The 57,240-nt window shown below is 63.0% G+C and carries 46 protein-coding genes and 5 pseudogenes (1 of these 51 only partly in view); 25 read left to right on the plus strand and 26 right to left on the minus strand.

All coding sequences use genetic code 11. The features are described 5' to 3' along the window. Nucleotides 1–341 precede the first annotated feature (341 nt). Nucleotides 342–1,214, minus strand: a complete 873-nt coding sequence (locus DCO48_RS08415; RefSeq protein WP_116550145.1) for a helix-turn-helix domain-containing protein — start codon at nt 1,212–1,214, stop codon at nt 342–344. 137 nt (nt 1,215–1,351) lie between these two features. Here DCO48_RS08415 and DCO48_RS08420 point away from each other — a divergent pair, with 137 nt between their 5' ends. Beyond that, a complete protein-coding gene (locus DCO48_RS08420) occupies nt 1,352–2,257 on the plus strand; it encodes a DMT family transporter (RefSeq protein ID WP_116550146.1) in 906 nt (301 codons plus the stop codon). A 156-nt stretch (nt 2,258–2,413) separates the two neighbouring features. On the opposite strand, the gene DCO48_RS08425 is transcribed toward DCO48_RS08420, so the two are convergent. After that, nucleotides 2,414–3,385: a D-glycerate dehydrogenase gene (locus DCO48_RS08425; protein ID WP_116550147.1), complete on the minus strand. Its 972-nt coding sequence runs from the start codon at nt 3,383–3,385 to the stop codon at nt 2,414–2,416. Between the two features lie 73 nt (nt 3,386–3,458). Further along, nucleotides 3,459–4,406, minus strand: coding sequence for a LysR family transcriptional regulator (locus tag DCO48_RS08430; RefSeq protein WP_116550148.1), 948 nt, complete (start codon nt 4,404–4,406; stop codon nt 3,459–3,461). A 188-nt stretch (nt 4,407–4,594) separates the two neighbouring features. Between DCO48_RS08430 and DCO48_RS08435 the strand changes: the two genes are divergently transcribed. The 9 genes from DCO48_RS08435 (at nt 4,595) to DCO48_RS08475 (ending at nt 15,414) form a co-directional block, all read left to right on the plus strand. After that, nucleotides 4,595–6,121 (plus strand): efflux transporter outer membrane subunit, encoded by a 1,527-nt coding sequence (locus tag DCO48_RS08435; RefSeq protein ID WP_116550149.1) that lies wholly within the window; start codon nt 4,595–4,597, stop codon nt 6,119–6,121. Next, the gene (locus tag DCO48_RS08440) at nt 6,118–8,304 is read left to right on the plus strand and encodes an FUSC family protein (protein WP_116550150.1); all 2,187 of its coding nucleotides are present in this window, start codon (nt 6,118–6,120) and stop codon (nt 8,302–8,304) included. Before DCO48_RS08435 ends, DCO48_RS08440 begins: the two co-directional genes overlap by 4 nt. Further along, nucleotides 8,294–8,494: a DUF1656 domain-containing protein gene (locus DCO48_RS08445; RefSeq protein ID WP_116550151.1), complete on the plus strand. Its 201-nt coding sequence runs from the start codon at nt 8,294–8,296 to the stop codon at nt 8,492–8,494. The genes DCO48_RS08440 and DCO48_RS08445 overlap by 11 nt, the downstream gene beginning before the upstream one ends. Nucleotides 8,495–8,505: 11 nt before the next feature. Further along, entirely contained in the window at nt 8,506–9,360 is an 855-nt protein-coding gene (locus tag DCO48_RS08450; protein WP_116550152.1) for an HlyD family secretion protein, read from the plus strand. A gap of 161 nt (nt 9,361–9,521) precedes the next feature. Further along, nucleotides 9,522–10,430: a LysR family transcriptional regulator gene (locus tag DCO48_RS08455; RefSeq protein ID WP_116550153.1), complete on the plus strand. Its 909-nt coding sequence runs from the start codon at nt 9,522–9,524 to the stop codon at nt 10,428–10,430. Between the two features lie 107 nt (nt 10,431–10,537). Further along, nucleotides 10,538–12,043 carry an MFS transporter gene (locus DCO48_RS08460; RefSeq protein WP_116550154.1) on the plus strand — a complete coding sequence of 502 codons (1,506 nt, stop codon included), beginning with the start codon at nt 10,538–10,540 and terminating at the stop codon, nt 12,041–12,043. Nucleotides 12,044–12,060: 17 nt separating this feature from the next. Beyond that, nucleotides 12,061–13,116 (plus strand): HlyD family secretion protein, encoded by a 1,056-nt coding sequence (locus tag DCO48_RS08465; RefSeq protein ID WP_116550155.1) that lies wholly within the window; start codon nt 12,061–12,063, stop codon nt 13,114–13,116. Beyond that, nucleotides 13,113–14,573 carry an efflux transporter outer membrane subunit gene (locus DCO48_RS08470; RefSeq protein WP_116550156.1) on the plus strand — a complete coding sequence of 487 codons (1,461 nt, stop codon included), beginning with the start codon at nt 13,113–13,115 and terminating at the stop codon, nt 14,571–14,573. Before DCO48_RS08465 ends, DCO48_RS08470 begins: the two co-directional genes overlap by 4 nt. Before the next feature lie 46 nt (nt 14,574–14,619). After that, nucleotides 14,620–15,414, plus strand: a complete 795-nt coding sequence (locus DCO48_RS08475; RefSeq protein WP_116550157.1) for an SDR family NAD(P)-dependent oxidoreductase — start codon at nt 14,620–14,622, stop codon at nt 15,412–15,414. 3 nt (nt 15,415–15,417) lie between these two features. Here the strand turns inward: DCO48_RS08475 and DCO48_RS08480 are convergent, their stop codons facing one another. The 6 genes and pseudogenes from DCO48_RS08480 to DCO48_RS08505 all read right to left on the minus strand — a co-directional run bounded on the left by DCO48_RS08480 (nt 15,418) and on the right by DCO48_RS08505 (nt 19,862). Then, on the minus strand, nt 15,418–16,242 hold the full coding sequence (locus tag DCO48_RS08480; protein WP_116550158.1) for an SDR family oxidoreductase: 825 nt from the start codon (nt 16,240–16,242) through the stop codon (nt 15,418–15,420). Between the two features lie 51 nt (nt 16,243–16,293). Then, nucleotides 16,294–16,644: a thioredoxin family protein gene (locus DCO48_RS08485; protein WP_116550159.1), complete on the minus strand. Its 351-nt coding sequence runs from the start codon at nt 16,642–16,644 to the stop codon at nt 16,294–16,296. A 69-nt stretch (nt 16,645–16,713) separates the two neighbouring features. After that, nucleotides 16,714–17,178 carry a multidrug transporter gene (locus DCO48_RS08490; protein WP_116550160.1) on the minus strand — a complete coding sequence of 155 codons (465 nt, stop codon included), beginning with the start codon at nt 17,176–17,178 and terminating at the stop codon, nt 16,714–16,716. A gap of 124 nt (nt 17,179–17,302) precedes the next feature. Then, nucleotides 17,303–17,452 (minus strand): annotated as a pseudogene (locus tag DCO48_RS22940) (transposase); the annotation flags it as partial. 615 nt (nt 17,453–18,067) lie between these two features. Next, nucleotides 18,068–18,589: a hypothetical protein gene (locus DCO48_RS08500; RefSeq protein WP_116550161.1), complete on the minus strand. Its 522-nt coding sequence runs from the start codon at nt 18,587–18,589 to the stop codon at nt 18,068–18,070. Nucleotides 18,590–18,698: 109 nt separating this feature from the next. Beyond that, nucleotides 18,699–19,862, minus strand: coding sequence for a type III PLP-dependent enzyme (locus tag DCO48_RS08505; protein WP_116550162.1), 1,164 nt, complete (start codon nt 19,860–19,862; stop codon nt 18,699–18,701). Between the two features lie 650 nt (nt 19,863–20,512). Here DCO48_RS08505 and DCO48_RS08510 point away from each other — a divergent pair. Further along, nucleotides 20,513–20,605 (plus strand): annotated as a pseudogene (locus DCO48_RS08510) (RNA polymerase subunit sigma-24); the annotation flags it as partial. A 49-nt stretch (nt 20,606–20,654) separates the two neighbouring features. Here the strand turns inward: DCO48_RS08510 and DCO48_RS22710 are convergent. The 9 genes from DCO48_RS22710 to DCO48_RS08550 form a co-directional block, all read right to left on the minus strand. Further along, entirely contained in the window at nt 20,655–21,467 is an 813-nt protein-coding gene (locus tag DCO48_RS22710; protein ID WP_165840752.1) for a hypothetical protein, read from the minus strand. A gap of 292 nt (nt 21,468–21,759) precedes the next feature. Then, nucleotides 21,760–22,575 (minus strand): hypothetical protein, encoded by an 816-nt coding sequence (locus tag DCO48_RS08515; protein WP_116550163.1) that lies wholly within the window; start codon nt 22,573–22,575, stop codon nt 21,760–21,762. A gap of 220 nt (nt 22,576–22,795) precedes the next feature. Next, nucleotides 22,796–23,254 (minus strand): hypothetical protein, encoded by a 459-nt coding sequence (locus DCO48_RS08520; protein ID WP_116550164.1) that lies wholly within the window; start codon nt 23,252–23,254, stop codon nt 22,796–22,798. A gap of 88 nt (nt 23,255–23,342) precedes the next feature. Beyond that, nucleotides 23,343–24,599, minus strand: coding sequence for an HlyD family secretion protein (locus DCO48_RS08525; RefSeq protein WP_116550165.1), 1,257 nt, complete (start codon nt 24,597–24,599; stop codon nt 23,343–23,345). Next, nucleotides 24,592–26,073 carry a TolC family protein gene (locus DCO48_RS08530; RefSeq protein WP_116550166.1) on the minus strand — a complete coding sequence of 494 codons (1,482 nt, stop codon included), beginning with the start codon at nt 26,071–26,073 and terminating at the stop codon, nt 24,592–24,594. Before DCO48_RS08530 ends, DCO48_RS08525 begins: the two co-directional genes overlap by 8 nt. After that, the gene (locus DCO48_RS08535) at nt 26,066–27,193 is read right to left on the minus strand and encodes an ABC transporter permease (protein WP_256584026.1); all 1,128 of its coding nucleotides are present in this window, start codon (nt 27,191–27,193) and stop codon (nt 26,066–26,068) included. The genes DCO48_RS08530 and DCO48_RS08535 overlap by 8 nt, the downstream gene beginning before the upstream one ends. A 61-nt stretch (nt 27,194–27,254) precedes the next feature. Continuing rightward, on the minus strand, nt 27,255–27,965 hold the full coding sequence (locus DCO48_RS08540; protein WP_116550167.1) for an ABC transporter ATP-binding protein: 711 nt from the start codon (nt 27,963–27,965) through the stop codon (nt 27,255–27,257). A gap of 84 nt (nt 27,966–28,049) precedes the next feature. Further along, nucleotides 28,050–28,868 (minus strand): hypothetical protein, encoded by an 819-nt coding sequence (locus DCO48_RS08545; RefSeq protein WP_116550168.1) that lies wholly within the window; start codon nt 28,866–28,868, stop codon nt 28,050–28,052. Between the two features lie 196 nt (nt 28,869–29,064). Next, entirely contained in the window at nt 29,065–29,544 is a 480-nt protein-coding gene (locus tag DCO48_RS08550; RefSeq protein ID WP_116550169.1) for an Lrp/AsnC family transcriptional regulator, read from the minus strand. A gap of 127 nt (nt 29,545–29,671) precedes the next feature. On the opposite strand from DCO48_RS08550, the gene DCO48_RS08555 reads away from it, so the two are divergent. Together DCO48_RS08555 and mdeB are read left to right on the plus strand one after the other, a co-directional pair. Next, nucleotides 29,672–30,868 carry a methionine gamma-lyase gene (locus tag DCO48_RS08555; RefSeq protein WP_116550170.1) on the plus strand — a complete coding sequence of 399 codons (1,197 nt, stop codon included), beginning with the start codon at nt 29,672–29,674 and terminating at the stop codon, nt 30,866–30,868. Between the two features lie 25 nt (nt 30,869–30,893). Beyond that, nucleotides 30,894–33,560 (plus strand): alpha-ketoglutarate dehydrogenase, encoded by a 2,667-nt coding sequence (gene mdeB / locus DCO48_RS08560; RefSeq protein ID WP_116550171.1) that lies wholly within the window; start codon nt 30,894–30,896, stop codon nt 33,558–33,560. Nucleotides 33,561–33,644: 84 nt separating this feature from the next. Here mdeB and nadC read toward each other — a convergent pair whose 3' ends face one another. Continuing rightward, nucleotides 33,645–34,493: a carboxylating nicotinate-nucleotide diphosphorylase gene (nadC, locus tag DCO48_RS08565; RefSeq protein WP_116550172.1), complete on the minus strand. Its 849-nt coding sequence runs from the start codon at nt 34,491–34,493 to the stop codon at nt 33,645–33,647. Nucleotides 34,494–34,763: 270 nt separating this feature from the next. Here nadC and DCO48_RS08570 point away from each other — a divergent pair, with 270 nt between their 5' ends. From DCO48_RS08570 to DCO48_RS23205, 5 genes and pseudogenes are all read left to right on the plus strand, one after another. Then, a complete protein-coding gene (locus DCO48_RS08570; protein ID WP_116550173.1) occupies nt 34,764–36,953 on the plus strand; it encodes a DUF1631 domain-containing protein in 2,190 nt (729 codons plus the stop codon). A 91-nt stretch (nt 36,954–37,044) separates the two neighbouring features. Further along, nucleotides 37,045–37,611 carry a 1,6-anhydro-N-acetylmuramyl-L-alanine amidase AmpD gene (gene ampD, locus DCO48_RS08575; protein ID WP_116550174.1) on the plus strand — a complete coding sequence of 189 codons (567 nt, stop codon included), beginning with the start codon at nt 37,045–37,047 and terminating at the stop codon, nt 37,609–37,611. Then, nucleotides 37,608–38,441: a regulatory signaling modulator protein AmpE gene (gene ampE / locus DCO48_RS08580; protein WP_116550175.1), complete on the plus strand. Its 834-nt coding sequence runs from the start codon at nt 37,608–37,610 to the stop codon at nt 38,439–38,441. The genes ampD and ampE overlap by 4 nt, the downstream gene beginning before the upstream one ends. Before the next feature lie 1,136 nt (nt 38,442–39,577). Then, nucleotides 39,578–39,784, plus strand: a pseudogene (locus DCO48_RS23200) (HAMP domain-containing protein); the annotation flags it as partial. Nucleotides 39,785–39,934: 150 nt separating this feature from the next. Then, the gene (locus DCO48_RS23205) at nt 39,935–40,639 is read left to right on the plus strand and encodes a methyl-accepting chemotaxis protein (RefSeq protein ID WP_371919492.1); all 705 of its coding nucleotides are present in this window, start codon (nt 39,935–39,937) and stop codon (nt 40,637–40,639) included. A gap of 91 nt (nt 40,640–40,730) precedes the next feature. Here the strand turns inward: DCO48_RS23205 and DCO48_RS08590 are convergent, their stop codons facing one another. Further along, nucleotides 40,731–41,510 carry a TatD family hydrolase gene (locus DCO48_RS08590; RefSeq protein ID WP_116550177.1) on the minus strand — a complete coding sequence of 260 codons (780 nt, stop codon included), beginning with the start codon at nt 41,508–41,510 and terminating at the stop codon, nt 40,731–40,733. Nucleotides 41,511–41,512: 2 nt separating this feature from the next. After that, nucleotides 41,513–42,508, minus strand: a complete 996-nt coding sequence (cra, locus tag DCO48_RS08595; RefSeq protein WP_116550178.1) for a catabolite repressor/activator — start codon at nt 42,506–42,508, stop codon at nt 41,513–41,515. A gap of 284 nt (nt 42,509–42,792) precedes the next feature. Between cra and ptsP the strand changes: the two genes are divergently transcribed. The 3 genes from ptsP to DCO48_RS08610 are packed head-to-tail and all read left to right on the plus strand — an operon-like array spanning nt 42,793 to nt 48,322. After that, nucleotides 42,793–45,651: a phosphoenolpyruvate--protein phosphotransferase gene (gene ptsP / locus DCO48_RS08600; protein WP_116550179.1), complete on the plus strand. Its 2,859-nt coding sequence runs from the start codon at nt 42,793–42,795 to the stop codon at nt 45,649–45,651. Next, nucleotides 45,651–46,607, plus strand: a complete 957-nt coding sequence (gene pfkB / locus DCO48_RS08605; RefSeq protein WP_116550180.1) for a 1-phosphofructokinase — start codon at nt 45,651–45,653, stop codon at nt 46,605–46,607. Before ptsP ends, pfkB begins: the two co-directional genes overlap by 1 nt. Further along, nucleotides 46,604–48,322 (plus strand): PTS fructose-like transporter subunit IIB, encoded by a 1,719-nt coding sequence (locus tag DCO48_RS08610; RefSeq protein WP_116550181.1) that lies wholly within the window; start codon nt 46,604–46,606, stop codon nt 48,320–48,322. The genes pfkB and DCO48_RS08610 overlap by 4 nt, the downstream gene beginning before the upstream one ends. Nucleotides 48,323–48,325: 3 nt before the next feature. Here DCO48_RS08610 and DCO48_RS08615 read toward each other — a convergent pair whose 3' ends face one another. Next, a complete protein-coding gene (locus tag DCO48_RS08615) occupies nt 48,326–49,507 on the minus strand; it encodes an aminotransferase class V-fold PLP-dependent enzyme (RefSeq protein WP_371919493.1) in 1,182 nt (393 codons plus the stop codon). 30 nt (nt 49,508–49,537) lie between these two features. Continuing rightward, nucleotides 49,538–49,768 (minus strand): DUF3820 family protein, encoded by a 231-nt coding sequence (locus tag DCO48_RS08620; RefSeq protein ID WP_116550183.1) that lies wholly within the window; start codon nt 49,766–49,768, stop codon nt 49,538–49,540. 207 nt (nt 49,769–49,975) lie between these two features. On the opposite strand from DCO48_RS08620, the gene DCO48_RS08625 reads away from it, so the two are divergent. Then, nucleotides 49,976–50,452 (plus strand): PA2169 family four-helix-bundle protein, encoded by a 477-nt coding sequence (locus DCO48_RS08625; RefSeq protein WP_116550184.1) that lies wholly within the window; start codon nt 49,976–49,978, stop codon nt 50,450–50,452. A 69-nt stretch (nt 50,453–50,521) separates the two neighbouring features. On the opposite strand, the gene DCO48_RS08630 is transcribed toward DCO48_RS08625, so the two are convergent. From DCO48_RS08630 to DCO48_RS08640, 3 genes are all read right to left on the minus strand, one after another. Beyond that, a complete protein-coding gene (locus DCO48_RS08630) occupies nt 50,522–52,015 on the minus strand; it encodes a diguanylate cyclase (RefSeq protein ID WP_116550185.1) in 1,494 nt (497 codons plus the stop codon). A 284-nt stretch (nt 52,016–52,299) separates the two neighbouring features. Beyond that, entirely contained in the window at nt 52,300–53,625 is a 1,326-nt protein-coding gene (locus DCO48_RS08635; protein ID WP_371919494.1) for an OprD family porin, read from the minus strand. A 212-nt stretch (nt 53,626–53,837) separates the two neighbouring features. Next, nucleotides 53,838–54,062 carry a hypothetical protein gene (locus DCO48_RS08640; RefSeq protein ID WP_116550187.1) on the minus strand — a complete coding sequence of 75 codons (225 nt, stop codon included), beginning with the start codon at nt 54,060–54,062 and terminating at the stop codon, nt 53,838–53,840. Between the two features lie 784 nt (nt 54,063–54,846). Here DCO48_RS08640 and DCO48_RS08645 point away from each other — a divergent pair. The 3 genes and pseudogenes from DCO48_RS08645 to DCO48_RS23215 all read left to right on the plus strand — a co-directional run. Then, on the plus strand, nt 54,847–55,062 hold the full coding sequence (locus DCO48_RS08645; protein ID WP_116550188.1) for a hypothetical protein: 216 nt from the start codon (nt 54,847–54,849) through the stop codon (nt 55,060–55,062). 1,022 nt (nt 55,063–56,084) lie between these two features. After that, nucleotides 56,085–56,366 (plus strand): annotated as a pseudogene (locus DCO48_RS23210) (PAS domain-containing protein); the annotation flags it as partial. A gap of 306 nt (nt 56,367–56,672) precedes the next feature. Further along, nucleotides 56,673–57,240: pseudogene (locus DCO48_RS23215) on the plus strand (methyl-accepting chemotaxis protein) (its annotated part continues 431 nt past the right edge of the window); the annotation flags it as partial.

Here is a 57,240-nt window from a genome sequence, read left to right on the forward strand (position 1 = left end):
GTTAACCCGAGGCCGAGTGGAGCCTGCGATCTGTGGGGTGAGGGCCATGGATGGCCCGAAAGCGCCGTTGGCCCATGGATGGGCCGTCGGCGCGGTCCCTGCGGATCGTAGGCGGAGGGAGGGGACCCGAAGCGCAGCGTAGGGCCGAGAGGTGGGGCGAGAATTTTTTGCTTACTTTTTTTTTCGACTGAAAAAAAGTAAGCCGCCGTCAGGGCGGAAGGGGCCGGCAGCCTCGCCACGGCAAATGGATATGCACGCCGAGCCCGAGCCCGAGCCCGAGCCCGAGCCCGAGCCCAAGCCCAAGCCCACCGCCGTTCCCACAAAGAGGAATCAGCCCCGTCTCAGCTGAACGCCAAGCGATACTCCCCAGGCGTAGCCCCCAGCGCCTGTCGAAAGCGGTTGCTGAAATGGCTGGCACTGGCAAACCCGCATTGTAGAGCGATCTCCCCCAACGCCAGCGCGCCAAGACGCAACAACTGCCGCGCCCGTGCCAGGCGTCGAGCCAGCACATACTGATGTGGCGGCAAACCGAAGCTCTCGCGAAACATCCGCGCAAAATGGTATTCCGACAGATTGCACAGCCCGGCCAGCTCACGCAGGTTCAACGGCTGCTCCAGGTGGCCTTCGACATACTCGGCCAACTGCCGTCGTTGGTGCGCTGCCAGCCCGCCTTTGAGGCGCAACCCGGCGCGCATGCCGACCTGGCTCAACAGCGCATGGTCGAGCATCTCGTGTGCCAGGCTGCTGGTCAGCAGGCGCTCGCCCGGTTCGTCCCAGTTCATCGCGATCAACTGGTGAAAGCGCCGTGCCTGCTGCGGGTCATCGAGAAAGGTCGCCTCGCGCAACTGCAGCTCGCGCGGTTCGCGATCGAGCAGGCGCACACAGCCGAGGGCGAACTGTTCCTGGCTGATGTACAGATGGGCCAGGCGGATGCTGCCGTTCACCACCCAGTTCGATGGCGCCCCCGCCGGCATGATGCACAGCTTGTTCGGCGCACCCTTGAGGCTCGGCTGCTCGCGACGGAAGGTGCCGGTGCCGTCGGCGATGTAGCACGACAGCGTGTGATGGCTCGGCGCCTCGTAGTCGCGGGCATCATGGCGATTGTTCCACAGCGCCACGGCCAGGCCGTCGCCCAACTGCGCACTGTGTTCCAGACGGGCATGGGGCGAGGCGTGCATGGCTTTGAAGACTTGCAGTTGATCCAGTGGCGTCATGGGCTCTACCTCTGCCGTCATCCTACTCCCGGACCCCGTCCAGGGTCAGCCTGCCCCCACGCAAAAGCGCAAGTTTGTGCAAGCGCGCCACCCCACCCCGGCCGGACACTGGTAGCTCGCACCTGAGGAGCGCCACCATGAACCTGTCGTTGTACCTGCTGACCGTCCTGATCTGGGGCACCACCTGGATCGCCCTGAAACTGCAACTGGGCGTGGTCGCTATCCCGGTCTCGATCGTCTACCGTTTCGCCCTGGCGGCACTGGTGCTGTTCGTCATTCTGCTGCTCAGCCGGCGCCTGCAAGCGATGAACCGACGCGCTCATGGTCTGTGCCTGGCCCAGGGCCTGTGCCTGTTTTGCGTCAACTTCATGTGCTTCCTCACCGCCAGCCAGTGGATCCCCAGCGGCCTGATCGCCGTGGTGTTCTCCACGGCCACCCTGTGGAACGCGCTCAATGCACGGCTGTTCTTCGGCCAGAAGATCGCCGCCAATGTGCTCGCCGGCGGCGCCCTCGGCCTGGGCGGGCTCGGCCTGCTGTTCTGGCCGGAACTGGCCGGCCACGCCGCCAGCCGCGAAACCGTGCTCGGCCTCGGCCTGGCCCTGCTCGGCACCCTGTGCTTCTCGGCCGGCAACATGCTCTCCAGCCTGCAACAGAAAGCCGGCCTGCGGCCAATGACCACCAACGCCTGGGGCATGCTCTACGGCGCGACGATGCTCGGCCTGTACTGCCTGCTCAGCGGCATCCCGTTCGGTATGGAATGGAGCACCCGTTACATCGGCTCGCTGCTGTACCTGGTGATCCCCGGTTCGGTGATCGGCTTCACCGCCTACCTGACCCTGGTCGGCCGCATGGGCCCGGAACGCGCCGCCTACTGCACCGTACTATTCCCGCTGGTGGCGCTGAATGTCTCGGCCGTCGCCGAAGGCTATCAGTGGACCCTGCCGGCACTCGGCGGCCTGGTGCTGGTGATGCTCGGCAACCTGCTGGTGTTCCGCAAGCCACGGCCCAAGGCGCCGCCCGCCAGCCTCGCGGCGAGCGCCTGAACCGGCGCCGCTGTCTACACTAGGCGAGGTGCAGCTGTGCTGCCTGGCGGCCGTTGCTGCTCGCAGCCCGCTGGCGCACTGGCTGGTGTTCTTTGCCTTGCACGTGGAGCTTGGCCTCAAGCAGCCGCCAAGAAGCGGCGATGAGGTCCCCAAGGCCTACTTCCAGACCTGCGGATTCACCAGATCCCGTGGCCGCTCCCCGAGCAGCGCCGCGCGCAGGTTGTCGATCGCCCGATTGGCCATCGCCTCGCGGGTCTGCGCCGTCGCCGAGCCGACATGCGGCAAGGTCACTGCATTGCTCAGGGCGAACAGCGGCGACGCCACCAGCGGCTCCTTCTCGTACACGTCCAGCCCTGCGCCACGGATCGTCCCGTTGCGCAGCGCCTCGACCAGCGCCGCCTCATCCACCACCGGCCCGCGCGACACGTTGATCAGAAACGCACTCGGCTTCATCATCTGCAATTGCCGGGTGCTGATCAGGTGCGTGGTCTGCGCCCCCAGCGGCACCACCAGGCAGACGAAATCCGCTTCGGCCAGCAGCGCGTCGAGGCTGCGGAACTGCGCGCCAAGTTCCTGTTCCAGCGCCGGCTTGCGGCTGTTGCCGCTGTAGATCACCGGCATGTTGAAGCCGAACCGCCCGCGCCGGGCAATCGCCGCGCCGATATTGCCCAGGCCGACAATGCCCAGTGTCTTGCCATGCACATCGCTGCCGAACTGTGCCGGGCCGACCGTGGCCTGCCATTGGCCAGCCTTGGTCCAGGCGTCTAGCTCGGCCACCCGCCGCGCCGCGCTCATGAGCAGCGCAAAGCCGAGGTCCGCGGTGCTTTCGGTGAGTACATCGGGGGTGTTGGTCAGGGCAATTCCGCGCGCGTTGAAATAGCCCAGGTCATAGTTGTCGTACCCCACCGACACACTCGATACCACCTCAAGCTTGCCGGCGTTTTCCAGCTGCGCCTGGCCCAGCTTGCGGCCCACGCCAATCAGGCCGTGCGCTTCGGGCAACGCCTGGTTGAACTGGGCGGCGATGTCGCCGAGCTTGGGGTTCGGCACGATCACGTTGAAGTCTTGCTGCAGGCGTTCGACCATCGGCGCAGTGATGCGACTGAAGGCAAGGACGGTCTTTTTCATCGGCAAAATCTCGGCTGGCGGTGGAGAATGGGTAGCACGCTATCATTCCCCACGGCCGCTGTGCAGCAAGATTTCAGTTGGCGATGCGCAACTCGTGGGTCTTCAGGTCGGCCTCGTGGGCGGCGAGGATTTCTGGCAGCGAGTTGCGCAGGTACTCGACCCAGGTCTTGATCTTGGCATCCAGGTACTGGCGCGACGGGTAGATCGCGTACAGGTTCAGTTCCTGCAAGCGGTACTCGGGCATCACCCGCACCAGGCTGCCATCGCGCAGGCCGTCGATGGCCGAGTAGATCGGCAGCACGCCAACGCCCATGCCGCTGCGAATCGCGGTTTTCATCGCATCGGCCGAGTTCACCTGGAACGGCGCCTGGGTGATGTTGACCACCTCCTGGCCTTCCGGGCCGTCGAACAGCCACTTCTCCAGCGGGATCACCGGGCTGACCATGCGCAGGCAGGCATGCTTGAGCAGGTCGGCCGGCTTGTGCGCGATGCCATGTTGCTTCACGTAGTCGGGTGAGGCGCAGACGATGCTGTAGGTGATCCCCAGGCGCTGCGAGACAAAGCCCGAGTCCGGCAGCTCGCTGGCCAGCACGATGGACACGTCGTACCCCTCGTCGAGCAGGTCCGGCACGCGGTTGGCCATGGTTAGGTCGAAGGTCACGTCCGGGTGGGTTTCGCGGTAGCGGGCGATGGCATCGATCACAAAGTGCTGACCGACCCCGGTCATCGAGTGCACTTTCAATTGCCCGGCCGGGCGCGCATGGGCGTCGCTGGCCTCGGCCTCGGCTTCTTCGACATAGGTGAGGATCTGCTCGCAGCGCATCAGGTAGCGTTTGCCGGCTTCGGTCAGGGCGATACGCCGAGTGGTGCGGTTGAGCAGACGGGTTTGCAGGTGCGCTTCAAGGTTGGAGACCGCGCGCGAGACGTTGGCGGTGGTCGTATCCAGTTGCACCGCTGCGGCGGTAAAGCTGCCGACTTGCGCTACACAACTGAAAGCACGCATGTTTTGCAGGGTGTCCATGGGGCGCTCTCAAAGAAGACGACAGAATTGTGACATGAAGTAACCAAGGAAGTCTTAAGACTAAAGCCGGATTATCGCCGTTTTCGTAACAAAGATTCGCAGTAATGCCCGCTTATCGCCAGTGCGGCGGCCCCCTAGAATTGCGCTCACCAAGCGTCATCCACCTTCTACGTCGGGAATTCGCAGCTGTGCCGCGTCGCATCATCAGAGCGCTGAATGCGCTCAGTGTCTGTGCCTTTAGCTTGACCTTGAGCGGCTGTATCGGAACCTGGGGCATTGCCCCACAAAGCAAGACGCTGCAAGCCAATACCCTGACCACCGACGCGGCGATCCGCGAGGCCGCCCGTGATGCCAACTGGCCGGCGCAGCAGTGGTGGCGCGCCTATGGCGACCCGCAACTGGAGCGCTGGATTGCCTTGGCCGTCAAGGACAGCCCGAGCATGGCCATGGCCGCTGCCCGTGTGCGCGAAGCCAGGGCCCTGGCCGGGGTGATCGAGTCGGCAGAAAAACTTCAGGTCAATGGCGACGCCGTGCTCAAGCGGCATAACTGGCCCGAAGACCCGTTCTATGGCCCTGGCGCACTGTCCGGGGCCAACACCTGGGACAACAACGCTGCGCTCGGCTTCAGCTACGCCCTCGACCTCTGGGGGCGCGAGCGCAATGCCAGCGAACAGGCCGTGGACCGCGCGCACATGAGCGTGGCCCAGGCCCGTCAGGCCCAGCTCGAACTGCAGAACAACATCGTCAAGGTGTACATCCAGCTGTCACTGCATTTCGCCCAGCGCGACATCGTCGCCGCCGAACTGGAACAGCAGGAGCAGATTCTCGCGCTGGCCGAACGGCGCCTGGCCGGTGGCATCGGTACGCATTTCGAAGTCAGCCAGGCGCAGACGCCGCTGCCGGAAACCCACCGCCAGCTTGACGCCATCAACGAAGAAATCGCCCTGGCGCGTAACCAACTGGCGGCATTGGCCGGCAAGGGCCCGGGCGAAGGTGCGCAATTGCAGCGGCCGAGCCTGTCGCTCGATGTCGAGCTGAAGCTGCCCTCGGCACTCCCTGCCGACCTGCTCGGCCAGCGCCCGGACGTGGTTGCCAGCCGCTGGCAGGTTGCAGCCCAGGCCCGTGGTATCGACGTTGCGCATGCCGGCTTCTTCCCTAATGTCGACCTGATCGGCGGACTCGGCTTCATGGCCACTGGCGGCGGCCCGCTGGAATTCCTCACCGGGCGCAAGTTCAACTACAACCTCGGCCCGGCCATCAGCTTGCCGATTTTCGATGGTGGCCGCTTGCGCGCCGAGCTGGGCGTGGCCTCGGCCGGTTACGACATCGCCGTGGCGCACTACAACCAGACCGTGGTCGAGGCGCTCAAGGGCATCTCCGACCAGCTGATCCGCCGCGCGTCGATGAACGAGCAGCAGCACTTCGCCGCCGCGTCGGTAGCCTCGGCGCAGAAGACCTACGACATCGCCATGATCGCCTTCCAGCGCGGCCTCACCGATTACCTCAATGTGCTCAACGCGCAGACGTTGCTGTTCCGCCAGCAGCAGATCCAGCAGCAGGTCCAGGCCGCGCGGCTGAGTGCGCATGCCGAGCTGGTCACCGCCCTCGGCGGTGGTCTCGGCGCCGGTGCCGATGTGCCGGACGTCGAGCGTGAGGCGCCGCCGGCAACCCCGCGCACCCTGGCGATCTTCGATAAACCGGGCCACGCCGAATGAGCGCCGCCAGCTTGCCGTTTCGCTGGCTGGCTTCGCTCGAGTGGCGCCGCGGCTTCTTCGCCTGGGCGCGTACCGACGGGGTTACCTGGGTATACATCTTCAAGGTGCTGACCGCCGCGTTCATCACCCTCTGGTTGGCCATGCGCCTGGAACTGCCGCAGCCGCGCACGGCGATGATCACTGTGTTCATCGTCATGCAGCCGCAGAGCGGGCATGTGTTCGCCAAGAGCTTCTGGCGGGTGCTCGGCACCCTGGCCGGGTCGTCGATGATGGTGGCGTTGATCGCGATCTTCCCGCAGAACACCGAGCTGTTCCTGCCCAGCCTGGCCGTGTGGGTCGGCCTCTGCTCGGCCGGCGCCATGCGCTACCGGACCTTCCGCGCCTACGGCTTCGTGCTCGCCGGCTACACCGCGGCGATGGTCGGCCTGCCGGCCCTGCAGCACCCGGACGGGGCGTTCATGGCGGCGGTCTGGCGGGTGCTGGAAATCAGCCTGGGGATTGCCGTGTCGACCCTGGTCAGCGCGGCGATCCTGCCGCAGTCGGCCGGCGCCGCGATGCGCAACGCGCTGTACCAGCGCTTCGGCGTGTTCGCCAGTTTCGTCACCGAAGGCCTGCGCGGCGACAGCCAGCGCGACCGCTTCGAAAGCAGCAACGTGCGCTTTATCGCCGAAGCGGTGGGCCTGGAAAGCCTGCGTAACGTCACCGCCTTCGAAGACCCGCACATGCGTCGGCGTAGCGGCCGGCTGGGGCGGATGAACAGCGAGTTCATGGCCATCACCACGCGCTTCAACGCCCTCCATCAACTGCTGGAGCGCCTGCGCGCCCGTGGCCCGTTGCAGATCGTCACCGCTATCGAACCGGGCCTGAACGCCCTGGCCGAGTTGCTCGACGGCTATGCCGGGCGTGCCCTGACCCACGCTGACGCCGCGCGCCTGGCTGAGCAGTTGGCGGCGTACAAGGAGGGGCTGCCCGAGCGCGTGCGCAGCCTGCGCGCGGCGTATGTCGAAACCGACCCGAGCGACGCCGACCTGCTCGACTTCCATACCGCCTACGAGCTGCTCTACCGCTTCGTCGACGACATGCACAGCTACGCGCAAACCCACGCCTCGCTGGCCGAGCACAGTCACGCCCGCGAGCAGTGGGACGAGCCCTACGTGGCCCAGACCAACTGGATGGTGTCGCTGGCGGCGGGCTTGCGGGCGTCGTTCATCCTGCTGGTGCTGGGCAGCTTCTGGTTGGCCACGGCGTGGCCGAGCGGGGCGATGATGACCCTGATCGCGGCGGCCACCGTCGGCCTCTCGGCGGCCACGCCGAACCCCAAGCGGATGTCCTTCCAGATGGCCTGCGGGACCTTCCTCGGTGCGCTGATCGGCTTCTTCGAAACCTTCTTCGTGTTCCCCTGGATCGACGGTTTCCCGTTGCTCTGCCTGGTGCTGGCGCCGGTGTTCGTGCTCGGTGCGTTCCTCGCTTCGCGCCCGGCCTATGCCGGTTACGGGCTGGGCCTGCTGATTTTCTTCTCGACCGGCTCGGTGCCGGACAACCTGACCATCTACAACCCTTACACCTTCATCAACGACTACATCGCCATGGTGATCGGCATGCTGGTGTGCGCCGCTGCCGGGGCGATCATCCTGCCGCCGAACAGCCGCTGGTTGTGGCGGCGCCTGGAAGAGGACCTGCGTGGCCAGGTGCTGTTCGCCCTCAGTGGCCGCTTGCGTGGGCTCGGCTCGGCGTTCGAAAGCCGCACCCGCGACCTGTTGCACCAGGCCTATGGCCTGGCGGTCGGCCAGCCACAGGTACAGAGCACGCTGTTGCGCTGGATGTTCGTGGTGCTGGAGGTTGGCCACGCGATCATCGAGCTGCGCCGCGAACAGGCCATCCTCCCGGTGCACCCGTGCTATGCCGAGTCGCAGCCGTGGCGCCAGGCCATCCGTGTGATGGGCCGGGCGCTGGCGCGGTTGTTCCTGCAACCGTCGGCGAGCAACCATGAACGTGCGCTGGTGGCGGTGGACCATGCGATCAGCCGGGTGCAGGCCACCGACGAACCGTTTGCCCGGCACTTCGACACCTCGGCGTTGCGCCGGGTGCAAAGCTACCTGCATTTCATCCGTACTTCCCTGCTCGACCCGCAATCGCCGCTGGCCGCCCTGGCGCCGGCACAAGGACCCAGCCATGCCCCGTGAGATCGCCTTCCATGGCGTGTACATGCCCACCGTTACCTTGATGTTCCTGTTTGCCGCCGGGTTGGCCTGGGGGCTCGACCGCTTCATTGCCGGCTTCGATGGCTACCGCTTCTTCTGGCACCCGGCGTTGTTGCGCCTGTGCCTGTTCATCTGCCTGTTCGGCGCGATGGCGCTGACTGTTTACCGTTGAGACCGACGTCGATGAAAAAGTTTTTCAGCCTCCTGGCTACCTTGCTCGTGCTGGCTGCCGCCGTGGTGATCGGCCGGCAGTTGTGGTTGCACTATATGACCACGCCGTGGACCCGCGATGGCCGGGTGCGGGCCGACATCATCAACGTTGCGGCGGATGTACCGGGCTATGTGGTGGATGTGCCGGTGCGCGACAACCAGTTGGTGAAGAAGGGCGATGTGCTGATGCAGATCGACCCGGCGCATTACGAAGTGGCGGTGAAGCAGGCGCAGGCGCTGGTGGCATCGCGCAAGGCGACCTGGGAGATGCGCAAGGTCAACGCGCATCGGCGCGCCGACATGGACAACCTGGTGATCTCGAAAGAGAACCGCGACGACGCCAGCAACATCGCCAACTCGGCGCAGGCTGATTACCAGCAGGCGCAGGCGCAGCTGGCGGCGGCGGAGCTGGACCTCACGCGCACGCGGATTCTGGCGACCGTGGACGGCTACGTGACCAACCTGAACGTGCACCGTGGCGACTATGCGCGCACCGGCGAGGCGAAGATGGCGGTGGTCGACAAGGATTCGTTCTGGGTCTACGGGTTCTTTGAAGAGACCAAGTTGCCGCATGTGCGGGTGGGCGACAAGGCCGACTTGCAGATGATGAGCGGCGCGCTGTTGAAGGGGCATGTGGAGAGTATTTCACGGGGTATCTATGACCGTGACAACCCGCAGAGCCGCGAGCTGATTGCGGATGTGAACCCGACCTTCAACTGGGTGCGCCTGGCGCAGCGGGTGCCGGTGCGGATTCATATCGACGAAGTGCCGGAAGGCTTCCTGCTGGCGGCGGGGACAACCTGTACGGTGGTGGTGAGGCCGGAATAATCCGGATGATGCAGTACAAAAATGTTCTGGAAACGACGTGCATCACCGTCAGCGATGTACAGCCACGGCAAAACTTGTAGACAATGCCGATCCGGCCTACGTCATCTAAGCTGCATGGGCTACAGCCAATTCCTCGAACAGCCTGAATGGATGCGCGTCCCATGCAACTCCCAGACATGAACCTTCTCGTAGCGCTGGATGCGCTGCTCGATGAAGGCAGCGTTGTCGGCGCCGCGCGCCGGATGAACCTCAGCCCCGCCGCCATGAGCCGCACCCTCACCCGCATCCGCGACGCCGTCGGCGATCCGGTGTTGGTACGTGCCGGTCGTGGCCTGGTCCCCACGCCCAGGGCCATCGCCCTGCGCAGCCAGGTACGTCAGGTGGTCGAACAGGCCAACCAACTGTTCAGCGCCAACCACGATCTCGACCTCGCCAGCCTCGAACGCGCCTTCAACCTGCGCGCCAATGACGTGTTCATTGCGCCGTTCTCGGCACCGCTGCTCGACGCCATGCGCCAGCAGGCACCGCGCACCGTGCTGCGTTTCGTCCCGGAAGGCGCGGGCGGCGACGAGGATCAAGCCCTGCGTGACGGCCGTCTCGACCTGTACATCAGTGCCACCCGCGAGCTTGGCCCGGAGATCAAGGTACAAGGGCTGTTCAGCACCACCTTCGTCTGCCTGGCACGCAACGATCACCCGATCTTCGACGACGAAATCACCGCTGAGCGCTTCGCTGCGTTCGAGCAGATCAGCGTCTCGCGCCGTGGTCGTGCCCTCGGCCCGATCGATAGCGCCCTCGGTGTGCTTGGCCTGCAGCGGCGCGTTGCGCTGATCACCCCAAGCTTCCATTCGGGCATGTTTTCCCTGCCGGACTCCGAGCTGATCCTGCCGCTGCCCGAACACATGCTGCACAGCGTCGCCCGCCTGGGCCTGCCACTGCGCTCGTTCCGCATGCCGTTCGCCCTGGAACCGGTGCAGGTAATGCAAGCCTGGCATCCGCGTTTCGACAACGACCCGGCCCATCGCTGGCTGCGCCAGACCCTGAAAGCCTGCTGCAGCCGCCAGCCCTGATCGAGGCGTGCGTCTGCTGCAGTAATTAGCTGCAAAAATGTAACTTTTCGTCAGTAGTCACGCTTTTTAGACTCGCCGGGTCAATCACTTGCCCGGAGTGTCACCCCATGTCTGTTTCCGCCGCCCCTGCTGCGCCCGCGGCGTTCGGCCCGCGGATCGTGATCGGCCTGCTCGGCGTACTGCTCGCGGTGCTCTGCGCCGGCCTCAACGAAATGGTCACCAAGCTGGCGATGGCCGACATTCGCGGTGGCCTGCACATCGGCGCCGACGAGGGTGCCTGGCTGATCGCGCTGTATTCGGCGAGCTCGGTGGCGGCCATGGCCTTCGCGCCCTGGTGCGCCGTGACCTTCTCGCTGCGCCGCTTCACCCTTTGCGCCATCGCGGCCTTCGTCGTGCTCGGCGTGCTGTGCCCGTTTGCCCCCGACGTGCCCAGCCTGATGCTGCTGCGCACCCTGCAAGGCTTCGCCGGCGGTGCGCTGCCGCCGATGCTGATGAGCGTGGCGCTGCGCTTTCTGCCTGCCAACATCAAGCTCTATGGCCTGGCCGGCTATGCCCTCACGGCCACCTTCGGGCCAAGCCTGGGCCTGCCGCTGGCCGGGATGTGGACCGAGTACGTCAGCTGGCACTGGACCTTCTGGCAGATCATCGTCCCGGCCCTGATGGCGATGGCCTGCGTGGCCTGGGGCCTGCCGCAGGACCCGCTGCGCCTGGAACGCTGCCAGCAGTTCGACTGGCGCGGCCTGCTGCTCGGCCTGCCGGCGATCTGTTCGCTGGTGCTGGGGGTGTCGCTGGGCGATCGCCTGGGCTGGTTCAACTCACCGCTGATTGCCTGGCTACTCGGTGGCGGAGCGCTGCTGATGGTGCTGTTCATGCTCAACGAGTGGTCCGCGCCGCTGCCATTCTTCAAGTTGCAGATGCTCGCCAACCGCAACCTCAGTCACGCGTTGATTACCCTCGGCGGGGTGCTGGTGGTGCTCTCGGCGGTGATCATCCTGCCGACCGCTTTTCTCGCCCAGATTCAGGGCTACCGGCCGCTGCAAAGTGGCCCGGTGATGTTGCTGGTGGCATTGCCGCAGTTGCTCGCGTTGCCGCTCACGGCGGCGCTGTGCAACCTGCGCGCGGTCGACTGCCGCTGGGTGCTGGCGGCGGGGTTGGGCATGCTCGCGCTGTCCTGCGCCGGTGGCACGCTGATTACCGGGCAGTGGATTCGCGATAACTTCTACGTGCTGCAACTGTTGCAGATCTTCGCTCAGCCGATGGCGGTGATTCCCTTGCTGATGCTCGCTACCGGCGGCATGACCGCGCAGGACGGGCCATTCGCTTCGGCCTGGTTCAACACCGTGAAGGGCCTGGCCTCGGTGGTCGCCGCCGGCTTGCTGGACTGGCTCAGCACCGTGCGCCGGCACTTTCACTCGAACACGCTGGTGGACAGCCTGGGCAACTCGCCACTGGCCGACAGCACGGCGCCGGACCTGGCCCGGCGCCTTCACGCGCAGGCGCTGGTGCTGACCAGTGCCGACCTCTACCTGTGCATGGCGCTGCTGGCGCTGGCGCTGATCCTGCTGATTCCTTTCGTGCCGACCCGCATCTACCCGCCGCGGGCAGCGGCCTAGTCCAGAGAGACCCGATCATGACCCTGAGCAAACCCCTGCAATACACCGCGCTCGCCGTGACGTTTGGCGCCCTGGCGTGGGTCGTACTGCCGTCGCCGTTCGCCAGCCGAGGCGAACAGAGCACCAACGATGCCTACGTCTCGGCCGACTACACGGTGGTCGCGCCAAAGGTGCCTGGCTTCATCAAACAGGTGCTGGTCGAGGACAACCAGCAGGTGCGTGCCGGCCAGCCGCTGGCGCTGCTCGACGACCGCGATTACCAGGCTGCGTTGGCGGCGGCGCAGGCCCGTCTGCTGACCGCACGGGCGCAGCAGCAGAACGCGGCGGCAACCCGTGAGCGCCAGGTGTCGCTGATCGAACAGGCGCAAGCGGCGTTGGCGGCTGGCGACGCCGAACTGGCCTTCGCCAAGCATGAACTGACCCGCCACAGCCGCCTCGCCGAGCAGGGCGCCGGCACCGTGCAGAACGCCCAGCAGGCGCGCAGCCGGGTCGATCAGGCGCGGGCGCAGCAGGCCAACGCCCGCGCGGCCCTGGCGGCGGCGCGCAAGCAGGTGGAGATTCTCGACGCCCAGGTGGATGCCGCTGCCGGTGGCCTGCAACAGGCCGAAGCGGCGCTGGAGCGGGCGCGTCTGGACGTGTCCTACACCACCATCGTCGCGCCCATCGACGGTATGGTCGGCGAGCGCGCGGTGCGGGTTGGCGCCTACGTCAATCCGGGGGCGCGGCTGCTCTCGGTGGTGCCGCTGGCGCAGGCCTATGCCATCGCCAACTTCCAGGAAACCCAGCTCACCGACGTGCAGCCGGGGCAGGCGGTGGAGGTCAGCGTCGACACCTTTGCCGGCGAACGCCTGCGCGGTCATGTGCAGAGTGTGGCGCCGGCGACCGGGCTGACCTTCGCGGCGGTGAAACCGGATAACGCCACCGGCAACTTCACCAAGGTGGTGCAGCGGATTCCGGTGAAGATCGTCTTCGAGCCCGGACAGCCGTTGCTCGGACGGTTGCGGGTGGGCATGTCGGTGGTGGCCACCATCGATACCCGGCACAACGTCGGCCAGGAGGTCAGCGCACGATGAGTCGGCTTCGAACACTGAGCGTGATGGGTGCGTGCCTGGGCCTGGGCGCCTGCACGCTGGGCGCGGATTTCAGCGCACCGGCAAACGATGCTGGGTTGGCCTGGCCGCCCCTGCAGCAAGCCGCCGCGCCGAGCCAGCCACACGCGGCAGCGTTGGACGTGCGCTGGTGGCAGGGCTTCAACGATGCGCAGCTGTCGGCACTGATCGAGCGCGTGGTGGGCCGCAACCTCGACCTGCAGGTCGCCAGTGCGCGCTTGCTGCAACGCCGTGCTGCCCGCCAGAGCATCGCCAGCGAGCGCTACCCCTCGGTCGATCTGGCGGGTGGTGTCAGTCGCGCCCGCAACAGTGCCGACGGCTTGGCCGACCCCTCGGGGCACAACGGTGGTTCGGCCTATAGCCTTTGGCAAGGCGACTTCGTTGCCGGTTGGGAGCTGGACCTGTGGGGCCGGGTACGCCGCGAAGTCGAGGCGGCCGACGCCAGCGTCGAGGTGGCCGAGAACGACCGCCGTGGTGTGCTCTTGTCGCTGTTGGCGCAGACCGCGCGCGACTACCTGCAACTGCGCGCGGTGCAGGCCACGCTGGCGGTGGTGCGTGACAACCTTGAGGTGGCGCGGCACAGCCTGCGCCTGTCGCAGAGCCGCTTGGCCGATGGTGTGGCGACCCAGCTTGACGTGGCCCAGGCGGCCGCACAGGTGGCCTCGGTGCAGGCGCGCCTGCCGGCGCTGGAAGATCGCGAGGCGCAATTGATCAACGCCATCGGCCTGCTGCTCGGCGAGCCGCCGCGCAGCGTGCAGGCCGAGTTGAGTCAGCCGCTCGGCTTGCCGCAGCCGCCGCAGCGCTTTGCTCTGGGCCTGCCTTCGGAACTGGCCGCGCGGCGCCCGGACATCCGCGCCGCCAGTGCGCGCCTGCATGCGGCCACAGCGAGTATTGGTGTGGCCAAGGCGGATTTCTACCCGCGCATCCGCCTGTCTGGTAGTGCCGGTTTGCAATCCCTGCAACTGGCCGATTTCGGCAACTGGAGTGCCCGCCGCTTAGCCATCGGTCCGCAACTGAACCTGCCGTTGTTCGAGGGGGGACGGCTCAGCGGCGTGCTGAAACTGCGCGAGGCGCAACAACAGGAGGCGGCGCTGGATTATCAACATGTGGTGCTGCGCGCCTGGCATGAGATCGACAATGTGCTACGCCTGTATAACGCCAGTCAGTTACGTCGCGACCTGCTCGACGAAGCGGTGCGGCAGAACCGCATCGCCCTGGACACCGCCCAGCGCCAGTATGTGGAGGGCGCGGTGGACTTTCTCAACGTGTTGACGGTGCAGGGCGCGTTGCTGGCGAATCAGGAACAGTGGGTCGAAAGTTCGGCGGCGGTGTCGTTGGCCATGGTCGGTCTCTACCAGTCAATCGGTGGTGGCTGGCAGGCCTTCGAGCCGGCATTGCAGGCCAGCGCAGATGCGCGTTGAGGGCCGTGGTACGCGGGTTTACTTTCATCCATAGAAGGACGCAGGCATGAATATTTCGTTGCATGGCAAACGTGCGGTCGTCAGTGGCTCGACGGCTGGTATCGGTCTGGCCATCGCCATCGGCTTGGCCGAAGCTGGCGCCGAGGTGGTAGTCAACGGCCGCAGCAAGGCGCGGGTCGATGCCGCGCTGAAACAGCTGCGCGGCAAGCTGCCGGGGGCCAAGGTCAGCGGCGTGGTGGCCGACCTGGGCACGGCCGAAGGCGCCCAGACGCTGTTTGCCAAAGTGCCCCAGGCCGACATCCTGGTGAACAACCTGGGCATCTTCGAGCCCAAGGGGTTCTTTGAAATCAGCGATGAAGAGTGGCAGCAGTTCTTCGAGGTCAACGTGATGAGCGCGGTGCGCCTGTCGCGGCACTATGCGCAGCACATGGCTAAACAGGGCTGGGGACGGGTGCTGTTTCTGTCCAGCGAATCGGCGTTGCAGATCCCGCTGGAAATGGTGCATTACGGCACCACCAAGACCGCCTTGCTCGCGGTATCGCGCGGGCTGGCGGAAACCCTTGCCGGTAGCGGCGTCACGGTGAATGCGGTGCTGCCGGGGCCGACGCGTTCGGAAGGGGTCGGCGACTTCTTCGCCAAGCTGGCCCAGGAGCAGGGCGTGAGCCGCGACAGTCTGGAAGCCAGCTTCATTGCCGAGCACCGGCCGAGCTCGCTGATCAAGCGCCTGGCCACGGTGGAGGAGGTGGCCAACATGGTCGTTTACCTGGCTTCGCGCCAGGCCAGCGCTACCACCGGCGCCGCGTTGCGGGTCGATGGCGGGGTGCTGCGCTCGATTGCCTGACGTTTAAAGCGCGCGGTCCAGGCCGAAGCGTTTGGCCAGGACCTTTTCCAGCAGGGCCTTGGGCAGCAGCGTTGCCAGCAATGGCAGCGCTCGGCTGCCGTTGCCCAGGCGTACCAGGCGTGGCGGCGGGTTTTGCTGAGTGGCCTTGAACAGGTCGGCGGCGAACACGGCGGCCGGGGTCGGGCGGTCCTGCGAGGCGCGGGCGCGGGCACGAATGCTGTCGCGCAGCGGCCACCAGGCTGAGCCTTGATCGAGCACCTGCTCGGCTTCGCGTTCGGCGTTGTTGGCGAAGCTGGAGGCAATCGCGCCGGGCTGTACTTCCTGCACGCGGATGCCGAACGGCGCCAGCTCCAGGCGCAGGGCATCGCTGAGGGCATGCACGGCGGCCTTGGAGGCGCAGTAGGCGCCGGCGAATGGGGTGACCAGCACCCCCGACACGCTACCGACATTCACCACCAGGCCACGGTTGCGCCGCAGCAGCGGGAACATCGCGCGGGTGACGCCGACGAGGGCGAAGACATTGGTTTCGAACTGGCGCTGCATGGCCTCGACGCCGCCGTCGAGCAGCGGGCCCATGGCACCGTAACCGGCATTGTTGATCAGTGTATCCAGGCCGCCATGGTGGCTGTCGATGTCGTCGGCCAGCTGTTGCAGGGCCGCGCCGTCGTTGACGTCGAGCGGGCGCGCGGTGAAGCCTGCGGCCTGCAGTTGGGCGACGTCGGCGCTTTTGCGCGCGGTGGCCCAGACGGTGTGGCCGGCGTTGCGGAAACAGTCGGCGAGGGCGCGGCCGATACCGCTGGAGCAACCGGTGATGAGCACGATGGACATTGGCGGTGACCTGTTGATCGGTAAGGATGGGCCGATCATACGGCAACTTCGCTAGTGCATATCAGCCAGTTCCTGCTCGATTTCCTGCACATTCGCGGTGCTGATGACTCGCGCTTCGCCGTTGCATGGCAGCAGCACTTGCGAGGGCAGGTATTTGATCTGCCTGGCGCTGAACAGCTCCATCAAGGGGATGTGAAGGAAGTCTTCTTCGTAGTCGTCGACGTTGAAGGCGTAGAAGCGGATCTCTGGTAGCACGGTGGCGAGCAGGGCGATCTTCGGTTGCAGTTCGACGCAGGGTGGCCATTGCTGCGAACCGACCAGCAGCAGGCTGGGGTGTTGGCGGCGGGTGGATTCGAGCAGCTCACGCAGGTCGCTCAGACCGTGCACGGGGATGAGGGGCATGGAGGGTCTTCCGTGTTGGACAGACCTCATTCAACACGCTGCGGTGGGAGGGCGGTACTGGCAGAAATACTAGTTGGCGAAGCTGCCCTGCAGGTGTTCGGCACGAAACTCCAGGGTTTGCGGGCGGTAGCCGGCGCGTAGCGGTGGCAAGGGCAGGCAGTCGCTCCAGCTGGCCCCGGCCTGCAGTTCGCCGGGGCCGCGGTAGCGCGGCGCGCTGTAGGTGTTTTCGGCGAGGTTGACGGTGTCGCCGGGGGCATAGGCCGCCACGCGCCAGCGCAGTTCGGTAAGCGGGGTGTCGTTACCGTTGTTCATTTTCACCTGTAGCGGGCGGTCGACGGGACAGTCGCTAGGGGCATAGTTCAGGCGTAGTTCAAGGCGGGCCAGTTGCCCGGCCTCGCGGTTGTCCAGCCAGACGACCCAGAGCCCGACCAGGCTCAGGCCCAACAGGGCAGCCAGGGAAATCGGCAGGGCCTTGGCAGGGTAGCGCAACAGCAGGATCAGCCAGGTGAGGATCAGCAGGATACCGATGAGCATGGGCGGCGGGCCTTGAGTGCGATGGGGGCTATGCTAATGCCAAACAGGACGTTGGACGAGTTTGAGGTCCTTTTCTCAATTCTAGTCGGCGATGCGCGTACCTTGCCCGCTCTTGTCAATCCCGCTAACCGTACGCCATCCGCTTGATGACCTTTATTCGATTGTTTATCCCTTCCAGTTGGCCCGTGTGCATCAGCCAGCGAACCCGGCTCACGATGCCCCGCCAATAACCCTTTAGCCGTTTGGCGAACTGGATGAGAGTAGGTATCTCGCTTCCTCCAGGCGGACCTGTTGTTCCGGCGTTTTCAAGTTCTGCGCACGGCCGAGAATGGGCAAATCACGAACGACGCGCTCGCAATACTCATGAGTGCTTGAACAGGTTTTTTGGCAGCTACCACAGCAAGGGAGCCGGGTAGCGTGGGGAGTCAGATCGATCTGTAGCGCGTCGCCATCAGGCCTGGATGGTATTGCCATATCAGCCTTCAAGGGCATTCGGATAACGTCCGAAGCGGTCCAGTGTTGTGTAGTTCATCTCGTACATGCCGTTCGATATTCGCTACCGGTGGTAGGAGCGACCGTTGCGGACATAAGTTCCTGAGGTACTGATGGTCCGATGAAAGAATGCTAACTATTTTTCAGAATTAGCTACTTTCAATTTGATAGCACCGGGCGCTGGCGTGTCTGTATATAAAGGGCAAACTAACGCTGGGATGTTTTTGTACCAGCATGGAAAAAATCAGGATATTTCGTCAAAAACTACGAACGGTCATTTGGCACGTTTGCTACCAATGATGATGGCATTTATTTGGCGCTATCAATTTGTCTGATTATTGGGTGTGAGTTGGGCCGGGAGGTGGCATTTACAAAGGGCCAGTGTCCTGGAGATTTATCAGGAGACGGCAAGTATGGCTGCTATCAACGACAGGGGTTGCCCTTGGTAGACGTTCAGGTAGCGTTCGCCGTTGCTGAGGCGTTGTCGGGGTTGCTGGCCTTGGACCGATTTCAGGCGTATCCGGTACCACTGCTGCGCGGACTCTGAGACGGCGATGGCGTCACCGAACTCCACCGTCCATTGCTGGCCGGAGGTTGAAATGTTGTAGAGGCCGAGATAACCGTTTCTGCTGATTTCCAGATGGCCGCCGGTGAAGTCGCGACTGGATTTGTGACGGATGTCGCCGACGATGGTGTACCGCGGCAGGCCTTTGCTGTCGCTGGTGCAGTGGGTGAAGCGAAAGTTGCAGCCCAGCACGCTGAGTGGGGGCTGACGCTCCTTGATCACCAGCCAACCTTCGGTGGCCAGGCCGGAGCGGTACTGATAGCTAGTGGAGACGATTTCGTTGAACTGTTCGTTGTCGGCGCGACGAATGGCCAGGGTGAAGGTGGGTGGGCGTTGGCTGGTGCGGTCTTCCATGACGATGACTCCGTTGGCTTTAGCGGCCGACGGTAACCAGTCAGGACAGGGGGGCGGGAGAGCGAAGCGCTTCTGTGGGAGCCGACGGTGCCGGCTCCCCCAGGAGGCGTTACAGGTAGTAAGCCTTCAGCGGCGGGAAGCCATTGAACTCCACTGCGCTGTAGCTGGTGGTGTAGGCACCGGTCGACAGCCAGTACAGGCGGTCGCCGATCGCCAGGTTCAGTGGCAGGCCGTATTTGTAGTGCTCGTACATGATGTCGGCGCTGTCGCAGGTTGGGCCGGCGATCACCACTTCTTCCATTTCGCCTTTCTTCTCGGTCCAGATCGGGAACTTGATCGACTCGTCCATGGTTTCGATCAGGCCGGAGAACTTGCCCACATCGGTGTACACCCAGCGCTCGACTGCGGTACGCGACTTGCGCGCCACCAGCACCACTTCGCTGACCAGGATACCGGCGTTGGCAATCAGCGAACGGCCCGGCTCGAGGATGATTTCCGGCAGGTCGTCGCCGAAGTCTTCCTTGAGGAAGCGGATGATCTCTTCGGCGTAGGTTTCCAGGCTGTTGGTGCGGGTGATGTAGTTGGCCGGGAAGCCGCCACCCATGTTGATCAGTTTCAGCTCGATGCCGTCTTCGTCTTTCAGGCGCTCGAAGATCACCTTCACCTTGGCAATCGCCGCGTCCCAAACGCTGATGTCGCGTTGCTGCGAGCCGACGTGGAAGGAGATGCCGTATGGCACCAGGCCCAGGTCGCGGGCGAGGATCAGCAGGTCCATGGCCATGTCGGTCTGGCAGCCGAACTTGCGCGACAGTGGCCAGTCGGCCGTGGTCGAGCCTTCGGTGAGGATCCGTACATAGACTTTCGAGCCCGGCGCGGCCTTGGCGATGTTGCGCAGGTCGGCTTCGGAGTCGGTGGCATACAGACGCACGCCCTTCTCGTAGAAGTAGCGGATGTCTTTGGATTTCTTGATGGTGTTGCCGTAGCTGATACGGTCGGCGCTGACGCCACGGTCCATCACTTTGTCCAGCTCATAGATCGAGGCGATGTCGAAGCTCGAGCCTTTTTCCTTGAGCAGGTCGATGATCTCGACCGCCGGGTTGGCCTTGACCGCGTAGTAGACCTTGGCGAATTCGAAACCGGCGCGCAGGTCGTCGTAGGCCTTGCTGATCATCTGGGTATCGATCAGCACGAACGGGGTTTCTTGCTTGTCGGCGAACGCCTTCATTTTCTGAAAGGTATCGCGCGCGAAGTAGTCTTCGACCTGAATCGACATGCTTAGGGACTCCATGGGCAAACTGAAAAAATAAGTGGCTGCAACTGAACGTCCTCCGTATCCCCACTTTGGTTCGCCTACTTCCCAAGGCATGTCGCCGAAAGCAAAAAGGTCAACCGTGCCCGTTACACCAGAGCGGCGGGTGACCTTGCTGTCTCGTCGTCAGTACTTGAGCCGGATGGATCGTTTCCAGCATGGACGTTCGGCGCGAACTTTAGGACCTGGGGGGTTCAAGATCAACAAAAAATGTCGCGTTTTCGCACACGTCTGTCGCCGCGAATCGGCCAGCCACAAAGCAACCGACTCAGGTAAACAGTAGGCGTTCAGTTTGATTACAAAAGCGTTAAAAATACCGTTATACGCGGGGATCTTTCACTGATCGGCGAGTGTTGCCCCTGAGCCTGACGATCGCCGACGATAGCGACGAAACGCTCGGAAAACGCCACCCAAGGCGTCAAGCGGGCGGGGGGCTCCAGCAGCCCTGCCGTTCAGTTTTTTTTCCGCCTGGAGAAACGGATTTTTTTCCCGGTGTGGCTGAATTTTTTTCGTCATTACACGTTTCGTCGGTAACGACGATCTTCGATTGCCCGGCTTAATAAGAAACATTACTATTCGCGCCTCTCTCCCTTGCCGCCCGATAACCCCGCACCGTGTCACGACACAAAGGCTTCCTCGACCACTACAACGAGTTGATCGGCACCTGGACGCGCAAACTGCGCAGTCGTCAGCAGGCCGAGGATCTGGCGCTGGTCGACAACGCGCCACTACCAGACCTCGTTCGGCCGTTAAGAATTAATGGTCAGCAGGCCCGTTCACGATGTCGTTATCCGGGGGCTGTTTCGTTGCTTCGGTTTCGTTCGTCTGGCCTGTCAAGGAGCCTTTGTCGAAGTACTCTTCGAGTTTTGCGAACAGGCTCATTGCATCGCCTTCTGCTTGACCCGTTTTGTAGTTGAAGTCCAGGTCTATGTTGCGTTGGTATTGTGCGCGTGTATCTTCGGGATACAGAACCTGTTCCATCACTGGCAAACTATCGAAATGCCTCAAGCATTCGGTAGCGAGCACGGTCTGCTTACCGGTGTTGTGGTATTCCTCTTGCGCTGCTTGTATGACCTGTAGACGCCATGCTTCTTCTTGATCATGCGCTTCTGATCGCGCTGCGCGTCGCTCATTAATGGTAAAGCTACCGCTTTCGTCATTGACAATTAGTGAAAGCTGGTCTCTGGACAAGCCTTTAAATGGATTTCTCCCGATGCCGTTTTCAAAGTCGGTTGCCTTACGCGCGCGGTCGAGCAACTGAGGGTCGTCAGTGTTGGGTAATTCAGCATCCTGTATTGATTTGTTCGTGCTATGGAGCAATTGATCATTGATGCGTTTAGCCTTCTCTGCCAACCCCGCAAAATCTAGCCCTGCGTTCTCGACCTCCGCCCGCGCCGCCGCATTGCTCAATTGCTGAGCCAGCGATGACACTGATTCGCGGGTATCCGGGAAAGTAGCGGCAGGGGGTGCTGGTTTGTCTTCAACCGGCGAACTGGAGGGTTGCTTGGTTTGCGTAGTACTGGCGCTGTTCAGCGCTTTGCTGACACGTGAACTATCAAAAGTGAGCATGACAATCTTCCTTAATCCGAGTAATAACCAGTTCAGGCATCCTTGCCGTGCAATGTCGTTCGTCATTATCCTTAACGGTTGGATGGGGATGGTCTAATGCAATTTTATTTGTGTGAAAACAAGTAAGTATGGCGGTCCTTTGCATAGGTATGGCGAAGGTTTCGTAGCGCAATAAAAGTTTCTTTGAGGCAGTAGGCCGTACACGAACCTCCGAAGTAAACAGTGTGTCTTTGAAATGCTGCAAAGAGGCTTGGGTCCTCTGAGCATTAATCTGACTTAGTGGCCGTTAAATTTAAGATGTTTTGTGCAACCCTTCTTTAATGGATATCGCATCTTCAGTCGATTCGGCTTCATTTGGCGGTGTCTTGCTTTCCAAGGAGCCTTTGTCAAAATACCTTTCGAGCATCGAAAACAGGTCTGGTAACTCAGCTTCTTTCTGGCCTGTCTTGTAATTGAACCCGGTATCGATATCGTGCTGCAGTTCAGCCGGATAGCTAACTGGGTAGCGCGCCTGTTCGATGGTAGGTAACTCGTTGTAATGTTTCAGAAGGGCGGTGCAGAACTCCGTGATTTTACCTGTGTTGTGATATTCCTCTTGGGAGTTTTTAATTACCTGTTGACGCCATGCCGACTCTTGGTGAAAAGCCTCTTCCCATGCCGCTCGCCGTTCATTGATAGTAAAATCTCCACTCTCATCATAAGCAATTAATGCAAGTTGATCTCGTGGCATACCTTTAAAAGGATTTCTACCAATACCATTTGAAAAATTGCTGGCCTTGCGGGCTTGGTCGAGTCGCTGGCTATCATCACTGTTGGGTACTTCTGCGTCACGTAGGACTTCATCGGAGCGATTGAAAAGCTGATCAACAATCCGTGTAGCTTTCTCCGCCAACTCCGCAAAATCTAGCCCGGCATTCTCAACCTCCGCCCGCGCCGCCGCATTGCTCAATTGCTGAGCCAGCGATGACACTGATTCGCGGGTATCCGGGAAAGTAACGGCAGGGGTTGTTGGTTTGTCTTCAACCGGCGAACTGGAGGGTTGCTTGGTTTGCGTAGTACTGGCGCTGTTCAGCGCTTTGCTGACACGTGAACTATCAAAAGTGAGCATGACAATCTTCCTTAATCCGAGTAATGATCAGTCCAGGCATCCTTGCCGTGCAATGTCTTTTAGACGGATAGTGCCTTTTCTAAAATAAAATATTTATCTGGGAATCTGAGGTTGTGGTGGAGTGTAGTAAAAACGAGATATTTTTTGAAACAACACACTCGACAGATTTTTCTAGCGCAGTCATACCCAGCTGGCGTGGCGGGCATGACTGCCTGTTCGATTACTTCATGGTGAACTGAACAGCCCACGAATAATCCGTGTAGTTGGTCGAGGTAATGGTCGCCGTGCAGCTCGCGCCGCCGCTCGGGGTCGCGCTTTTCTTCCATTGCGGAGTTTTGCTGCCGGTGGCGCTGCGGATGTTGAGGAAGGTGGTGCTGAAGACGCAGGTCTTGTCACCGATTTTGTAGCGGACGGTGGCGAAGTTAGTATCAGGGGAGATGAGGCTTTGGACGGTATAGAATCCCGTGTTGCCACCTGAAATCTCCTGATCTGGTTTTGGTCTGGAGTTCTGATAAGTGCTTGTTTCGTTGGCGTTAGTGATGGTGTAGACCGCTGGAGCAGAGCCGGAAGCACCCAGGTGTTTGACAGTAACCTGTACTGCAGGGCCTCCGTATGCTGCTCCCGCCGTGATAGCAGCAGCCATTGCTACTGTAGTAAACAGAGTTTTTCCACGTTTCATGAATTATGCTTCCTTGTATTGATGGATGTGCGATAGCAATCTTTCGATCGTTATTGCCTGGTGCGAAGCACTGGCCAAATCACCAATGCTACGAATCTGGGGGTATCAAAGCGGGCGTTAACTCAACGTACCCAGGCGCAATGCCCGTGATCTCCACGCCTTCAGGGACAGTTCGTTGTGCGCTGACTGAAACCCGTGTTCCGTGCCCTGTGCCGTCGGTGCTGTACATGACATAAGTGCCGTCCGCGTCATGCCGAATGGCTTCAGCCGGCACCACCAGCCCACGCTCGTTTCTATAGAGGCTCAGACTGATTCGCGCACTCATGCCCAAGCGCACTCGATGCCGTTGTTCAAGGCTCAGGGGATCGACGGCAACCAGCACCTCATAAGTGCCACCTGCATTGTTTTGCTCAGCGCTAGAAGATTGGGCACTGATGGAAAGCACCTTGCCCTGGAGCAGGACACCGTCGAATCCATCGCCGCTGATCTGTGCCGGCATCCCTGGCCGTAGTAGCTGAAGATCAGCTTCTTCAACGCGGGTGACCGCGTTCATTTTTTCTTCACTGACCAGTTCCATCAGGGGCGCGCCTTGGGTTACCCGCATGCCAACCTGAAGTGCAGACAGCGCGTCGGGACCATTGCCTTTTCGGGGCCGTAGCACCACGCCGGTAAAGGGCGCGCTCACTTCGCGTTGATTGCGCTCGGCCAGTAAGCTGTCATAGCGCGCCTGGGCATTCGCCAGTTGCATCTGCGCGATCTGTCGGTTTTCGCCCACGCCCATTGCTTCGGTGCTGCGCAGTTCGGCGCGGGCGGCACTCAGGTCGAGTGTTTGTAATTTGAACTGCTGCGTCAGCGCTTCAACTTCCATGCGCGCAACAATGCCGCGCTCGAATAACCGCTGGGTGTCCGCCAATTTGGCTTGCGTGTCGGTGAACGCAAGTTCGGCATTGGTCACACCCCGCCGCGCGCGGGCAACGTCATCGCTGTTTGCCCAGGCAAGCATGTCCTGCACTGTTCGTCGCGCCTTGAGCAGTTCGGCCGTGGCCTCGCGCAACTGGATGTCCAGTTGTGCAGTGCCAAGGGTGAACAGCAGTTGCGAGCGCTCGACGTTCTCGCCCGCGCTTACGGCCAATTGCTCGATCGTTCCATCGAAGGGGGCCGAGAGCGTTTGCCGATACGCCGGCTCGATACGTCCTACCAGGCCAAGCCGGCTTTCTATGACGCGTGGCCGTACCGCAACCCAGGTGCTTTCGCGCAGTGCTTGCGAAGTGCCGAAGCCTATATAGGCTGCACACAGTGCGGCGGCGCCAACCAAGGCCAGCAGTGCAATCGAACGCTCAGTCATTCAGTTCAATCCCCCAACTGTCGAGCGTCGTACCCAGGTTCTGGTCGAGCGTGCTCTGGGCATTGAAGTACGCGATAAGGGCGTTTAGCCGAGTGTTTTCGGCATTACGCAAGTCGGCTTCGAAACTGATGACCTGGAAGTTGCTGGAGCGGCCTGCCGCCAGTTTCTCGCGCTCAATCTGCAGCGTGCGCCGTGACAGCGCCTGCGCGCGCTGGGCAATCTCGTATTGGCGCCAGCGGGTATTCAAATCGCGCAGGCTGTTGCCGACATCGCGTTGCAACAGTTGGCGGCTTTCGGCCAGGCGGATGTTCTGATCCTCAACCTGAACCTGTGCGCGCACTTTCGTTTGTCGAATCGACAGGTCGTTCAGAGGGATATCCAGCTGAATACCGGCATAACCTTCCCAGCTGTGCTCGGTCGTTCGAACACCGCCAACGGCCAGATGGTCGCGAACTTGTGTTGCTCCGCCAACCAGCGAGACATCCCACCGTTGCTCATTGCTGGCCAACAACAAATTGATCGCCGCCTGTTCGCTGACGATCAACTGCGTCAGGTAGGCCGGCTGTTGTTCATATGCCGCACCGAGTGCTTCGGCCAGGCTCATTTGCGTGTGTTGGGGTTGCAGGGTGTCGCTTGCGTTAAGTGGGCTGTTCAGGTCGAGCGCGAGTAATTGCAACAACGCCAGTCGGCCGCCATCCAGTTGGTTGTAGGCCTCCTCGACGGCGAGTTCCTGGGCGGCTACAGCGGCCTGGGTCTGGACCACTTCGAACGCTGCCATACGGCCGGCAGCAATCATTGCCTGATTGGCCTCCAGCAACTGTTGTGCACGGGCCAGGGCATCCTTGGCAATCTGCACTTGCTCCTGGGCGCGCAACAGCTCGCGGTAGGCGAGGATGATCTGGGTAATGCTGTTCGAGACGCTGGACTTGAGGTTCAGCCGGTTGATCTGTTCAGCAAGGCGGGCCAGACGAACCGGTGCGGTGTTTATCTCCCAGCCGGCACCGCGCAACAGCGGTTGGATCACACTGAACGTTGCACCATCGGTACGCGTTCGTCCGGCCTGGTTGGCGATTGAAAGCTGGTTGCTCCAGGCCAGGCTGAACCGCGTGCCGAACGCGGTTTGCCACACGGCTTGCGGCAGGACTTCGTGCTGCCGATAGCGATCGCTTTGATTGCGGTACGCGATGTGCCGACCGCTGAGGGTCAGCTGTGGCGTGAAGCGGTCTTCTTCGACGCGCAGGTCGAACTTCTGAGCGATCCGTTGCAGGTAACTGCTACGGATCGCGCGGTTGTCGCGCAAGCCCAGGTAGATGGCATCGGCCAAGCTCAGCTCGATGGTTTGCTCGCGCAGCGACACCGGGCGCATGGGCATGCTGGCATGCGCCGGCGCCAGCGTCGTTGCCTGGGCCTTGGTGTGCCAGGCGAGCAGGTAAAGCAGGAACAGCCAGCACCTGGCGCGTGGATGGTCAGTCATCGCGCAAGGCCTGGATGGGTTGAAGGCGGGCGGCAAGCAGTGCGGGGTGCAACCCGAAGAACACGCCGGTCAGCAATGCGCTGCCAAGACCCAGTGGCAGCGACGCAGGCGCCCAGGTAAACGCCCAGCCGGAAAATCCCACGAACAGTCGGGCCACACCGAGGCCGAGCATGGCCCCTAACACGGCACCGCTGCCGGACAACACCACGGCCTCTGCCAGAAACAGGTTCCTGATGTCCCGCGACTGTGCGCCCAGGGCCATGCGTACGCCGATTTCCCGGCGCCGTTCGCTCACGCTCATGAGCATGACGTTCATGATGCCGACGCCGCCGATCAGCAAGGCAATGCCGCCGAGCCCGGCCAGTAGGTAGGTAAAAGTGTCGGCCTGGCGGCTCAGCCCTTCCACGAGTTGCCGGGGAATCTGCACCTCCACATCGTGGTGGTCGTTATCTGCTTGCAGGTGAGTTTTCAGGGCGCTTGCCGTGCTCGGCAGCGTCGATGACTCACTGGCCCAGGCAAGCACCAGGGCGATCTGCGGTGCGGGCTGGATTCTGCGCATGCCCTCCAGGGGCAGCAGAATCGATTCGTCCAGGTTGATCGGCAGCATCGGGTTGAACGGGTGGGCGGCGAGGATGCCGATCACGTCGAATACGTAGCCTTCAAGCTGTAGTTGGCTACCAAGGACGACATTCAGCTGGCGGGCCAGTTGCGCGCCGAGTACCACATACGTTGCCTGCTGATCGAACGCGGTCAGGAAGCGTCCGCTGGCCATTCCCAGGTTCAATATCGGAAGGAGTTCAGCAGTGGTGCCGACAATAGCGGCATCTGCGCTCGACCCGCGAAGACGCACCGGCGCAGCATGTAAAGCAACCGGCGCCATGTAGCGAATGGCGGGAATGCTGTGCTTGAGGGCTGCCGTGTCCAGGCGCGGAGGGGGCGCTTGCGGATTGTCGGCTTGAATGCCGAACGAGGCGACCAGCAGCTGCGCGCCCAGCCCCTTGAAGGCTTCGACGGTCGCATTGGCGGCGCTGTTGCCAATGTTCAACAAGGCAATCACCGCCGCGCAACCGACGGCAACGCCGACCAGCGCCAGCACCGAACGCCGGCCGAGCAGTCGCAAGCTGTGCAGTGCTTCGAGCAGGTTCTGGCCTGCGCTCAGTGCTCGGAAGTTTTGCACAGACTCAGGCACTTGCAGGCTCCTGCTTGGCGATCCGGCCGTCTTTCACCACCAAGCAATGGTCCAGAGAACTGGCCAATTTCTGGTCGTGGGTGACCATGACCAGGGTTACGCCAGCGTCCCGATTTAGTTGCAGCAAAAGCGCCATGACCTCGGCAGCAGTGGTGCTGTCGAGGTTCCCGGTGGGCTCGTCGGCGAGGATCAGTGCCGGTTCGCCGACCAGCGCTCGGGCAATGGCGACACGTTGACGTTGACCGCCGGACAGGTCGGCCGGTCGATGATGGCTGCGGGCGCTCAGGCCTACACGCTCCAGTTGCCGTCTGGCACGTGCGCAGGCTTCGCTGCGCGCACAGCCGCGGTAGCGAAGTGGCAATGCCACGTTGTCCAGGGCGCTTAGGCGTGGCAGCAGGTTGAAGCTCTGGAAGATGAAGCCGATGAGACGATTGCGCAGGGTGGCGCGTTGGTCCGCGGTGGTTTTACCTATGTCGAAACCATCTAGCCGATAATGTCCTGAAGAAGCTCGATCAAGTAAGCCAATGATATTGAGCAGCGTACTTTTGCCTGAGCCAGAAGTGCCGACTATGGCATAGCTCTGGCCACGGGTTATGTTGAGCGAAATGTCGCTCAGTGTGGGTTGCGAATGATCGGCGATGACGTAGGTGTGGCAGATGTTCTGAAGCGTAATTAAGTGGTTTTCGAAAGTATTATCCCGCACACAAGCCTCCGTGATATCCGGTGTGTTTATAAGTGCGCGGTTGTTTAGGTAAACGCCGCGCGATCGGGGTGATTGTGTTAAACGTTAATCGGTAGGTGGTGTGTCTGCACTTTTTTTGTTTGAGGGTGCTTTCGTTGGCTCGGTGTCGATTTGGTTCGCCTGGCCCGTCAACGATCCGTCTTCAAAAAAATCTTCTATTTTTGAAAATAGATTGTCTTTATCATCCTTCGTGTAGCTGGCTTGTTCAGCTGACTCGAAGCGAATTCTCTGCTGAAGCGTTGAAGCATAATTTTCAGGGTACTGTGCTTTCTCAAGCGCCGGTAGGCTCTGGTAGTGGGCTAGCAATTCACTGAAGAAAACTGTTTGCTTGCCGGTGGTATGAAATTCCTCATCAGCTGCTTGAAATACTTTACGGCGCCAAGCCTCTTCTTGATCATGCGCTTCTGACCACGCCGCACGCCGCTCATTAATGGTAAAGCTACCGCTTTCATCATTGGTAATCAGTGATAGCTGCTCTCTGGACAAGCCTTTAAACGGGTTTCTGCCGATGCCGTTTTCAAAGTCGGTTGCCTTACGAGCGCGATCGAGCAACTGAGGGTCGTCAGTATTGGGTATTTCGGCATCCTGGAGTGCTTTATTACTGGCACGGAGCAATTGCTCATTGACGCGTTTAGCCTTCTCCGCCAACCCCGCAAAATCCAGCCCTGCGTTCTGCGCCTCGGCCCGCGCCGCCGCATTACTCAGTTGCTGAGCCAACGACGAAACCGATTCGCGGGTATCCGGGTAAGTAACGGCAGGGGCTGCCGGTTTGTCTTCAATCGACGAAGTGGGGGGGGGCTGGGTTTGCGTAACACTGGCGCTGTTCAGCGCGTTGCCGACACGTGAAGCATCAAAGGTGAGCATGACAATCTTCCTTAATCCGCGTGATAACCAGATCAGGCATCCTTGCCGTGCGATGTCGTTCATCATTGGCCCTATCGGCCAAGTAGTGGCGTACTTTAATTAAATTTTATTCGATGTAAAGGCAAGGCATAAAAGTTGATCCGAGGGCCAAATTTTTAAACATCAAATCGCTAAGCATGTTTATAAAATTCATCGCTTAGATATGTTTTTCCGACACCGGAATCAGCCGCGTCTGTTTCACCGCCTTGAACGAGAAGCTCGAATAGATCTCCTTCACCCCCGGTAAGGTTTGCAGCACCTCGCGGGCAAACTCGCCGAACGATTCCAGGTCCCGCGCGAGGATCTCCAGCAGGAAGTCGTAGCGCCCGGAAATGTTGTGGCAGGCGACAATCTCCGGGATCTCCATCAGCCGCTGTTCGAACGCCCGCGCCATCTCCTTGGTGTGCGAGTCCATCATGATGCTGACGAAGGCCGTGACCCCGAAGCCCAGCGCTTTGGGGGAAAGGATGGCCTGATAGCCCGTGATGTAGCCCGCTTCCTCCAGCAGCTTCACCCGCCGCCAGCACGGCGAGGTGGTTAGCGCGACAGTGTCGGCCAGTTCGGAAACAGTCAGCCGGGCGTTGTCCTGCAAGGCGGCGAGCAGGGCGCGGTCGGTACGGTCGATGCTGCTAGGCATGATTTGCCCTCGTTAACCTGGATTTATTGTTTTTATGTCAATAACCCGTAGAAACACCGGGCATATTTGGAAAAATTTGAGGTGTGCGAAGGCATAAGCTTATAACAAACCACAAGAGGCTGTTGTTATGAGCGGCTCTACCAAGCAAACAGGATTTGCAACCCGTGCCATCCACCATGGTTACGACCCACTGGCACACGGAGGTGCACTGGTACCGCCGATCTACCAGAGTGCAACCTTCGCCTTCCCCACCGTGGAATACGGCGCTGCGTGTTTTGCCGGCGAAGAAGCCGGGCATTTCTACAGCCGGATCTCCAACCCCACCCTGAACCTGCTCGAACAACGCATCGCCTCGCTGGAAAACGGCGAAGCGGCACTGGCGCTGGCCTCGGGCATGGGCGCCATCACTTCGACGCTATGGACGCTACTGCGCCCCGGTGACGAGATCTTGCTCGGCAGCACCCTGTATGGCTGCACCTTTGCCTTTCTGCACCACGGCATCGGCGAGTTCGGGGTGAAGATCAAGCACGTCGACATGGCCGACCTGGCCGCCGTCGAAGCGGCCATCTCGCCGGCCACCCGGGTGATCTACTTCGAATCCCCGGCCAACCCGAACATGCACCTGGCCGATATTGCCGGGGTGGCAAGCATTGCCCATCGGCACAATGCCCTGTTGGTGGTCGACAACACCTATTGCACGCCGTACCTGCAACGCCCGCTGGAACTGGGCGCGGACCTGGTGGTGCACTCGGCCACCAAGTACCTCAGCGGCCACGGCGACATCACTGCGGGCCTGGTGGTCGGCGCCAAGGCGCTGGTCGACCGGATCCGTCTCGAAGGCCTGAAGGACATGACCGGCTCGGTGCTGTCGCCGCACGATGCGTCGCTGCTGATGCGCGGCATGAAAACCCTCAACCTGCGCATGGACCGCCACTGTGCCAGTGCGCAGCAACTGGCCGAGTTCCTCGCCCGGCAGCCCGAGGTCGAGCTGATTCATTACCCCGGCCTGGCGAACTTCCCGCAATACGCCTTGGCGCAGCGGCAGATGAGCCAACCCGGCGGGATGATCGCTTTCGAACTCAAGGGCGGCATCAGCGCCGGCCGCCGCTTCATGAATGCCCTGCAACTGTTCAGCCGCGCCGTCAGTCTGGGCGACGCCGAATCGCTGGCGCAGCACCCGGCGAGCATGACCCATTCCAGCTATACCCCAGAAGAGCGTGCCCATTACGGCATCTCCGAAGGGTTGGTGCGCTTGTCGGTGGGGCTGGAGGATTTCGCCGACCTGCTCGCCGATGTGCAACAGGCGCTCAAGGCGAGCGCCTGAAACCGACAGGGAGGGGGGCAAGGCAATGGTGGCAATGATGAACCGGGTGCCGGACAACGGCGTCGATGGCGACAGCGATCCCGGCGAAACCGCCGAATGGCTCGACGCGCTGGACTCGACCTTGCAGCACTGCGGCGCCGAACGCGCACGTTTTCTGCTGGAGCAACTGCAGGCACATGCCCGCGAGCTGGGCATCGAACGTGGTACGCCGGCCTATTCGGCGTACCGTAACACCTTGTCGGTGGAACAACAGGGCGCCTACCCCGGCGATCTCGAGCTTGAAGAGCGCATCACCAGCCTGCTGCGCTGGAACGCCCTGGCCATGGTGGTACGGGCGAACCACGCCTATGGCGACCTCGGCGGGCACATCGCCAGTTACGCTTCGGCGGCGGAAATCTTCGAAGTCGGCTTCCAGCATTTCTTTCGCGGCGACAGCGGCGGCGCCCAGCGTGACGCCGACCTGGTGTTCTTCCAGCCGCACTCGGCGCCGGGCATTTATGCCCGAGCCTTCCTCGAAGGGCGCCTGAGCGAGGCGCAGTTGGCCCGTTATCGGCAGGAGGTCGGCGGTGGCGGGCTGTGCTCGTATCCGCACCCGTGGCTGATGCCGACGTTCTGGCAGTTCCCCACCGGCTCGATGGGTATCGGTCCGTTGAATGCGGTGTATCAGGCACGCTTCATGCGCTACCTGCAGCATCGCGGTCTGGCCGACACCAGCCAGCGGCATGTGTGGGGCGTGTTCGGCGATGGCGAGATGGACGAGCCGGAATCGATCGCCGGGCTGACCCTGGCCGCCCGCGAGCAACTGGACAACCTGACCTTCATCGTCAACTGCAACCTGCAACGCCTGGACGGGCCGGTACGCGGCAACGGCCAGATCATCCAGGAGCTGGAAGCGCTGTTCAGTGGCGCCGGCTGGAACGTGATCAAGGTGCTCTGGGGCTCGGAGTGGGACGCGCTGTTCGCCCGCGACAGCGAGCATGTGCTGCTGCGTCAGCTGGCGGCGACCCCCGATGGCCAGTTTCAGACCCTCGGGGCCAACGACGGCGCTTACAACCTCGAACACTTCTTCAATCAGCAGCCGGCGTTGCAGCGCCTGGTCGAGCACATGAGCTCGGCCGAGATCAACGCGCTCAAGCGCGGTGGTCACGATTTTCGCAAGTTGTACGCCGCCTTTGCCGCCGCCCGCGCGTGCAAGGGCCGGCCGACGGTGATTCTGGCCAAGACCAAGAAGGGTTACGGCATGAGCGCAGCCGGCGAGTCGCGGATGACCGCGCACCAGGCGAAGAAGCTCGATGTACAGGCCTTGCTGGCGTTCCGCGACCGATTCCATCTGCCGCTGAGCGACGCACAGGTCGAAGCTCTGACGTTCTATCGCCCGGCCGATGATAGCGCCGAGATGCGCTACCTGCGCGAGCGCCGCGCGGCCCTGGGCGGCACGCTGCCGTTACGCCGGGCCGAGGCGCGGCCGATTGCGGTGCCGGCGCTGGAGACAATTGGCGGCTTTGCGCTGCAGGCTGCTGGCAAGGAAATGTCCACCACCATGGCTGCGGTGCGCATGCTCGCGGCCTGGCTGAAGGCGCCGGAGTTGGGCCCGCGGGTGGTGCCGATCGTTGCCGACGAGGCGCGCACCTTCGGCATGGCCAGCCTGTTCCGGCAGATCGGCATCTACTCGCCGCAGGGCCAGCGCTATGAGCCGGAAGACGCCAGTTCGCTGCTGTCCTACAAGGAGGCGCGCGACGGGCAGTTGCTCGAAGAAGGCATCACCGAGGCCGGGGCGATTTCTTCCTGGGTGGCGGCGGCCACGTCCTATGCGGTGCACGGCGAGCCGATGCTGCCGGTGTACATCTATTACTCGATGTTCGGCTTCCAGCGCGTCGGCGACCTGATCTGGGCGGCGGCCGACCAGCGTGCCCGCGGGCTGTTGCTGGGCGCGACCGCCGGGCGCACCACCCTGGGTGGCGAAGGCTTGCAACATCAGGACGGTTCGAGCCTGGTGATGGCGGCAACGGTACCGAACTGCCGGGCCTGGGAGCCGTGCTTTGCCGGCGAGCTGGCGGTGATTCTGGCGTATGCGTCGCGGCGCCTGCTGGTCGAGCAGCAGGACGAGTTCCACTACGTGGCGGTGATGAACGAAAGTTATCCACATCCGTCGTTGCCCGAGGCGCTGCACGATGACGTGTTGCGTGGCATGTATCGCTATGGCCGGCAGCAGGCGGCGCAGCCACGCGGACGGGTGCGGCTGCTTGGCTCCGGGGCGATTTTGCGCGAGGTGATTGCCGCGGCCGGGCTGCTGGCGACGGACTGGGGCATCGACAGCGAGGTGTTCAGTGTCACCAGTTTCAGCGAGCTGGCGCGTGACGCGCGGGATGCGCAGCGGGCAGCGCGGGTCGGGCAGGTGCAGGTCAGTCATGTAGAGCGGATGCTCGGCGGTGCGCTGCCAGTGATTGCGGCAACGGACTATGTGCGGGCCTGGCCGCAGTTGATCGCCGAGTACCTGCAGGCGCCGTATGTGACGCTGGGCACCGATGGTTTCGGGCGCAGCGATACGCGGCAGCAGTTGCGGGCGTTCTTTGAAGTGGATCGGTTCAGTATCGTGCTGGCGGCGTTGCAGCAGGTGGTGCCGCGGGGGGTGCTGCTGGGGGCGGTGGGGCGGTATTCGCCAAAGGCGGGGATGGCGCCTTGGTATGCCTGAACCCCCGCGTTGGATTCAATCGCCGGATGAGCGCGCTGGTGGGCGCGGCGATGCGGCGACCCGCCTCGTCCGGCGATGAGGCCCTCAGAGGCTCAAGCGCATCGACAGGTCCACTGCCTTCACGTCCTTGGTCATCGCCCCGATCGAGATGTAATCCACCCCGGTCTCGGCAATCACCCGCAAGGTGCTTTCATTCACCCCGCCGCTGGCCTCCAGCTTTGCCTTGCCGGCATTCAGCCGCACCGCTTCGCGCATTTCCTCCAGGCTCAGCTCGTCGAGCATGATGATGTCGGCGCCGGCTGCCAGCGCTTGCTGCAACTCGTCCAGGCTCTCCACCTCGACTTCCACCGGCTTGCCTGGGGCAATCTTGCGCGCCGCGGTGATCGCTTCGGCAATCCCGCCACTGGCGGCAATGTGGTTTTCCTTGATCAGGAACGCATCGTACAAACCGATCCGGTGGTTATGGCAGCCGCCGCAGGTCACCGCGTACTTCTGCGCCAGGCGCAATCCCGGCAGGGTCTTGCGCGTGTCGAGCAGTTTCACCTGGGTACCGTTGACCATGTCTGCCAGCGCCTGCGCCCGCGTCGCCACCCCGGAGAGCAGTTGCAGGAAGTTCAGCGCACTGCGCTCGCCGGTCAGCAGCGAGCGTGCCGGCCCTTCCAGGTGGAACAGCGCTTGATTGGCCTTGGCCTTGTCGCCATCGCCGACCTGCCAGTGCACCGCCACGCGCGGGTCGAGCTGACGGAACACCGCATCCACCCAGGCGGTGCCGGCAATCACGCAGTCGTCGCGGGTGATGATGGTGGCCTTGGCCAGGCGCTCGGCCGGGATCAATTGGGCGGTGATGTCACCGCTGCCAACGTCCTCGAGCAACGCACGGCGCACGTTGGCTTCGATTTCGGCAGTCAGGTCGGCAAGGCGTAGGTTCGGCATGGTCGGCTCCACAAGCTAAGTGGCCGGGATTATAGGGCAGGGTGGGGCGCACATGCAGCAAGCAGCGCACGTGCCCCGGCGCATTGCACCTTTGGTCGGGCCGAAGGAGCTTTTATCGCGGACGGCGGTCTACCCCTGGCACTGCGCGTTGTCGACGAAATGCCGGCTGGCGGGTCCGACTGTTTTACAAGATAATGCGCGCCCAGTAATTGGCGTCATCACTTTGACGATAAGCCGAATCATCGCTTTTTACCCTGCAAGGAGACCGGGATGTACAAAGACGGCAAGGTGGTGCCGCTGAAGGTAACCGCCGATCAGGCGCCGCCCGCGCCGCTCGCTCGTCTGCCGGTTGCCCTGCTGCAAGTGCGCGACAAGGCCGCGCTGCAATTGCGCCACGCCTTGCAGGTGTTGTTCGACAACGCCGACGACACCCTCTTCGAAATGGCCGACAAGGCCGGCAACAACCTCGATCAGAACCTGTTCTTCGAAGCCATGCGCGACCTGCGTCTCAAGCGCAAGAGCATCGAGCGCGGTTTTCTCGACACCTTCTACAGCGCCTTCAGCCGTATTGGCGAGGCCGAGCCGGTTGTGCCGCCGGTCAGCCGGCCGCTGAGCTACGACAAGCTCGCGCTGGTGGCCAACGACGAGCTGGAGCGTACGGTGGCCGTCGATAGCATGGTTGCGCGCGTGCTCAATCGCGACGGTCTGGCCCTGAGCCAGTTGACCCAGCGCTTCAATAGCCTGATCCAGCGTCCGCTCGACGACCGTAGCAATCCGCTCGGGCCGACCCTGCTCTGCACGTACTTCCTGCACGCCGGGCGCAGCCTGGGGGTGGGCATCAAGGTCAAGCTGATCCTGCTCAAGCTGTTCGAGCGCTATGTGCTGCGCGATGCCGATCACCTGTATGGCGAAGCCAACCAGTTGCTGGCCGCGACCGGCATCCTGCCCGAGCTCAAGGCGTTGCCCAGCCGTCGTGCCAAGGACCGGGTCAACCCCGGCCAGCGTTCGCCGGCCAACGAAACCGACGCGCTGGCCCCGGCCCGCAGCGTGGATGCCAACACCCAGGCGGTGTTCTCCTCGTTGCAGACCCTGCTGAGCCCGGTGCGTGGGCGGGTGGCGCCGCGCCTGGAGACTGGCAACCCGACGCAGCCGATCAGTACCCGCGACCTGCTGCGCCTGCTTTCGCACCTGCAGCAATATGTGCCCGCCGCCCACGAAGCGCAGGATTTCGACTTGCGCGTACAGCTTGAGCAACTGCTGACCCGGGTCAGCGTGCAGAGCGGCAAGTACCGCAAGGTCGAGACCGGCGACGAGGACGTGATCAACCTGATCGCCATGCTCTTCGAGTTCATCCTCGACGACCGCAACCTGCCACAGTCGCTGCGGGTGCTGATCGGCCGCATGCAGATCCCGATGCTCAAGGTGGCGGTGCTCGACAAGAGCTTCTTCAGCCGCGCCAGCCACCCGGCACGGCGCCTGCTCAACGAGATCGCTGCCGCTGCCATGGGCTGGGGCGCCTGTGACGACTGCCTGCGCGATAGCCTGTACCTGCGCGTCGACAAGATCGTGCAGCGGCTGCTCAACGATTTCGTCGACGACCCGGCGATCTTCGCCGACCTGCTCGCCGAGTTCCTCGCCTTCAGCAGCGACGAGCGCCGTCGCAGCGAACTGCTCGAACAGCGTACTCGCGATGCCGAAGAAGGCCGTGCGCGCACCGAACTGGCGCGGCGCAAGGTGCAGGACGAGCTCAATCGGCGCTTGCTTGGAAAATGCCTGCCGCGGGTGGTGGTGCGCCTGCTGGAAGAAGCCTGGAGCCAGGTCCTGCTGCTCGCCTGGCTCAAGCATGGCGAAGCTTCGGTTGCCTGGCGCGAAGGCTTGCAGACCCTCGACACGTTGATCTGGAGCGTCGAGCCACACGACCAGCCACAGGCGCGCATGCGTCTGCTGGAACAGGTGCCGGGGCTGCTCAAGGCCCTGCGCGACGGCCTCGCCAGCGCCGCCTTCGACCCGTTCGCCACCCGCGCATTTTTCGCTCAGCTGGAAATCCTGCATGTGGCGGCATTCGACAGCCCCCAGGGCCAGCAACGCCTGACGTCGGCCACCGACGAGCGTGTGCTGGTGCGTGATGCCATTGTGCTGCGCGGGCCGGAAAGCCATGCCGAGGTCGAGAGCCAGGGCGAAGCCGACGCGGCCGCTTTGCAGCAGGTGGCGCAGTTGCATCCGGGGGTGTGGGTGGAGCTGCTTGACGACGACGAGCCGCTGCGCTGCAAACTGATCGCGATCATCGCCAGCAGCGACAAGTACGTGTTCGTCAACCGCACCGGAATGAAGGTTCGCGAGTGGTCGCGCAGGGCCCTGGCACTGGCCCTGCAGCGCGGCGAACTGCAACTGCTGGACGACACGCTGCTGTTCGACCGGGCGTTGGACTCGGTAGTCAGCCAGCTGCGCCAGGCCCCATAGCGCGGCGGCGTATTCCTCACACTTTTTAACGATACAGACGTCATCGGCTCGGGGCATACTGACGCCGTGCCCTCGTGTTTCAGGAACCTTTATGCAACTGGACCGCAGCACTGGCTGGTTCGCCGGTGTCACCCATTGTCCCTCTCCCAATTTCAACGCGCGGCCGGCCGGTGAAGCGATCACCCTGCTGGTGATCCACAACATCAGCCTGCCGCCCGCGCAGTTCGCCACCGGCAAGGTCCAGGCGTTCTTCCAGAACCAGCTCGACCCGAGCGAGCATCCGTTCTTCGAGACCATCAAGGACCTGCGCGTGTCGGCGCACTTCCTGATCGAGCGCGACGGTCGGGTGACCCAGTTCGTCTCCTGCCTGGACCGCGCCTGGCATGCCGGTGTGTCGCGTTTCGACGGCCGCGAGGGCTGCAACGACTTTTCCATCGGCATCGAACTGGAAGGCACCGACGAACTGCCCTTCAGCGATGCCCAATACCACGCCTTGCATCGGCTTACCCGGCAGTTGCAGGCGGCCTGGCCGGTGCTCGACGGCGAGCATATCCGTGGTCACAGCGACATTGCCCCCGGACGCAAGACCGACCCGGGGCCGGCCTTCGACTGGGTGCGCTACCGCGCGGCCTTGCGTGTTGACGAGGACAGATCATGAATTTTCTGGTGTTACTGCTGGTGCTATGGGTCGAGAAGTTTTCGGCGCTGCGCCAGCGTCTGCAACGCGACGCTTTCTTCGTCACCGAGCTGGCGCGCCTGGAGCGCAACGACAAGCACCACTCCTGGTGGGTGTTGGCGATTCTGGTGTTGCTGCCGGTAGCGTTGCTGGTGTTGCTGTTACAGGTGCTGGAGCCGGTGGCTTACGGCTTGCTGGCCTTGCCGGTGCACTTGCTGGTCTTGATCTACAGCCTGGGCCGGGGCGATGCCAAGGGTTCGCTGGGGCCATTTCGCGATGCCTGGCGCCGGGGCGACGAACAGGCGGCGGTGCACGTTGCCGAACGCGATCTGGGGCTGAGCGCCGACGACGGCCAGAGCCTGGTGCAGAAGGTTCAGGGTTACCTGCTGTGGCAAGCGTTCCAGAGCTTCTTTGCGGTGATCTTCTGGTACGTGCTGCTCGGCCCCGCTGCGGCCCTGGCTTATCGGCTGCTGGCGCTGTGCGCCGAGCATTCGCGTAACCCGGCCTTGCAGGAGCGCGCCCGTCAGTTGCGCCACGCCTTCGACTGGGCACCGGTGCGGGTGCTGGCAGCCAGCTTTGCCCTGGTCGGCAACTTTGTCGCGGTCAGCCGGGTGATGCTGCACGAGCTGCTGAACTGGCACATCCCGGCCGCGCAGCTGATCGAAGCGGCCGGCACCGCTGCCGCCGAACTGCCGCCTCATACCCGCGCCGGCCCGGAGGGCTTGGCCGGGCTGGACAACCTGTGGGAGCTGCTGCTGCGTTCGGCAGTGCTCTGGTACGCGTTCTTCGCCCTGTGGACCGTCCTCGGCTGAAACCGCTGTGATCGCGGGCCGCCGCAACGGCGGCCCGACCAGTGATCCGGTTAACCTTAAGTTACAAACCTCCCTTCCGATATGCGTTATACAGATGCTGTTTATCCAGCTCGTGGCCTTGTGCCATAAAGCCTGCACAACAATAAGAAAATCGAAGGAGACGACGAGTGAAGAGCCTGTTGTATCCGGCCATCGCGCTGATGAATCGCCTGAGTTTCGGGATGAAATTCAGTCTGATCAGTATCCTGTTCTTTCTGCCCATGTTGGTCACCAACTTCTACCTGGTGCAGGATTCCTATGCCAAATTCCACGCCACCCGTGTCGAGCTGCAAAGCCTCGACCTGCTGCGCAGCACCCTGGCGCTGCGCGGTGACCTGGAGAGCCTGGGCAACCTGTTGCAAATCAACGCCGTGCTCGGCCAGTCGGGCAAGGCCGAGGACCTCGAGGCGCGAATCGCCACGCTGGAGCAGCAGGCGCTCGCTCGTCTCACCGGGCTGAACCCGGTGGCCCCCGACGAGACGCAGCGCCAGGCCCTCGAAGAGAAGCGCGACGAACTGCAAAGCGCGTTCAAGGCGGCCCAGGGCGAAAGCTCGTTGCAGAACAAGGTCGCGCTGTTCGACAAGCTGCTGGCGCAGGCCCAGGTGCTGACCAAGCTGGTCGCCAGCCAGGCCGGGCTCAGCCAGGACGCCGACAGCGCGGTGCGCCAGCTCAGCGAGCTGGTCACCACAGTGACCCCGGAAGTGACTCAGGTGCTGGGTGATGGCCGGGCCATGGGCGCTTATTCGCTGGGCCAGGGCTTCCTCAACTCGTCGTCGAGCACGCGCTTTGAAGACTTGCTGCAAAAACTTGAGAAGCTCTCGGCCGACTATGGCATGAAGGTCCAGGATGCCCTCGCCAGCACCCCGCGGGCGCAGGTCCAGCTGGGCAGCCAGGCGGCCAGCAGTCAGGCTTCGTTGAAAACCGCCAGCGAACTGTTCGAAGAGCAGGTGGTGGTCGCCGAGACCCTGGATGCACCGTGGCCGGCGTTCTACCAGCAGGTCAGCGAGCTGATGGCCCAGACCTACACGCTGAACGGCGCCACCGTGGACTTCCTCGGCCAGCAATTGCAGGAGCGCCTGGCCGATTACCGTAGCCACATGATCCTGCTGGTGGTGGCGCTGGCGGCGGTGTTTCTGCTGATCGTCTACCTCTACAGCGGCTTCTATGTCTCGACCCGCAACACCTTGAAGAACCTCGGCGAGGTGATGGACAAGGTGGCAGCCGGTGACATGACGGTGAACTTCCAGGCGCAGAGCCGCGATGAACTGGGTGAACTGGGCCAGGTGTTCAATGGCACGGTCAAGCGTATCCACGACCTGATCGAGCGGGTCGGGCATACCGTCACCGAGGTCGAGCGTCAGGCCGAGCAGGTGCACCATGTGTCCTCGCGCAGCAACCAGGCGGTGAGTGGCCAGCGTGGGCAGATCGAGCAGGTCGCCACGGCAATGAACCAGATGTCGGCGACTGCGCAGGAAGTGGCGCGCAGCGCGGCGGCGGCGGTGAACAGCGCGCACAGCGTCAACCGCGAGACGGTCAGCGGCCGTGGTCTGGTCGAGTCGCAGCAGGGCAGCATTGCCGGGCTGGCGGCAGAGATCGATCAGTCGGTGGTGGTGATCAACCAGTTGGTCAGCGACAGCCAGGCGATCAGCCGGGTGCTGGAAGTGATCAAGAGCATTGCCGAGCAGACCAACCTGCTGGCCTTGAACGCGGCGATCGAAGCGGCGCGGGCGGGGGAGCAGGGCCGCGGGTTTGCCGTGGTCGCCGATGAAGTGCGGACCCTGGCCAAGCGCACCCAGCAGTCGACCGAGGAAATCGACCAGATGATTTCGCGCTTGCAGGGTGGGGTGGGCGCCGCCGTGAAGGCGATGGACAGCAGCCATCAGATGGCGGCGGGTACCGTGAGCCAGTCGGAGCAGGTGCAGCAGGCGCTGGAAAACATTCTTGGGGCGATTGGCAGCATCGTCGACCAGAACCAGCAAATTGCCGCGGCAGTGGAGCAGCAGACGGCGGTGGCGCATGACATCGACCAGAACATCGTCGAGATCAACCGGGCGGCAGAGCACACCACGCAGGGCGCGCACCAGACCGAGGATGCCAGCCGGCAGTTGTCGGCGCAGGTGCTGGCGTTGAAGCAGCTGATTGGGGCGTTCAGGGTCTGACGGCCCTATCTATCGCTGGCAAGGTCAGCTCCCACAGCGGCCACGGCGTCTGCCTAACCTGTGGGCGTCGGCCTTGCTGGCGATGCGGCCCTTACTGCCAGCCAAACACCTCATAGGCATTACGCGTGCTGGCCTCCGCCAACACGCCCAGCTCAACCCCCATCACCCCGGCCAGCACCGCGGCGATGTCTGGCAAATGCTCCGGGCTGTTGCGCACCCCGGCAAACATCGCCGGGGCCATGTCCGGCGAATCGGTTTCCAGCACCACGCTGTCTAGCGGTAGGCGCGGCAGCACCTTGCGCAGCCGCAGCGCCTGCGGCCAGGTCGCCGCGCCGCCAAGGCCAAGCTTGAAGCCGAGCTTCTGATACTCGCGCGCTTCCTCATAACTGCCGGCGAACGCATGGACGATGCCACCGCGCGCCAGCTTCATTCGCTTCAGCGTGGCGATCACCTGCGCATGGCTGCGGCGCACATGCAGCAACGCCGGCAACTGGAAATCCACCGCCAGTTGCAACTGCGCTTCAAACACCCCCTGCTGGCGCTGCGGGTCCAGCGTCGGCAAGAAGTAGTCCAGACCGATCTCGCCCACCGCGCACAGCTGCCGCTGGCCCTGCAGGCGGCTCAGCCAGTCGCCCAGTGCGGTGATATCGGCCGGGCTGTGCTGCTGCAGATACACCGGGTGCAAGCCAAACGCCGCATACAACTGCGGGTCGCTCTCGACCAACTGCCAGACCCGCTGCCAGTTGTCCCGATACACCCCCAGCACCACCATCCGTTCCACTCCGCGCGCCCGCGCGTTGCCTAGCAGGGCTTGGCGATCGGCGTCGAAGTCGGGGAAGTCGAGGTGGGTGTGGGTGTCGATCAGGCGCATGCTCAGCCCGCGAAGATCCGTTGTTTGAAGGTCCGCGCCACGGCGTGGACTCCAGGGCTATAGCGCTGCTGCTCGACCGCCGCCAGTGCCAGTTCCAGCGCAGTCTGGGCAATCAGCCCGTGCTGCTGGGCCATGGCATTGACCGGCAGCGGCAGGAAATCGAGCAGTTGGGTATCGCCGAAGGTCGCCAGGTGCACCGCGCGCGAATCCGCCGGGCGCGTTTGCAACACGTCGAACACGCCTTGCAGCAGCACGTAGGAGGTGGTCACCAGGGCGTCTGGCAGATGGCCCAGTTTGGCCAGTAATTCGCTCATCAGCCGGCGCCCGCATTCACGGCTGAACGCTTCGCCATCCAGGTGATGCACCTGCCCCTGGAAGCCTTCCAGGGCCTGCGCGAAGCCGCTGGCCCGGGCCTGGCTGACGCTCAGCTCCGGGCGCGCGCCGATCAGGGCGATATGTGCAGGTGCCGGGCTCAGCAGGCTGCGGGTCAGCTGCAGGCTGGCGTGCTGGTCGTCGCTGACCACCGAACAGAAGTGCGCTGCATCCATCGCCCGGTCGATGGCGATGATCGGCATGCCCTTGGCTTGCAAGTCGCGGTAGCTGTCGTCGTCGGCCGGCAGGCAGCTGGCGACGAACAACGCATCGCAGCGTCGCGCGCGGAACAGTTGCTGCAATTGCCGCTCGCTGTCCGGCTGGTCGTCGCTGCTGGCGATCAGTAACTGATAGCCATGGGCACGGGCCCCCTGTTCCAGTTGCTTGGCAATGCGCGCGTAGCTGGGGTTCTCCAGGTCGGGGAGGATGAAACCGAGGGTGCGGGTGTGCCGGCTGCGCAGGCCCGCAGCTTGCGGATTGGGTGTGAAGCCGTGCGCGTCGACCACCGCGCGGACGCGTTCGACAGTGTTGCTGCTGATGCGTTGCTGTTCGGCCTTGCCATTGATGACGTAGCTGGCAGTGGTCACGGACACACCGGCCAGACGGGCGATATCGCTGAGTTTCACCGAATTTTCCTTGTTATTACCGGGTTGGCTGCGAAGCCTGACCGGGTATTGTCGCCGATCCTCAAGGGATAGCGCAGACGACCATTGTCGCAATTGTCCGACAAGATGGGGCTTTTTTGTTCGCAGGTTATCGAGTAACGTGCTCACGATTCTAGATTAAACGTTTCAGCAGGCGAATTTTCTGCCACCGCCTGGCGTGTGCTCAAGGCCGAAGCAACTGGCCCTATGCTTGAAAATTCACAACAATACCTCGGCGCCGCCCTGGCGCTGCAAAGGAGAAGGTCATGCTCGAGCTCACTGTAGAGCAGATTTCCATGGGCCAGACGGCGCCGGACAAGGCCGCGGCCTTGCAACTGCTGGCCGGGCACCTGGTTGCCGACGGGCTGGTGGCTGCGGGTTACCTCGCGGGTTTGCAGGCCCGTGAAGCGCAAGGCTCGACCTTTCTCGGCCAGGGCATCGCCATCCCCCACGGCACGCCGGACACCCGCGAGCTGGTGTTTGCCACTGGCGTGCGCCTGTTGCAGTTCCCCGACGGTGTGGATTGGGGCGACGGCCAGATCGTTTACCTGGCCATCGGTATCGCTGCGCGGTCCGACGAACACCTGCGCCTGTTGCAACTGCTCACCCGTGCCCTCGGTGAGACCGATCTGGCCGAAGCCCTGCGCCGTGCCGGCAGCGCCGAAGCGTTGCTGAAATTGCTGCAAGGCGCGCCGCAAGAGCTGGCGCTGGATGCGCAGATGATCGGCCTGGGCGTGCCGGCCGACGACTTTGAAGAGCTGGTCTGGCGTGGCGCACGCCTGTTGCGCCGCGCCGAGTGTGCCGGCAGCGGCTTTGCCGCAGTGCTGCAGCAGGTCGAAGCGCTGCCGCTCGGCGATGGCCTGTGGTGGCTGCACAGCGAGCAGACGGTGCGCAAGCCGGGCCTGTCGTTCGTTACCCCGGAGCAACCGCTGCGTTACCTCGGTCAGCCGCTGAACGGCGTGTTCTGCCTGGCCAGCCTCGGTGCTGCCCACGAAGCCATGCTCGAACGTCTGTGCGCGCTGCTGATCGAGGGCCGCGGCAACGAACTCGGGCGCGCCACCAATAGCCGCGCGGTGCTTGAGGTGTTGGGCGGCGAGTTGCCGGTCGACTGGCCCAGTGCGCGGATAGTGCTGGCCAATGCCCACGGCCTGCACGCGCGGCCAGCCAAGGAGCTGGCCCAACTGGCCAAGGATTTCCCCGGCGAGATTCGCCTGCGCGTGGTCGAGAGTGCTGACGCGCCGGTCTCGGCCAAGAGCCTGAGCAAGCTGCTCAGCCTCGGTGCCCGGCGTGGCCAGACGCTGGAGTTCATCGCCGAACCGGGCATTGCTGCCGATGCCTTGCCAGCGCTGCTTGCCGCTGTCGCCAGCGGCCTGGGCGAGGAGGTGGAAGCGCTGGCCCCGGTCAGTGAGGCCGTGCTTGAGTTGCTCCCCGAGCCGGCGGTGCAGGCCCCGGTGGACGGTGCGCTGATCCAGGGCGTGGCCGCTGCACCGGGGATTGCCTGCGGCCCGGCGCATGTCCAGGTGGTGCAGGTATTCGATTACCCGCTGCGTGGCGACAACCCGGCCAATCAACGCGAACGCCTGCAGCGGGCGCTGGCCGACGTGCAGGGTGAAATCGACGGGCTGATCCAGCGCAGCCAGGCCAAGGCCATTCGCGAGATTTTCGTCACCCACCAGGAAATGCTGGCCGACCCGGCCCTGGGCGATGAAGTCGAGGTGCGCCTGCGCCAGGGCGAAAGCGCCGAGGCCGCCTGGATGGCGGTAATCGAAGCGGCGGCGCGGCAGCAGGAGAGCTTGCACGACGCGCTGCTGGCCGAGCGCGCCGCCGACCTGCGCGACGTCGGTCGGCGGGTGCTGGCGCATTTGTGCGGTGTGCGCGAAACCGCCGAACCGCAGCAACCCTACGTGCTGGTGATGGAAGAGGTTGGCCCGTCCGACGTCGCCCGGCTCGACCCGGCACGGGTCGCCGGGATTCTGACCGCACGCGGCGGTGCCACCGCGCACAGCGCCATCGTCGCCCGGGCGCTGGGCATTCCGGCGGTGGTCGGGGCCGGCGAGGCGGTGCTGTTGATCGCCGCCGGCACGCCACTGTTGCTCGACGGCCAGCGCGGGCGGGTCACGGTGGCGCCGGCGGCCGACGAACTGCAACGGGCGCTGGCCGAACGCGCCCAGCGCGAAGCCCGGCTGCAAGCGGCCAACGCCCGGCGCCTGGAGCCGGCGCTGACCATGGACGGCCACGCGGTGGAGGTGTTCGCCAATATCGGCGAGAGCGCCGCTATCGACAAAGTGCTCGAGCAGGGCGCCGAAGGTGTCGGTTTGCTGCGCACCGAACTGATTTTCATGGCCCACCCCAACGTGCCCGACGAGGCTACCCAGGAGGCCGAATACCGCCGCGTGCTCGACGGCCTTGGCGGCCGGCCGCTGGTGGTGCGCACTCTCGATGTCGGCGGCGACAAACCGCTGCCGTACTGGCCGATTGCCGCAGAGGAGAACCCGTTCCTCGGCGTGCGCGGCATCCGCCTGACCCTGCAACGCCCGCAGATCATGGAAAGCCAGTTGCGCGCATTGCTGCGGGCTGCCGACGACCGGCCGCTGCGGATCATGTTCCCGATGGTCGGCCAGCTGGACGAGTGGCGGGCAGCGCGGGCCATGGTCGAGCGCCTGCGCGCCGAAATTCCGGTGGCCGACCTGCAAGTCGGGATCATGATCGAAGTACCGTCGGCGGCGCTGCTCGCCCCGGTGCTGGCCCGCGAGGTGGACTTCTTCAGCGTCGGCACCAATGACCTGACCCAGTACACCCTGGCCATCGACCGCGGCCACCCGAGCCTGTCGGCCCAGGCCGACGGCCTGCACCCGGCGGTGCTGCAACTGATCGACATCACCGTGCGCGCCGCCCATGCCCATGGCAAGTGGGTTGGCATCTGCGGTGAACTGGCGGCCGATCCGCAGGCGGTGGCGGTACTGGTGGGCCTGGACGTGGACGAACTGAGTGTCGCCGCGCGCAGCATCGCCGAGGTCAAGGCCGAGGTGCGTGGCCTGAATATGCAACAGGCCCGGGAGCTCGCGCGCCAAGCGCTGCTGTTGGGCAGTGCCGCCGATGTGCGAGCCTTGCTGGAGCAGCGTTGATGGCCAAGATATTGACCCTGACCTTGAACCCGGCGCTGGACCTGACCGTCAGCCTCGACGCCCTGCGCCCGGGTGCGGTCAACCGCAGCCAGGCGCAGCACAGCCACGCCGCCGGCAAAGGCCTGAACGTGGCCCAGGTGCTTGCCGACCTCGGCCATCGGCTGACTGTCGGCGGCTTTCTCGGCCAGGACAATCTGCAACCGTTCGAACAACTGATCGCCCGCCGTGGCTTTGCCGACGCTTTCGTGCGTGTGCCGGGCGAGACCCGCAGCAATATCAAGCTGGTCGAGGCGGATGGCCGGGTGACCGACATCAATGGCCCCGGTCCGCAGGTCGACGAACCCGCCCGGCACGCCCTGCTGAGCCGCCTGGAGCGTATCGCCGCCGGGCATGACGCGGTGGTGGTGGCCGGCAGCCTGCCGCGCGGGGTCAGCGCGCAGTGGTTGCAGCAGCTGCTCGGCCGACTCAAGGCGATGGGCCTCAAGGTGGCTCTGGACAGCAGCGGCGAAGCCCTCAAGGCCGGGTTGCTCGGCGCACCATGGCTGGTCAAGCCGAACACCGACGAACTTGCCGAGGTGCTCGGCCGTCCGCTACAGAGCATTGCCGAGCAGCACGCGGCGGCCCAGCAACTGATCGCCCAGGGCATCGAGCATGTGGTGGTCTCGCAGGGTGAACAGGGCGTGCTCTGGTTCAGCCGCGGGCGGACGCTGCAAGCCGTGCCGCCAACGGTCAGCGTTGCCAGCACGGTCGGTGCCGGCGACTCGCTGCTGGCGGGCATGCTCCATGGCCTGCTCGGCAGCGAACCGGCGGAGCAGACCTTGCGTCGCGCCACTGCCATCGCCGCGCAAGCGGTGACCCAGATCGGCTTCGGCATCCATGACCGTGTGCAACTGGCGCAGTTGGAAGCCGCAGTCCAGCTCCAGACCCCCCGCGTAGAACAAGAGGGTGACCAATGAAACTCGCCATCATCACTGCCTGCCCGAATGGCCAGGTGTCGAGCTTGCTCAGTGCGCGCCTGCTGGATGCGGCGGCGCAGCGCCAGGGCTGGAGCACCAGCGTTGAAGTACACGACCGCGAGCGCCCGGAGCGGCAATTGTCGGCGGCGGTGATCGACGCGGCCGACTGGGTGCTGGTCATCAGCACCGGCCCGCTCGACCTGAGCCGGTTCCATGGCAAGCGGCTGTTCCAGAGCACGCCGTCGCAGGCCCTGGGCGATGTCGAAGGGTTCCTGCGCCAGGCCGCCGAGCAGGCGCAGGTGTACCAGCCGGCGGCGGCGCCCAGGGCGACGCCGAAGCTCGTGGCGATCACCGCTTGCCCGACCGGCGTGGCGCATACCTTCATGGCCGCGGAAGCCTTGCAGCAGGCGGCGCAACAGCTGGGCTACCAACTGACGGTCGAGACCCAGGGCTCGGTCGGCGCGCGCAATCCGTTGAGTGCGGCGGCGATTGCCGAGGCCGATGTGGTGTTGCTGGCCGCCGATATCGAAGTGCCCACCGAGCGCTTCGCCGGCAAGCGTATCTATCGCTGCGGCACCGGCATCGCCCTCAAGCAGGCGCAGGCGACGCTGAACAAGGCGCTGGCCGAGGCGCGCGAAGAATCGACCGCGTCGGCGCCGGTAGCCACCGGCAAAACCGAGCGTGCCGGCGTCTACAAGCATCTGCTGACCGGCGTTTCGTTCATGCTGCCGATGGTGGTGGCGGGCGGCTTGCTGATCGCGCTGTCGTTCGTGTTCGGCATCGAAGCCTTCAAGGAGCCGGGGAGCTTGCCGGCGGCGCTGATGCAGATTGGCGGCGAGGCCGCCTTCAAGCTGATGGTGCCGCTGCTGGCCGGTTACATTGCCTGGTCCATCGCCGACCGTCCGGGGCTGGCGCCGGGGATGATCGGCGGGTTGCTGGCGAGCACCCTCGGCGCGGGCTTCATCGGCGGTATCGTCGCCGGTTTTCTCGCCGGCTACAGCGCCAGGGCCATCGCCCGCTGGGTGCGTCTGCCGAGCAGCCTGGAGGCGCTGAAACCGATCCTGATCATTCCGTTGCTGGCCAGCCTGTTTACCGGGCTGGTGATGATCTACGTGGTCGGCAAGCCGGTAGCAGGGATGCTCGCAGGGCTGACCCAGTTCCTCGACAGCATGGGCACCACCAACGCGATTCTGCTCGGCATCCTGCTCGGCGCGATGATGTGCGTGGACCTTGGCGGGCCGGTGAACAAGGCCGCCTATGCGTTCTCGGTGGGGCTGCTGGCTTCGCAGAGCTATGCGCCGATGGCCGCGACCATGGCGGCCGGGATGGTCCCGCCCATTGGCTTGGGCATCGCCAGTTTCATTGCCCGGCGCAAGTTCGCGCAGAGCGAGCGCGAAGCCGGCAAGGCCGCGCTGGTGCTGGGCCTGTGCTTCATTTCCGAGGGGGCGATTCCATTTGCCGCCAAGGACCCGTTGCGGGTGATTCCGGCCAGCGTCGCCGGTGGCGCGCTGACCGGGGCGCTGTCGATGTACTTCGGCTGCAAGCTGATGGCGCCGCATGGTGGGCTGTTCGTGATGTTGATCCCGAACGCGATCAATCATGCCGTGCTGTACCTGCTGGCGATCCTCGCCGGCAGCCTGCTCACGGCCTTGCTGTACGCAGTGCTCAAGCGCGGCGAGGAGGTCGAGTTGGCGGTTCAGCCGGCCAAGGCCTGAACCTCAGCGGCTGAGTTGGCGCAGCGCGTCGACCAGTTGCTGGACCTCGGCCGGGGTGGTGGTGAACCCCGGCGTGACGCGAATGCACGGCCCGCACGCCGAGCCCTCGCGGTCGACGGTAAACAGGTTGAACTCGGTGAGCAGGCGTCGGGCCATGGCTACCTGGTCGGTGTGCCGGGTGAAGCGGAACGAAGTGATCCCGCAGTACAGCCGGGGATCGTCCGGCACCAGCACGTCGATGCCTTCGATATCCCGCGCCTGGCGTACCCAAAGGTCACGCAGGTAGTTCAGCCGCGCGCCCTTGACTGCCGTGCCGATGTTCGCGTGTTCGGCGAACACCGTCGGCAGGCTCATCCAGGCTGGAATGTTCGGCGTGCCGTAGGGCGCGCGCGAGCGGATATCGTCCAGCGGGTAGCGGCGTTCGCCCATGTCCGGTTCGATGTCGGCCAGGCGCCCCGGCGCAATGTAGATCAGCCCCAGGCTCAGCGGCGCGCCGATCCACTTCTGCAAGTTGAAGCCGGCAAACTCGACGCCCAGTGCGGCCAGGTCGAACTCGATCTGACCCAGGGCGTGGGCGCCGTCGAGGAACACGTCGATGCCATGCTCGCGGGCCAGCGCGGTGATGTCCTGCACCGGCATCACCAGCCCGGTGCGGTGGGTAACGTAGGTCAGCGGCATCAGTTTCAGCCGGGGGTGCTGACGGAAGGCATCGCGGTAGCTTTGCATCAGCGAGTCGTAGCTGACCGGGTGCGGATGGCGCAGCTCGATCACTTTGGCGCCGCGCTGGCGGGCCAGCCAGCGCACGGCATTGCTGACGCTGTCGTAGTCGAGGTCGCTGACCAGCACCTGATCGCCGGCCGCTAGCCGGGTGTAGTTGCGGATCAGCGACTGCATCGAGGCCGAGGCGCTCTGGGTGATGGCCACGCTGTGTTCGGGCGCGCCCAGCAGCTCGGCGGCGGCCGCGCGGATCTGCAGGTTGCCCAGCGTTTCGAAGTGCTGGCGCACCGGCAGCGAGTTGCCCTGGTTGATTGCGTCGATGTGCTGCTTGTAGGTAGCCGCTACCGTACGGGTCATGCGCCCGAAGTAACCGTATTCAAGATTGACCGGGCCCGCTTCGACGTCGTACTGGGCGGCAATCCGCTGCCAGTAGCCCTCGTCGCGGGCCAGGGTGGAGGGGGCAGGCAAGGTCAGGTCGGGCATCGGTGTACTCGCAGGTCAGGGGCGTGGACGTGGATGTTTCTTGCGCAATGGGATCAGCAGGTCGGACAGGCCGTTGTGGTCGACCTCGTGCATCAGCGCCAGCAGCCCACCCAGTTCGCCGTGGGGGAACCCCTGGCGGGCAAACCAGTTGAGGTAGTTGCCGGGCAGGTCGGCGATCAGCCGGCCCTTGTATTTGCCGTAGGGCATTTCGCGGGTAACCAGTAGTTCGAGTGTTTCGGGGGTCATGGCACGGCAGTGGGTAAGAACGAAAGAAACCTGACGATACATGCAATCTGCATGAAGGCCAAAGGACAGATCATGCATAAAGCGACCATACAGATGTTTTGAATTTTTTTAAGTTGGTGATTGTTAAGGGAAAATTAAAACGCGTTAAGCTGGCACGAAGACTGCTCCGGTGTAGTACATCTTTATCTCATGCAAAGGAGTACTGTCATGACCTCGTCGAATAAAGACGTTATTGCGGTTTTGAACGAACTGATCGAATTCAGCAAAGATGGCGAAAAGGGTTTCAACGCCTCTGCTGACGATGTGAAGAATCCACAGCTGAAAAGCTATTTTGTCCAGCGTGCCGGCGAGTGCAGCATGGCGGCCTCGGCGTTGCAGCAGCAGGTGCGTGCGCTGGGTGGCGACCCGGAGTCCAGCTCCAGCGTCAGCGGCGACCTGCACCGTGGCTGGGTGAACCTCAAGTCGATGCTGACCGGCAAGGACGAGGAAGCCGTGCTCAATGAAGTCGAGCGCGGCGAGGATCATGCGCTGAAGGCCTATAAGGACGCGTTGGAGAAGCTGACCAAGCTCAACAGCCTGCCGAGTAGCCAGGTGTATTCGCTGGTGGAAGGCCAGTATCACGGCGTGCAGCGTAACCATGACCAGGTCAAGGTACTGCGCAATGCCGCGCGGGCTCGCGCCTGATTAACCGCTAGGCGCTGGCTGGCCTGCGACCGAGTGCAGGCCAGCAGCGCCCAGCGTTGATCGAGTCAGTCAGCTTTCTATGCGATTGCGTCCATTCGCTTTGGCCCGGTACAACGCCTCATCGGCATCCCCGAGCACCGACGCCAGATCCTGCGCCATCCCCGGCGTATGCAAGCCGATCCCGATACTCACCGTCACCGGCTGCCGGTCTGTGGCAAACGGCGGCAACGCCTGGATGCTGCTGCGAATCCGCTCGGCCAGGGTCTGCGCGCCCTTCAGCTCGGTTTCTGGCAACACCACCAGGAACTCCTCGCCGCCATAGCGCGCCGCCAGGTCCGCCGGCCGGCGAATGCTGCGGCTGATCGCCGCCGCCACCTGTCGCAAGGCCACATCGCCGCCGGCATGCCCATGCCGCTGGTTGAACGCCTTGAAGTGATCCACATCGACCATCAACACCGCCAGCGGTCGCTGGTTACGCTGGGCCCGTGCCCATTCGCGACGCAACACCTGGTCCAGCTGGCGGCGGTTGGCCAGGCCGGTCAGGCTGTCGGTGGCCGCCAGTTCCGCCAGGCTCTGCTCGGCACTGTGCCGGCGCCGCAGTTCGCGGCCCAGGGCCAGGGTCAGCCAGAGTAGGCCGATACACAGCAACCCGGTGGCCGCACCGACCACCCGCGCGGTGCGCCGCCATGAGCTGTAGACCTCGTCGCTGGACAACGCCACCACCACCAGTAGCGGCAGCTCGTTGACTCGCGAGTACGTGTACAGGCGGTGCTTGCCGTCCAGGCTCGACTTGGCGGTGAAGCTGCCGTCGTTGCCGGCCCTGATACGCTGGAAATTCGACTGTGCCGAGAAGTCCTTGCCGATCAGCGGGTCGTCTTTATAGCTGGGGTGCCGGGCGAGCAATATGCCGTCGCTGTTGAACAGGTTCACGCTGCTGTCGCGACCGATGTCCAGGCGCTGGAACAGTTCGGTGAAATACGCCAGGCGCAACGCCCCGGCGGCGATCCCGGCAAACTCGCCCGACGGCCCGTCGATGCGCCGGCTGAAACTGATGCACCAGTCCAGCCCGCCGAGGCGCGCCTTGAACGGTGGGCTGACGACCATGCCCAGGTCGCTGCTCGCGCGGTGAGCCTGGAATACCTTGCTGTCGGCAAAGTTGGCCGTGCGCGGGATGACGCTGGTGGAATCGGCGACTATGTTGCCGTCACGGTCGAGCCAGAGGATGTCGCCACGCACCGGCGCAGTGAAGGCCTGACTGAACAGCACCTGCTGGCGCAATGGCGCCGGCACACTGAGCAGCTCCGGGCGCTGGATGGCCCAGATCAGCCCGCGCAGGGACAGGTCGTAGAGTTCGACGTTGCGCTCGATGTCGGTATCGATCAATTGGGCGATATTGCTCGCCGAGCGCGCCGCCGCCTGCTCGACGCTGGCACGTTCGCGCATCAGCAGGAAGGTGACAATGGCGACAATGGCCATGACGGTCACGCAACTGCACAGGTTCAGGACCAACTCTGGGTGGGTCCTGTACAAGGTCTTGGGCTGTGGCAATAAGCGCGAAGGCATGGTCGAAAGTTTTGTCGAACCGATCAGGGCAAGGAAAGTTGAGCAAAAGCCCAACACCGGAAATAAAGCATATCCAACTTAGCGGACCGGTTTATTTCGAGCATTGGGCTTTTTGCAGTGCAATCTACAGGCCGCAGCAGCCAAACGAGGCGGCGCCGGTATTCTAGGTAACCACGGATTGTCGGACAAGAAGTTAATTGACCGATTGCACTATTTAAAGTGCGGGTCATCACCGGCGCCGGACAAGAGTCGGTGTTCACCGACTCCTTATGAATCTTCCTCGCTTAGAAGATGCTGACTGGATAATCAACAATTATCCGGTATTCGTCGACGTCGTTATCCACGGCCGAATAGCCCTGGCTGCCGCGGTGAGTGGCCCAGCGCAGGCGGACGCTGAGGTCCTTGAAGTCGCCTTGCTGGAACACGTAGGCCAGGTCGGCGTCACGTTCCCAGTGGCGGGCGTCCTTGCCTTCGGCGCTGTACCAGCGCGAGTAGCCGGGGCTGTTCGGATCGGCCTTGGTCAGGTCGGTTTCGCCGCGCGAGTAGGACACCGCAGTGCTCAGGCCGGGCAGGCCGAGGCCGGCGAAGTCATAGCTGTATTTGAGCTTCCAGGAGCGTTCGTTCGGGCCGTTGAAGTCCGAGTAGATCTGCGAGTTGTCCAGGTACACGCTGTCGCCCTGGGTGATGTAGTCGAACGGTGTGTTGCCGTTGACCCGCTGATACACCGCCGTGACGCTGTGGTAGCCGACGTTGACGGCAAAATGGGCGCTGTAGGTGTTGTTGTCGATCTTGCCGAGCAGGGCGTCGCCGGTGTCCTGGGTATGGTAGTAGTGCAGGCCCGGGTTCAGGCTGACCCGCTCGCTGAGCTGCCAGGTGTAGTCGATGTCGGCGTAGTACTGGTTCCAGATGTCTTTCAGTTCGGCGGCATACAGGCTGCCGGTCAGCCCTTCAACGGGCGCCCAGGCGGCGCCGGCCCAGTTCAGGTGACGGCTTTCGCGGTCGTCCGGCAGGCTGCCGTAGGCAGTACCGATGCGCTGCCGACCGCTCTGGTTGTAGAGCTTGGTGAAGCTGGCCTGGCCGCCTTCGAGCATCAGCCCGTCGATGCTGTTGTTGGTCAGGCTGACCCCGCGGAAGGTCTGCTGCAGCATGCGCGACTCGCCGCCAGCGATCACCGGGTTGGTGAGGAACAGGTCGCCGGCCTTGAGCACGCTGTCGAAGGCTTTCAGTTTGACGGCGGCGCCGGCGTTGGAGAACGAATCCGGGGCTTTGCCGTAGGCATAGCCGTCCTTGCTGGCGCTGCTGTAGGGCAGGATGCTGGAGCCGGCGGTACCGCCGCCGCCGTCCAGTTTCAGGCCGAGCATGGCGTGGGCGTCGAGACCGAAGCCGAGCGTGCCCTGGGTGAAGCCCGATTCGAATTTGCCGATGAAGCCCTGGCCCCATTCACGGTTGTCGCGCACACCCTGCTGCCGCTGGTTGCGGTTGAGGTAGTAGTTGCGCGCGAGCACGTCGAGGCTTGAGCCTGCGACGAAGCCTTCAGCGGCGTCGGCGGCCTGCGCCTGGGGCATCGTTGCAGCCAATGCAACGAACAGAGGGGTGAAGCGTAAAACCATGGTCACCGGGGGGAACTCCTTGTGGTGGGGATAGTGCCGTTTTTTATTCTGCGAAACGGTGTTTTCTTGTAGGGCGTGAATGGCCCAAGCGGTACTTTTCGCCAGACGAAAAAAAAGCCGCTGAACGGCAGCGGCTTTGAAAGACAACCGCACAGGCGCGCGAGTCACCTATGGGGGTGTCGAGGGAATAAGACGGCAGTGCGGGCAGCCGGTCAGCTGTCTTTGTCGGCACTCACGGAAACCTTGGAAGCGCTCTGTTCCAAGCCTTTTGCGTGGTCCTGCTGTTGCTGTGCGTAGGCTTCGCGAGCCTGTTGGACGACCGCCGCGCGCTCGGCGTTGCGGGCCACGAATGCGCTGGATTCTTCGGCCATGGCCAGCGGCGAGAGCAATACGGACGACAGGACGAAAATACTGGCAATACCCATACTGTTGGACATTTTTAGCTACCTTCTTGCACATGCAAGTATCTGTTCGGTGGGGCTACGTTAGTGCGGAATGTCCGGGGAAAACAGTTGGGTTTTGGATAAGCACTGTTGCCTGGTAGGTAATAGTGACGGGGTAGAGCGGGTTGGTTGTGGGGAGGGCCGACGAACGGTAGTGGGGCTATTGCCGGCAAGGCCGGCTCCCACAGGGTTGGCTCCCATTTCCAGGAGGGGGCTCTGTGGGCGCTATTTGTAAGGCGGCGTTAAGAAGCCGCTCGGCGAATATTTCCAGAGGGATGCGGTTGGCTATTATTTTTCTGGCAGTAGCGCACGTATGGTGTCGTTGTTCCACGCTATCAGCGTAGGCCTGACGGGTGGAAGGTGCGGCGTTCAATAACCAACTTGGCAATGCATTGGTTACGGCTGTTAAGTTATTGTGGTAATGGAGTGTGTGCTGTCGGCTAGTATGGCGTTATTGCTCATTAGTGCTCTCGTTTTCGTTAGGTGTAACGATGCTGAGACTAAGTGGCCGCGAAATGGCTTGTGTAATAGATATGTAGGCTTGCCAATCAAAGGTGAAGTCGAAAGTAGGCTTGTGGCGTATGAACAGAATTGTTTTTGATTTGTCTTGCTCTAAGGTTTTTTCTTACGGAAATTTCCTTTTTTGTTACTGTCAGTGGCGAGATTTATGGGGGTGGCTAGGCTGTAGGGTGGCTGCTCAGGGAAAGTAATGCACCTTCGGCAGTGAGTGTTCTGTCTAACTTAACCCATACCTAACGCTCTATAAAGGAGTCCAAGAATGGCCCGAGATAAAGCAAAAGATGATAAATATTTTAACTGTGGTCAAACGCACGAGGCCGAGTACGTTGCGGGCCTTTATCCAAGTCAAAAAATAGTAGTAAAGAATTTTTTGAAGACGGCGTGTGCTGCCAATACAATCAGTAACGCTACGCACAAAGAAGTCTACGAACTGATACATAACAAGCTTGGCCTTCCCATTCCTCCCGTCAAGTAAGAGGGCAGCAGCTACCTGATATGTTCAGGTGGCTGCAACGTATTGGCGGTGCCCGGAGTATTCGGCGCGGGCACCGCGACCATCGGCCCCGCTATTGCTTTGTAGCGTGGGTAGATTGGGGACATAGACCGTTGCTCCCTGCTCGCGCAGGTTGGACTCGATGCCATACCAGTAGGGCGTATTCGGCGCCGTGTTGGGCAGCCCGGCGAAGCCGGTAATCAATACGATGGGGTTCTGCGTGGCGGTGAAGTCGGCAGGCGCAGCAGTAGCGTGAGCGAACCGTTCGGGGTAAGTGCAGTGCCGTTGAAGAGTGTGCGTGTGCCCGCGTAAGTGTCGAACTCGGAATTGCTATTGGCAAAGGCTGATCGCGGCTTCACGGCGACTGACACTCAGCACGCTGGAAATTCCGTCACAATAAGCGCCTTGTGACCAGCCATAACACCGGCCGAACAGTTTCGATTTTTTTCTGAATTCAATCACTTGAAAGGGCAGTTCGTCTGTCCACAGCACCGGTAGGACGGTCCGTCGTGCTCGGTCAATAAAGGGATCAATGACGACGCCGGTTGTTCGATAGTGAGCAACCTATTCTGCGGGGCACGAACTATGCACTATAGGCTTCTCCCTCAAGTACTCAGTGCTGACGAACGTGCAGCTATCGAAACCTATTTGTTTAAGCAGGCGGTGAACCGTCTCAAATGCTTCGGTGAAGGTTAAATGCGGCGGCAGTGCTTGATAGATATCCGTTTCGAACCTCATGGTATTGCCTCTGGTGTCAGAAGTAATGCACGGAGTACTTGCGCCGTTGGCTATTAGAAATAGGGCTCCGCAAAAAATAATCAATAAGCGTAAAGTTTTTTTGGGGGTGGGCACATTTTTCCGAAACGGGCGCTTTGGCAGGCACGTCGGCAAGGGTGGTGGCCAAGTGCCAATATGCTGCGTTGGATCAATATTTTCTGCGGGGGCAGCCCTTACAGTCGTTCGCCCTGCCGATCTTCTCACTCAAAAAACAACGAGCGCCCTCGATGAAGAGCAATCTGCCTGTGACCGGTCGCAATGTGGATTACCCCGGTGACGCAAATATCCTGTCCACCACGGATCTGACCAGCCAGATCACCTATGCCAACGACGACTTCGTGCGCGTCAGTGGTTTTACCCGTGACGAGCTGATCGGTAACCCGCACAACCTGGTCCGCCACCCGGACATGCCGAGCGAAGCCTTCGAACAGATGTGGCAAGCCTTGCAGGGTGGCCGTTCGTGGATGGGGCTGGTGAAGAACCGCTGCAAGAATGGCGACCATTACTGGGTCAGCGCCTTCGCTTCGCCAATTACCAGCGCCGGCAAGACGGTGGAGTACCAGTCGGTACGGACCAAACCCACGGCCCGCCAGGTGGAGGCGGCCGAACGCTATTACGCGCAGTTGCGCAGCGGCCGCAAGGGCTGGCGCCAGCGTTTGCCAGTGATTGGCCTGGGGACGAAGCTGGGGCTGGGTTTTGCTCTGGTGATGGCCGCAGTCATGAGTGTCAGCCACCTGCTACTGCCGGAGTTGCCGGCCAGGGAGTTTGTTGAATGGGGCACGGTGAGTGCCTTGAGTGCGGTGTTGATCACGCTGATCCTGCGGCCGCTGGAGCAGTTGCGGCAGCGCGCCGAAGCGGTCGCGAACAACCCGCTGAGCCAGCAGCTGTACACTGGCCGGCGTGACGGCATCGGCCAGATCGAGTTTGCCATGCAGATGCTGGAAGCGCAGATCGGCGCGGTGGTCGGGCGCATCGGCGATACCTCGCGCCGGCTTGCCGGGCATACCGCCGAACTGGCCCAGCACCTGCACAGCAGCCACAGCACCAGCCTCGGCCAGCAGGGCGAGGCCGATCAGGTGGCGGCGGCGATCAACCAGATGGCCGCCAGCGTCGCCCAGGTTGCCAGCAATGCCCAGCAAGCCTCGCAGGCTGCCGATCAGGCCGAGGGCGAAACCCAGGTCGGGCATCAACTGGTCGATCAGAGCCGCAGCGCGATCCTGCAACTGGCCACTGCGCTAGGCTCGGCCACCGACGTTATCCACACCCTGGAAAGCCACAGCAGCGAGATTTCCGGGGTGCTCGAAGTGATTCACAGCATTGCCGAACAGACCAACCTGCTGGCGCTCAATGCTGCCATCGAAGCGGCACGGGCCGGCGATCACG

This window comes from Pseudomonas sp. SDI (genome assembly GCF_003105155.1).
Lineage (GTDB): Bacteria > Pseudomonadota > Gammaproteobacteria > Pseudomonadales > Pseudomonadaceae > Aquipseudomonas.

Excerpts from the sequence above, each read along its gene's own strand:
- DCO48_RS08415 (WP_116550145.1), bottom strand. The coding sequence starts at position 1,214 with ATGACGCCACTGGATCAACTGCAAGTCTTCAAAGCCATGCACGCCTCG.
- DCO48_RS08420 (WP_116550146.1), top strand. The coding sequence starts at position 1,352 with ATGAACCTGTCGTTGTACCTGCTGACCGTCCTGATCTGGGGCACCACC.
- DCO48_RS08425 (WP_116550147.1), bottom strand. The coding sequence starts at position 3,385 with ATGAAAAAGACCGTCCTTGCCTTCAGTCGCATCACTGCGCCGATGGTC.
- DCO48_RS08430 (WP_116550148.1), bottom strand. The coding sequence starts at position 4,406 with ATGGACACCCTGCAAAACATGCGTGCTTTCAGTTGTGTAGCGCAAGTC.
- DCO48_RS08440 (WP_116550150.1), top strand. The coding sequence starts at position 6,118 with ATGAGCGCCGCCAGCTTGCCGTTTCGCTGGCTGGCTTCGCTCGAGTGG.
- DCO48_RS08445 (WP_116550151.1), top strand. The coding sequence starts at position 8,294 with ATGCCCCGTGAGATCGCCTTCCATGGCGTGTACATGCCCACCGTTACC.
- DCO48_RS08450 (WP_116550152.1), top strand. The coding sequence starts at position 8,506 with ATGAAAAAGTTTTTCAGCCTCCTGGCTACCTTGCTCGTGCTGGCTGCC.
- DCO48_RS08455 (WP_116550153.1), top strand. The coding sequence starts at position 9,522 with ATGCAACTCCCAGACATGAACCTTCTCGTAGCGCTGGATGCGCTGCTC.
- DCO48_RS08460 (WP_116550154.1), top strand. The coding sequence starts at position 10,538 with ATGTCTGTTTCCGCCGCCCCTGCTGCGCCCGCGGCGTTCGGCCCGCGG.
- DCO48_RS08465 (WP_116550155.1), top strand. The coding sequence starts at position 12,061 with ATGACCCTGAGCAAACCCCTGCAATACACCGCGCTCGCCGTGACGTTT.
- DCO48_RS08470 (WP_116550156.1), top strand. The coding sequence starts at position 13,113 with ATGAGTCGGCTTCGAACACTGAGCGTGATGGGTGCGTGCCTGGGCCTG.
- DCO48_RS08475 (WP_116550157.1), top strand. The coding sequence starts at position 14,620 with ATGAATATTTCGTTGCATGGCAAACGTGCGGTCGTCAGTGGCTCGACG.
- DCO48_RS08480 (WP_116550158.1), bottom strand. The coding sequence starts at position 16,242 with ATGTCCATCGTGCTCATCACCGGTTGCTCCAGCGGTATCGGCCGCGCC.
- DCO48_RS08485 (WP_116550159.1), bottom strand. The coding sequence starts at position 16,644 with ATGCCCCTCATCCCCGTGCACGGTCTGAGCGACCTGCGTGAGCTGCTC.
- DCO48_RS08490 (WP_116550160.1), bottom strand. The coding sequence starts at position 17,178 with ATGCTCATCGGTATCCTGCTGATCCTCACCTGGCTGATCCTGCTGTTG.
- DCO48_RS08500 (WP_116550161.1), bottom strand. The coding sequence starts at position 18,589 with ATGGAAGACCGCACCAGCCAACGCCCACCCACCTTCACCCTGGCCATT.
- DCO48_RS08505 (WP_116550162.1), bottom strand. The coding sequence starts at position 19,862 with ATGTCGATTCAGGTCGAAGACTACTTCGCGCGCGATACCTTTCAGAAA.
- DCO48_RS22710 (WP_165840752.1), bottom strand. The coding sequence starts at position 21,467 with ATGCTCACTTTTGATAGTTCACGTGTCAGCAAAGCGCTGAACAGCGCC.
- DCO48_RS08515 (WP_116550163.1), bottom strand. The coding sequence starts at position 22,575 with ATGCTCACTTTTGATAGTTCACGTGTCAGCAAAGCGCTGAACAGCGCC.
- DCO48_RS08520 (WP_116550164.1), bottom strand. The coding sequence starts at position 23,254 with ATGAAACGTGGAAAAACTCTGTTTACTACAGTAGCAATGGCTGCTGCT.
- DCO48_RS08525 (WP_116550165.1), bottom strand. The coding sequence starts at position 24,599 with ATGACTGAGCGTTCGATTGCACTGCTGGCCTTGGTTGGCGCCGCCGCA.
- DCO48_RS08530 (WP_116550166.1), bottom strand. The coding sequence starts at position 26,073 with ATGACTGACCATCCACGCGCCAGGTGCTGGCTGTTCCTGCTTTACCTG.
- DCO48_RS08545 (WP_116550168.1), bottom strand. The coding sequence starts at position 28,868 with ATGCTCACCTTTGATGCTTCACGTGTCGGCAACGCGCTGAACAGCGCC.
- DCO48_RS08550 (WP_116550169.1), bottom strand. The coding sequence starts at position 29,544 with ATGCCTAGCAGCATCGACCGTACCGACCGCGCCCTGCTCGCCGCCTTG.
- DCO48_RS08555 (WP_116550170.1), top strand. The coding sequence starts at position 29,672 with ATGAGCGGCTCTACCAAGCAAACAGGATTTGCAACCCGTGCCATCCAC.
- mdeB (WP_116550171.1), top strand. The coding sequence starts at position 30,894 with ATGGTGGCAATGATGAACCGGGTGCCGGACAACGGCGTCGATGGCGAC.
- nadC (WP_116550172.1), bottom strand. The coding sequence starts at position 34,493 with ATGCCGAACCTACGCCTTGCCGACCTGACTGCCGAAATCGAAGCCAAC.
- DCO48_RS08570 (WP_116550173.1), top strand. The coding sequence starts at position 34,764 with ATGTACAAAGACGGCAAGGTGGTGCCGCTGAAGGTAACCGCCGATCAG.
- ampD (WP_116550174.1), top strand. The coding sequence starts at position 37,045 with ATGCAACTGGACCGCAGCACTGGCTGGTTCGCCGGTGTCACCCATTGT.
- ampE (WP_116550175.1), top strand. The coding sequence starts at position 37,608 with ATGAATTTTCTGGTGTTACTGCTGGTGCTATGGGTCGAGAAGTTTTCG.
- DCO48_RS23205 (WP_371919492.1), top strand. The coding sequence starts at position 39,935 with ATGTCGGCGACTGCGCAGGAAGTGGCGCGCAGCGCGGCGGCGGCGGTG.
- DCO48_RS08590 (WP_116550177.1), bottom strand. The coding sequence starts at position 41,510 with ATGCGCCTGATCGACACCCACACCCACCTCGACTTCCCCGACTTCGAC.
- ptsP (WP_116550179.1), top strand. The coding sequence starts at position 42,793 with ATGCTCGAGCTCACTGTAGAGCAGATTTCCATGGGCCAGACGGCGCCG.
- pfkB (WP_116550180.1), top strand. The coding sequence starts at position 45,651 with ATGGCCAAGATATTGACCCTGACCTTGAACCCGGCGCTGGACCTGACC.
- DCO48_RS08610 (WP_116550181.1), top strand. The coding sequence starts at position 46,604 with ATGAAACTCGCCATCATCACTGCCTGCCCGAATGGCCAGGTGTCGAGC.
- DCO48_RS08620 (WP_116550183.1), bottom strand. The coding sequence starts at position 49,768 with ATGACCCCCGAAACACTCGAACTACTGGTTACCCGCGAAATGCCCTAC.
- DCO48_RS08625 (WP_116550184.1), top strand. The coding sequence starts at position 49,976 with ATGACCTCGTCGAATAAAGACGTTATTGCGGTTTTGAACGAACTGATC.
- DCO48_RS08630 (WP_116550185.1), bottom strand. The coding sequence starts at position 52,015 with ATGCCTTCGCGCTTATTGCCACAGCCCAAGACCTTGTACAGGACCCAC.
- DCO48_RS08635 (WP_371919494.1), bottom strand. The coding sequence starts at position 53,625 with ATGGTTTTACGCTTCACCCCTCTGTTCGTTGCATTGGCTGCAACGATG.
- DCO48_RS08640 (WP_116550187.1), bottom strand. The coding sequence starts at position 54,062 with ATGTCCAACAGTATGGGTATTGCCAGTATTTTCGTCCTGTCGTCCGTA.
- DCO48_RS08645 (WP_116550188.1), top strand. The coding sequence starts at position 54,847 with ATGGCCCGAGATAAAGCAAAAGATGATAAATATTTTAACTGTGGTCAA.